We start from the raw sequence: 57,671 nt of genomic DNA, 5'->3' as shown, positions 1-57,671 counted from the left end.
CGGCTGGCATCCCAGCGAGTCTGCCCGCGCAGGCGCTTGAGCACCACGGTGTTGACCGACTGGGCCGTCAGGTCGGTGATGTCGGCCATGGCCGGAAAACGCCCGGCCAAGCCTTCGATCACGTTGTCGCTGGCGCCGAGCAGGCTGCCGATCGCGTCGGCCTTGTCCTTGAACGGGTTGAACGGGGCGAGGGCGGTGTAGAGCGGGCTGTCGTGCTGGTCCAGCCACTGCTCCAGGCGCTTGAAGCGCCGGTCCTGGTCTTCGGTACCGGGAGCCGGCTGGGCCATCGGCTGGATCAGCAGCGCCAGGGAAATTTCCAGCCCGCGGGCAGAGGTGAGTTCGTCGCGGTCGTAGCAGGCCAGGGCGGCGGCCAGGCTGTAGGGATCGTCGATATGTCGGGGTTCGGCGGTTGCCAGCCAGGTGTCATGGTCGTGGCTGGCTTGCAAGGCCTGGCTGCGCAGGGCGCCGATGCGCTGCTCCAGCTCATCGCGTTCGGCGAGGAAGCGCAGGTAGCTGGCGCTATCGAGGCGCTGTGCCAGACGCGCGCCGTGGGGTGAATAGTCCTCGTGGGTGAGGGCCTGGAAACGCGAGGCCGAGGGCGACAGGGCAGGCCCGCGACGTTCCGTGCCCAGCCGGAACGCGGCCAGCTCCGGAGATGGCGCATCCGCCGGATACAGGCTTACCAGGGTCTTGTCCAGCAGCACGGCGACCAGGTTGCGGTGGTGGAAGTCGCGGCTCTGCGGGCTCAGCTGTTCGGCATCCAGCCGATAGCAGGCCGGTACCCGTTCGTGCTCGGGGCCCTCTGCGGGTTTCAGGTGTGGCAGCTGCTCGGCGGGCATCAGGTCGCGCAGTTGGTGCTGGTAGGCGGACACCGACAGGCTCAGGTCCAGGGCCATGCCCTCGGCGTCGGCGAGCGCGACCACCACCGGGACCTTCGGCTGGGTGTAAGGGTAGTGCCGGCCGATGGCCACAAGGTTGCCGATGGGCAAGGTTTCGCTGAGCGGATCGCTGCTCCAGGTCAGGGGCATGCGCCGCGCGGCGGGCTTGAAATCTTCAACCCAGGTGGGCAGGGCACTGACTGGCAAGACATGCGGCTGGCTTGACGGGGCCTGGCTGGCGCTGATGAGTTCGGCCATGTCCAGCTGGCGCATGTGCCGTTTGCGCAGGGCTGGCGAAGCGCTGATGCGGGCGGTCATGGCATTGGTCCACAGGTGCGGGCTGTAGCCGACCCACACTTCGCTGGCGGTATCGGGGCAGGTGTCGGCCCAGACCCAGCCCAGGGTACGGCTGGACAGGTAGCGATCGCGCAGGTGGTAGCCCTCCAGGCCGCGATAGCGCAGTTCCTTGTAGAGGCCTGCGCCGAGGTACTCGTGGATGACCAGCTTCTGGCCCAGGGGGCCTTGCATGAACACATAGACATAGCCTGGGCGCAGGGCGCGCAGGGTGTAGGCGGAGTGCCGCAGCAGGGGGAAGCCTTGTTCCAGGTTGAAGCCGGCATCGGCATAGCGGCAGGCGGGAGCGTCGCCACTGCGCGGGACGATGGCATAGCGCACCGGCAGGATCGGGATGCGTGCGCTGCAGGCAGGGCCGGAGGTGGCGCTGCTCACGGAGGCGTCGTTCATGGGGCGGGCTCCTTGCTTTCGATCAAAGCGTGCAGTTCATGGAGCCGGCTCTGGGGTGACTCCTTCAGGTTGGTGTAGATCTTTACGGCCTGTTCATCGGTCATGAGCCACAGGTTCCTGGCGGTTAGCCTGATGAATTGCCCCGCGGTTTCTTCATCACGAAAATTGAGCGCTTTCAATTGCGGCAGCAGGTGTTCAATCCATTGCCTGATGTCCGCTAATGTGCGGCTGGCATGCTGTGGCAGGGCTACCATCTCGTGAGCCAAGGTGAGCACGAAGTGCTCATGCATGCCTGCCTGCAGCCGTTCCAGTTCGACCTTGCTCAGGGACAGTGGAGCTTGCGAGAAGGCACGTGCACTGCCCGGCTTGCGCTCGAGTGTCTTCCACTCGTGGGCCGGTCCCCAGTTCACTCGCCAGGCCAGTGATGTCACAGGCCCGAGCCAATCGGCCCGATGGTCGTCATCCAGTGCATCCAGCCAGGCTGCAAGGTGATCCGGTCTGAACTGGAACGTGGCCAGCCCCTGGTCAGGAAGCGAGACCTGTACCAGGCTGGTGAAATGGTCTGCCAAGCCACCGAGGCCAATATCGGCATCCAGCGCGATGGCACCGCCAATGGGCATCCAGGTAGCGATTGCATGGGCAAGCAGTTCGGGCGCGTCTGCCACGTCTACCAGCAATGGCCCGAAGTCGTGGCGCTCGTCCAGGGCGCTGCGCTTCCACAGCCACGCCTGCCGGGTGTTTCGGCGCACATCACTGACAAGCTCAAGTACCGAAGGGGCATAGGCCGGCACCAGCTCGCCATTGGGCAGAATCTGGGATATTGGCCGGTAGGCCCAGTGCTCGAGCGCGCTGGTCATCAGCAGCAGAAAGCGCGCACTTTCCCCGAACTGCACGCTTGGCAATGTGTTTGAGGATGTGGTTTTCATCGACCTGGCCCCCTGCGACAACGGCAGTCGGGCAACGGGCAGGAACCATCGGGGCGGCGCCCGCACTGGCGATCCAGTGGCTTGCCAGGGTCTGGAGCACCACTGATGGAGAACAGCTTGCCTGCTCCATCTGCCGATTGCAGCACCTGGCCGTTGATGCGTATTGTCGGGCTGTCCAGGGTTATGCCTGCCTCGTCGATCCGGATGGAGCCGCCAGGGCCCTGGATGACCAGCGCTTCTGCTGTACGCAGCTCATAGCGCCGGGTACGCCTGCGGATTTCGCCGCGGGCCTCCAGCTCAACATGCCCTTCCACCTGTTGCTCAAGATTGCCGCCAATGCGGGTGTGGTGGTTGGCAGCGATCTGGTCATGGCGGTGGTTGCCGATGGTTTCAACCCGGTCCTTGGCGATCTTGATTGTCTGGTTTCGACCGATAACGAGTGTGGCGTCATGGCCAATGTCGACGCGTTCATCATTGCCAACCGTTTCAGCGCGGTCGCGGCCAATCAGAATGGACTCGTTGTTATTGACCTGTTCCTTGCGGTCATTGCCGATCTGCGTGGACTCATCGTGCCTGACCACAATGTTCTGGTCTTTCTGTGCATGGATGAAGACTTCCTCCTGCCCCAGTTCATCTTCGAAGCGCAGCTCGTTGAAGCCATCGCCCTTGTGGGTCTGGCTCTTGATCGTCATGCGTGTCTTGTGCCGGGGAAGGTCGTAAGGCGGCAGTTGATCTGCGCAGTAGGTACGTCCGGTAATCACCGGCTGGTCGGGGTCGCCATTGACGAACTGGATGATCACCTCCTGGCCGATCCGGGGGATGGCCATCGAACCCCAGCTGCCACCCGCCCAGCCTTGCGATACCCGCACCCAGCAGGAGCTGGACGCGTTGTTCTGGCTTTCACGGTCCCAGGGAAAGCTGACCTTCACCCGGCCCCACTCATCGCAATGGATCTCTTCGCCGGGCGGGCCGACCACCGTGGCCATGTGCGGGCCATCGACGCGAGGCCTGGCCAGCGGTGCAGGGCGCCACTCGCTTCTGCCAGGGACCAGCGTCGCGGTTTGCTGGTAGCGGGTGCTCTGGTCGGTGCCGGCGGCTTCTTCCTGCAGGCTGGTGAACTGGCTGCCGGTGTGGCTGACCGCATTCACCCGCCAATGCACATTGAGGTCGTCTCGCGGGTGGCCGGCAAGTGTGAAGCTCAGGCCAGGTTGCAAGCGCGGGTCGTCGCCTTCGACTTCGGCAATACGTACATCGTGACGCAATGCGGTGATGCGGTGTTCGGTAAACGGCTTGCCGACGGCATCTGACTTGTAACGGCCCGGATAATCGAAGCGTTCATAGGCGCTGGACTGGTGCTCCAGAAAAGGCCCAGAAGCGCTTTGCTCCAGGCGATAGGCCGGTTTTGTGAAGGTATAGTCGCGCTGCACCTGGCGGGCGGTACGCACTCGCTCGCTATAGCGCAAACGCTGTAAGCAGGGGCTTGCCTGGGCGCCACCGCCATGCGATCGATACAGCACGCTGCGCGGCTCGCCAGGCCTGTCATCATTGAAGAAGCCTTCTTCGTCATGGCTGGCGGGGGTTGTAGCGGAGGGGATGTTCCCGAATGCAAGTACTCGGTCGGTCAGGATGAGTTTGTGATTGTTTTCGGTATGTTCGAAGCGATAGACGAAGCCTTCTTCGGCCGCCAGGCGGGAAAAGAAAGCGAGGTCGGTTTCTCCGGCCTGGACGCAGAACTCCCGCGCAGGGTGATCGAAACCCTTGGCGATATGGTATTCAGTAATGCCTTGGCGTTTGAGCATCATTTCGAGAATCTGCGGCACGCTCTTGTGCTGGAAGATCCGCCAGTTCGAGCGAAGGCCGGCGCGGGCCAGTTGCGGTTCGACGACCGCGCTGTAGCGGGTGCGATGCGGGCCACTATCGGCTTGGCTGAACGCGCTGATCAGGCCATGGACATGCCGCACGGGGCAGTTCGCCCGGCTGATGGTGAACAATGCCGGCTTGTCGAGTAATTGCCCGAAGTCGAGGTCGTGTTCATAGCTGATGAGTTCCAGTTCCAGCTTGAAGTTTTGGCTGATACCTTCCTTGAGCGTAAAGGACACAACCTCCAGCGCAGGTCGGTAAACAAGCGGTTGGAAGCTGTAGTACAGGTCGGATTGGCTAGGCATGAGCAGTCCTTGTTCACCGTCTGATGGTACCCAGGTGCCCGGGCGGCGAAGCCGTCCGGGTCATCCAATACCCTGGACGCGTGGTTGGGGGTCAGGACTGTTGCCAGTCGTCAGACCCTTCGGTGCCGCAGATTTCGTGGCATTCCGTTATCTTTCGATAGGAAAACCAAAGTTCCACCTCTTGATGTCGCGGTGTGGAGGTGATTTCTTGTGCATGCGGCTGCTCGGTCCGCATCTTGATGATTGTCGCGTCCGTCAGTGTCGTTGTGTAATAGTGCTCGTTGGGGTCTTCGCTGGTGGCGCGAAATTGCTTGATTGTCACTTCCGGCAATAACTCTGCCTTGCAGATTGCTTCCAGTAACAGCGGCTTGGATTTGTTCGTGGTGAAGGTCACCTTGTACGGCCCATGCACACGCTTGCCAGACGGTTGGCCGTTCTGTGGGTCGATCGGTGTGTTGATCTCATGTTCGACCTTTTGCAACATGATTTCACTTTCAAACTCGGACTGATAGATATTGCCGATCGACGCCGCAGTGCTTGCGCCTTCGCTGATATCGCCTTGCACTTTGCCGGTGACTTTCAAATATGCGGGTGAGGCCATTGTGTACTCCAGATTTACACGGGTTACATGCCCTGTCTTGCACGGGCATGGCCATCGGAAACGATGGGCTTGTCAACGAGGCGGGTGCCCCGCTAATTCGTGGCAGTCGATGATGTGTTTCAGCTGGATTACTGCTGCAAAATGCCGTTGAGGGATTCCAGTACTTCGGTGGTAATCAAGTGCAGGCGATAGCTGTAGATCCCGTAGGCCACGGCCATGGCAACCAGGGAAATCACCAGGGGACTCCACCACGGCCATTGCCGGTTCATGCGGAAGTTTCGCGGCGCGACATGGGTGTAGGGGTCGCATACCGCTTCGGGTGCAGGGCCCCGTAGCTCACGAAGCATCCCGTGAAGCTGGTGGATCAGCGCGTTCAGCGTTTCTTCGCCTTTTGGCGCGATGGCATACTTGCCTTTCAGCCCCAGGCACAAGGCGAAATACATGAACTCCAGTACGTCCTGATAACGTGCGGGTTCCTGCATCAGGCGGGACAACACGGTGAAGAATTTTTCCCCACCCCAGGTTTCGTCGTGGAAGATGCTCAGCAGGGGTTCCTGGCTCCAGCAACTGTTCTTGCCCCATGGCCTTTCCATGACCGCTTCATCGATGTACAGGCACAGGGCATAGGAATAGGCGAGCGCCTGGGCGGGCTCGTAGCCATGCTGGCGGATCTCCTCCTGGATATTCTCGATCTGGGTGCGCACTTGCTGGTGCACCTTCTGGATATTGGGCAACTCGTCCAGCGTGCGCAGGCGTATGACCAGGCCGAACAGCGGTGCCGCAGCATCCAGCATGAGGTTGTCGTAGCCGCCACGCAATTGGAATTCCGGATCTGCCGGGTAGCCTTCCTCAACCTGTTCCGGCGGTGGCGTCCGCGCCGAGGCTTCCGGCTGGGCCGAAACAGCTGGCTCAGGGGGCAACGGCTTGCCGAGCACCGCCTGCAGCGGCGTGCTTTCAACACCTGTGGCATCGGTGGGGGTAGTGTTGTTGCCTTTCATCTCATTCACTCCTGATCGCCCAGAACTGCAGTTCAAGCCCAGGGAAGTCCCCTGCGATATGGATGCCGAAGCCGTTTGCCGTCTTCATGCATGCCCAGGCTGGATCACGCCGGTCCAGTTCGAAGTAGCTGAAGCCTGCATGGAAGGGCAGGTCGCGAGGCGCCACTGGCAAGGGGTTCAAAGGGATGCCGGGGAGCTGCAACGGCACCAGTTCCTCCAGGGCTTCCAGCGAAGTGATCTTGGCTTTCTGCACGAACATCTGGCGTAACACCTGCGGTTGCAGATGGGCGCCCACGGCGATAACGAAGTCGGCCCCATCGATCAACCGGCGGTCGTCCAGCGTGGCCTTCATCACGCCGTAGTCCAGCGTTTCCAGTGGCAATGACACGGCACGTGGTTGCAGTACCGTACTCAGCGCCCGGCGTAGCGTGTCCTGCAGTGGCTGGAACGAGGTGCGCAGCGCGGTGTGGCGATAGGCGGGGTATTCCTGCGGCAACCGATCGGGGTCGGTGAATGTCACGAACTCACCGCAGGCCTGGCTCATGCACAGATAGACCTGCTCGGGGTGTGTCTGGGCTTGCCTGGCCAGGTGCTGGAAGCAGGGCCACCAGCGGTTCATGGCTTGCAGCAGGTTGAAGTCGCGGATGTCGGCGATCCCCGACTGGCGCCCCCCGCCGAGGCGTGCGGCGAGGTTGCGCCCACGTTCGCGCAAGGTATTGGTGATTTCTTCCAGGAAGCGTTGCAGCGTCGGTATCGCCCGTACCGACACACAGGTGGGGTAGAACGCTTCGTCCAGCTGCAAGCTGCCGTCGGGACGACGCTCCAGGATACGTGCCAGGGCCAGGCGGGTATAGGCGCTACTGTCTTCGGTCTGGCGTTTGAGCTGCAGGTTGGGAACGGCCAGGTCGACCGAAACCAGGTCACCGTCAGCGCTATGGGTGTCCTTGATTTCGTGGGCCTGAGCGATGTAGCGCAGGTTGGCAGCGTGGTCGGGCCAACTCACTTCACGGCCGCCATTGGTGCGCAAGGGCAGGCACAGATACACCTCGCTGTCTCTCGCGCCATCATCTTCGATTTCCAGCGGTGGGGGCGGTGGCAGATCGGCGGGAATATCGAACACCGTGCCATCCGGCATGATGCCCCGGGCCCGGGTGATGGCGATTTTGCCAAGGGTCAGATATTCGTCGTTCAGCTGTAGTTCGCTGAAGCCATAAAAGGCTGCATTGAGGCTACCGAGGCGTTGCTGCAAGGCTGCTTCGCTGGCGCGGGCTGCCTGTTGAAAATGCTGCGGCTTGACGAACAGGCCTTCAGGCCAAAGGACAGGATTACGTGTACTCATGGGCACTCCATGTCAGCGCGAGTAAGCGAAACGGGAAGGGTTGCCGGCTTCATCAATCCTCTTCCTTGAGCAGGATCTGCGTGTCGTTTACCAACACCGACAGAATGATCTGGTGACCGCGTGGCGGAATGCGCAGCACTTGCTGCCAGGTGGCGTTTTCCTGGTTTCGGTAGTCGCCGATGACGGCGACGAAGCGGGTGTCAGGCTCAATCGGGGCAAAGGGGATGAACTTGAACTGGCCGGGCCGCAGCAGGTAGTCGTCATCGCGGATGTAGGTGCTGCGCAGGGCTTTGGCAGGGTTTTGCTCCAGCAACTCATAGACGCTGTTGCGTAGCAGCGAGTCGTCACGCAGTTGCAGGATCTTGATGGCGATGGGGGTCGCCACGGCCTCGCTGGCCATGGTCGTGGCACGCGGCATGGTCAGGACTACCGTCGAGTCGTCGTAGCTGCCAGGGGTACTTTCCTCCAGCGGTGAGCGAAGCGGAGCGGCGCCGTCTTCATCAGCCATCACCACGGCCGGGGTTGCAGGGAATTGCTCCTGGAGGTATTCGAACAGGGTCCCGACTTTCTCAGCCAGAACGTAAGGGTCGCTTGCGCTCAGGCTCACGGCGTAGGGGCTGGGATCCAGGGCTGTCGCCGGTTCGACGGTGGGGTCAAGGCTGTTCGGGTTGCTATTGAGGGTCGGGCTGGCGTTGATGCTGAATGCAACCGCGGTCGGGTGATCCTTGGGCGGCCCGATGGGCAGCGAAGGGTCCAGGACCACCTGGCTCACCCTGCTCATGGCGGTACAGCCAGCAAGCGCGATCAGCGCAGTGCAAAGGGCGGCGGTGAACAGACTTCGGATCATGCGCTTTCTCCTGCGATCAGGCACTGCAGCGGGTTCTCCGACGATGGCCTGGTCACTGCAACTGCATCGAGTGCCGCCAGCGGATCTTTCCCGGTGTCGCAGTTGAAGACCGAGCAGATCTCGGTGGCCGCCTGTGGCGCTGCCGGGCTGGGCTGCCAGGCCTGGGCCGAAGTCTCGGCGAGCAACTGGTCCAGTACGCTGTGGTCAGGGTTAAACAGCGCTTCCAGGCGTGCATCGGCGTGTGCGTACTGAACCAGCAGCCGATAGCTGCCGACACGAAGCTGGTCGCCCTCGACAAGCCGTCGCGCAGGGCGCTTGCCGAGGCTGACGCTGCTGTCGTTCAGGTAGGTGCGGTTACAGTGGTCAATCACACAGAAGCTGCCCTCCAGCCAGCGGATTTCGCAGTGGATGGGCGCCACGCTCTGCTCGCGGTCAGTGAGCAGCCAGGTAGCCGCTTCGCTGCCGATGGTGCCGCCCGTGCGGTCGAACCGGTGCCGCGCTGTTACGCTGTGCTGCAATTGGTCGAGATTGATGACGCTCAAGGTAAGGCTGCTCATGCGCGCCCCCGAAAGCGGACAACAGGGCTGACCCGGCCGTGGCGGTCATCGACAAAGCTGGTCCAGCCCAGGTAGGCCCCCTGGCTGCGATGCAGGCAGAATGGCGATAGCGCGTTGCGCTTCAGGCGCAGCTCCAGGTCATAGGCCAGACCATCGCGCAGCAATAGATTGATCAGCGCGCGCAAGCGGTCGAAGTTGACACCGCCCGGAAGCAGATCATGCAACTGCGTCTGGTCGATTTCGCCAATCACGATGGTGAACTTGCTGCTGCGGGTACGCGTGCGGCTGCCCAGCATGAACGTGCGGCCCAGTTCGCCATTACGCCGACCAAGGCAGGCCAATTGCTTCAGCGTGGTGGATACGGAACGCGTTTCGAACTCGCGAATATGGACCTGCTCGAGGTCGAAACAGTGGGCAATGATGCCGGCGACGGTTCCTGGCGCACGGCTGCGGCTGGCAATGACACCAGCGAAGCTGAGCAGCCGGCTCCACGGCAGCGCGGTGTTGCCCCGCAACTGCCTGTCGTTCAGGCCGAGCAGCGCAAAAATGTACTGTGAGAACCCATCGGTGGCTCCCGGCTGGAAGCGGATGTAGTAGCGGTATTTACGCCAGATGCGATGCAGCAGGCTGAGCAGGTAGTGGTTGAAGAAATCGAAGAATGCCGGGCGTATACCGATACCCTGTGCTTGTTCGTAGGCCACCTGTTCCAGGTAATAGGTCGGCAACGGCGAGTCGGTGCCGTGCAAGCCCATGAAGGTCGTGCACACGCGATAGCGCTGTTCCGGGCCGGGCATACGTTCGGCTTTGTATACGTCCGAAACCGGGAAAGTCAGCCGCGGGTCGCTGGCAAGCCGTACCCGCAACCGGGTGGCCTCGCTTGGCCAGCGTGGTTCAAGGTCATCGCCGTGCAGTCCGTACAAGCGCTCCAGCAACTGGAAGAAGTTGTACTGGTGCGCGTCGGCGAGCAATCTGTCGGCTAGATCAGTGGTTGTTTGCCGGTCTGCAGTGGCCATGTGTAGTGCTCGTTGTTGGAGATGTTGATCACTTCCAGTTGGTGGAAGGAGTTGATGCTGGCGTACAGCGCGAAGAAGTGGGCCAGTGCGCAACTGAACAGGTAGAGGTCGCCCTCACAAAGGAAGGCAGCCTGGTCCAGCTTCAGGCGGGTACGCAGCCCGCGAATGGGCTGCCCTTTTATCAGCCAGTCCAGGGGCTCTGTATGGATCTCGCGGATGCCGTCGAGGTGCTTGCGCGTGGTGCGAGCGTGCTGGATGTCGTGCAGAGCGGCGAAGTCGTACGCGCGTATCACTGCTTTCAGTGGATCGACCGATAGCAGTGACAGGTAGTTGAGTGACATGTTGGAAATCAACGCCCACTGCAACTGGCCGTCCAGCACCGGGCGATAGGGGCGCGACGGAGCGCAGATGTTGGTGTAGGTGGCGAGGGGAGGCGTAGCCTCGGTGAGCACGTTGATGTCACCGATGCCCAAAGCTAGCGGCAGGTCGCGGTTGGTGCAGGTCAGGTCGATGGACGCAGTTTCCAGCTCGCCGATATAGGTGTTGGCATCCGCGCGTACGAAGGCGATGCGGTGCGTGACGCCTTGGTCGCGCAAGGATTCTTCGAGCGTGTAGCGGTAATACAACGCCGTGCGGCCTTGCACGTGCTCGATTTCGTGGGCGAACGACTCGAATGGCCGGAAGGTTCTGAGGTGTTCGCCGATGCTCCCGTCTGCGGTGGTGCGGGTGCTGATGACCGCATCTACGCTGAAGATCTCGTGAGCGTACTGCTGCGTGCCTTTGGGCTTAAGCTCGAACTGGGCTTTGCTGCTGGACAGGTCGATGGGCTCGGCGCTGTGTTCGAACAGGTTGACCGCCGGCGTGCAGAACAGCTTGAAATCTGCTTTGCCGATACGCAGCGAATCAGGCAGCAAGCGGCAGAAGTGGAATTCGATGTCGACCTGCTTGCTTTGTTCCGCGGGCCAAAGCCTGTCCAGCCCGGTGATGGTGAAAAAATGGAAGCGCTGCGCGAACATGAAGTATTCCTGCAGGATCCGGTAACCATCAAAGACATTTTTCGGGTAGGGCAGCAGGGCTTCATCAGCGCTGAAGCCGGGGAAGGCAAGGCTGCTGGCCGGCATCCGGCGGACCTGGCCATTGACGCTGACGCAGACATGCTCGAGGTACTGCGACATCCACAGATACAACGTACGGGCGGTACGCTGGTCACCGCTGAGGTGAAAGTCGAGGCTGGTACAGCCCAGCGTATTCAATGGCCGTTCGACCAGCGTTTGCAGGCGGATGCGGACCACTGCGCTGTCGAGGGTCTGGGTTGCGCCAACCGTGTCGATTGCGAACGGATGAATGTTCACCGGCGTGCAGGTGCGAAACTCGCAGGCGACACCGTCCACCGGCTTTGAGAACAGCCTCGAGCCTTTGGCGATCTGTTGTGCCTGGCTGAGTGCCTGCATGCGTGGCGTGAACTCGATAATCGTCACGCTGGGCAGGGGCCGAAGGTAGTTGGGCCACAGCAACTGCAGCATGGGGTGGGTCAATTCCGGCAGGTCGTCTTCCAGCTTCAGCCTCAGCCTGGCTGTGAGAAATGCGAATGCTTCCATCAGACGCTCGACATCCGGGTCGCTTCCCCCGTTGCCAAGCAACCGGGCCAGTTGCGGGTTGTCCTTGACGAAATCGTTTCCCAATTCGCGCAGGTACCGCAGTTCTTCGCTGAATCTGTCCTTCAGTGACATGGTTCATCTCACTCGGGTGAAGCGGTTGTGCCCGTTGACCAGCAGTTCCAGTTGCAACTGCTCTGCCTGGTCATTGACCTGTACCTGGCAGTCCAGCCGGAAATGCAATTCCAGCGGGGTGTGATAATCGGGCACGGCTCTAAGCGCACAGACTTGTATGCGTGGTTCAAAGCGTCGGATGGTGCGGCGGATATCAAGGCTCACTTGTTCCAGCAGGTCGCCACTGCTCGCATCGTGTCCATTGAAATCCCGCAGGCCCAGTTCAGGGCTGCTCTGTGAGCAACCTTGCCGGGCGTTGAGCAGTGTTTCGAGGTGGCGCTTGATGGCGGCGATCTTGTGGAAGGCGTTCTCCTGCAGGGAGTGCCCGCCGATAGCGGATTGACCAGCCGTCAAACGATCAAAAAAGCCAGTCATTGGGTGTCGAGCCGTCCAACCAGGGAAATCTCGAAGTTCGCGCCCATGTACTTGAAGTGAGGGCGCACAGCGAGCGAGACCTGGTACCAGCCTGGATCACCGGCAACGTCCGAGACTTCTACCCGTGCAGCACGCAGTGGACGGCGGCTGCGTACATCCGCTGAAGGGTTCTCCTGGTCGGCGACGTACTGTTTGATCCACTTGTTGAGTTCGGCCTCGAGATCGCGTCGCTCCTTCCAGCTGCCGATCTGTTCGCGCTGCAGCACCTTGATGTAATGGGCCAGGCGATTGACGATGAACAGGTAGGGCAACTGCGTACCGAGCTTGTAGTTGGTCTGGGCTTGCAGCCCTTCGGGCGTCTTTGGGAAGTTCTTGGGTTTTTGCGCCGAGTTGGCCGAGAAGAACGCGGCATTGTCACTGTCTTTGCGCATGGTCAGGGCAATGAAACCCTCTTCGGCGAGTTCGAATTCCTTTCGATCGGAAATCAGCACTTCGGTAGGAATCTTCGCCTGCAACTGGCCCATGGCCTCGTACAGGTGCACCGGCAGGTCCTCGACAGCACCGCCCGACTGCGGGCCGATGATGTTCGGGCACCAGCGGTAGCGGGCGAAACTGTCGTTGATGCAGCTGGCCAGCAGGAAGGCGGAGTTGCCCCACAGGTAGTTGTCGTGGCGCCCGGCAATGTCTTCTTCGTAGTTGAAACTCTCAATCGCCTGTTCCGTGGGGTGGTAGGCGGAGCGCAGCATGAAGCGCGGGCCGGTCAGCGCGACGTGGCGGGAGTCTTCGCTTTCGCGGAAGGCACGCCATTTGGCATGGCGCGGGCCGGCAAAAATGTCCTTGATCTCCTTGAGGTTGGGCAGGTCCTCAAAGCTGCCGAGGTTGAAGAACTCTGGAGACGGCGCCGCCAGGAAAGGCGCGTGTGACATGGCACCGACCGAGGCCATGTAGCTCAGCAGCTTGATGTCGGGAGAGGAGGGCCCGAAGCTATAGTTGCCGACCATGGCAGCCACGGGCTCGCCACCGAACTGGCCATAACCTGCGGTGTAAACGTGTTTATACAGGCCGCTGCAGGTGATGTCGGCAGCATTCTCGAAATCCTCGAGCAGGTCATGCTTGCTCACATGCAAGACTTCGAGCTTTATATTTTCGCGGAAGTCCGTGCGGTCGACCAAAAGTTTGAGGCTGCGCCAGGACGACTCCAGCTGCTGGAACGCGGGCTGATGCAGAATGGCGTCCATCTGCTTGCTGAGCACCCGATCAAGTTCGGCAATCATCTGATCAACTCGATGCTTATTGACCAGTTGGTCCGGGTCATCACTTTTCAGGATTTCCGCAATAAAGGCAGAAACACCTTGGCGGGCGACCTGATAGCCCTCTTGCGCGGGTACCAACTTGGTCTCAGCCATAATCTGGTCGAGCAGGGTTGCGTTGCTCAACGTTTCGCTCGTTGTTTCAACTGCTTGGGTAGTGTCGCTTGGTCTTTGCATCGGACGCTCCGCTGTCTCAATCTTCTTGTGGTGCCGCGAGCGCCTGCTCGAGTTCTTCGGCGAGTTGTTTGCGCGCTTGCTCGTCATTCAACAGCTGTTGCAGGTGTTTGCGGAAAGTTGGCACGTTGCCGAGCGGACCCTTCAAGGCGACCAGTGCTTCACGCAACTGCAATAATTTGTTGAGCTCTGGTACCTGCCGGATAATCTGATCTGGGCTGAAATCCTTGATTGACCTGAACTGCAGGTTGACCGCCAGCTCGCTATCGGCTGCGGTGCTGAGCAGGGAGGGTACGGACATGGCCAGGCTGACGTCGGCGTCGTGCAACACGTTGTTGAATGTGTGTTTGTCGATGCGCATCACCGAACGGTCTTCAAGCGCACGGCTGTCATCCAGGCCGAAGTCGCCCAGGACAAGCATCTTGTGTGGCAACTCTACTTCGGCCTGTTCATCACGGGTAGCTGAAACGTACTTGATGTTTATACGCTCTTTGGGTGCAACGGATCCCGAATTTCTAGACATCGGCACATGGCTCTTTAGTGATATTTGTAGGATATTTCCGGAAGGCGTGTTTAATTGTTTGTTCTGTTTGTAGGAAGTTTCCTGCAGAGTATTTTCTGGCTCGCTTACTTGCCCTGCCGCCATAAAAACCATGCATGGAAACGCACCCTTTGGTCGAGGCTTAATATGTAAATAAATATTTGTTTGTATGCACGCTGTGCGATGTACTAGGCTCGTGCCGGTTTCGTTTGGAGTGGTTATGCGCGGGAGGGCGTAAGTGGGTATTCACTTGTCAGAAAAACACTGCGCATGGCCGAGCAGGCTTATGTTTTCATTGCGTGGGTAAACTTTGAATGATATTCCGCCGTACATGTTACGCAGGCGTGTCGTTGCTGTTTTGTATGCAGCCGGTGCTGGCCGAGCTTGATCGCGACTGCCCCCGGATCGTCTCCGACATCGAGCGCCTGGCTTGTTTTGACCGGGCAGCCGGTACTCCGGCACATGTGTCATCCAGAGCGTGGTCAGCGCAGGAGCAGGAAGCGCCCACGTTGATTCGGGTAATGGCAAACGAGGCTTCGCGAGCAGCCGATGACCTGACCTTTCGCATCAGCAGTGGCGGTGAAGTCGGCTCAGCAACAGCGGAGCTGATAATCTCGGCGCCTGCCATCGCCTCAACCCAAGAACGCTCCTATCTCGCCATCAGCTGCATACAGAAGATATCGCGGCTGCAGCTGATTACCACGCGTCCCATCGACGCGAGCTGGGTTACCGTGAGGCTGACAAGCGAGGGTGGCGCCACGCGCAACACGCCGTGGCGTGTAATGGAAAACGGCCAGGTACTCGACGCCGGTCGCGGCTTGCCCGCAATCGAACAGATCAGGCAACTGATCGGTGCCCACCGGATAGTGGTGGCGAGCGATCGCAGCGAGGTCGACGGGCTGGTGTTCGATGCCCAGGGCCTGGGGCCGTTGATCGCACAGGCGCGGAGTACTTGCCGGTGGTAGTGCAGACATCAGCGGATGAGGTCAGTCGGCTGCTCGCCCCGATCGATCCGACGGTCCCGGCTGGGTTGTTCGATATCGAGGATGAAACCTACCAGGCGATAGACCAGGAGATGGTCAAGCTGGGCGGGCTGCAGGAGGCGTCAATCGATTGGGCCTACATCGAAGAGGCGTCCTGCCAGTACCTGTGCCGGCAGTGCAAGCACATGCGGATCGTTGCGCACCTGAGCACCGCGTGGCTGCGCAGCGCTTGCTGGGAACGCTGGGGGTATACCCTGGCGTTGCTGGCCGGCATGGTCGAATGCTATTGGGAAAGCGCTCATCCGAAGCCGGGTCCCACAGGTTTCCTCGGCAAGCGGAAGCTGGTCGGTCTTGTACTCGGCCGCTTGATCGACGCGCTACCGCGCCTTGACCGGTTCACTTACAGCCCTGCCCATGCAGCAGCGGCGCAGGCGGCCCTGACGCGGCTGAAGCAACAGCAGGACGGCGCCCGACTCGATGCGACCGGGTTGGGCGAACTGGAACGCTTGTTACACCTGCAAGCGGAGCTGGCCACCGGTGCTGGCGAAGCTGTCGCGCCGACCCTGACTGCTGCAAGCCAGCAGCCCGTGCCACTGGCAGACGTGATCGCCATGCCAGCGCCCCGGGTTTCCATTGGCAGCGAGCGGGAAACGCGGCGTGCCGTATTGACCATGGCCGAGCTCATCAATCAACAGGATCCGTACGATCCGACCGGTTACCAGCTACGTCGTTTCGGCCTGTGGTCGCATATCCAGGCGGCGCCAGCCGTCAGGCAGCGGCACTGCACGGGCCTGATGGCGGTGCCGCCAGAGGTGATTGCGGGCTACGAAAACCTCGTGGCGGGTACTTCAGTGGATGTCGCGCTACTGCATCGGATCGAGAAGAGCCTCACGGCAGCCCCTTACTGGTTTCGAGGCAGCTTCCTGGCGGCAAGCGTAGCGTCTCAGCTGGCGCTGGACGAGGTCAGCGAGGCCATTCGCAGTACCACCGCACGTTTTGTCCAGCGCCTGCCTTCGTTGCAGCAATTGTGCTTCAGCGATGGCACGCCGTTCCTTGACGATCAAGCCCTGGCATGGCTGAACGGCTGCCAGGGTGCGTCAGCCCAAGGCGCTGCTTCCCAGGAGTTCGGCAGCCTGCGGGAGGAACTCATTGCCCAGCTTGATGGCACGGGTGTAGAGCCCGTGCTCCTGAGGTTGCAGGGAATGCAGGCGGATCTGAACTCGCCGCGTGAGCGCTCGCACACCACGCTCATCGCTGCTGATTTGCTGGCGGCACGCGGCGTGTCCTGGCTGGCCCGGGACCTATGCATCGGCGTTGCGCGGACCATGCAGCAAACCACTGCCGATGCGTGGGAGCCCGAGTTATTCCAGCGGCTCCAGCACTACACGACATCCACCGCATCGGCCGCTCAGATTAAGGATCCGGAGCCCATATGAACCCATCATGGAAACAATTGAAACGCTGGGGCTTGCACCTTTCCCGCCGTATTGGTCTGGCAATGCCGCTGCTACTTGGGCTGGGCGCCGTGCTGATGCTGATCGCCATCTGGTGGCTTGGCCCGCATTGGACGTGGCGTGAACAACAACCGCTGGCCAACGTCGCACATCGTCTTGTTGCGAGCCTGGTGCTGGTGGTGGTGCCGTTACTTGGCTGGCTCATCGTGTTGCGCAGACGTGTGCGCCGCCTGCAAACGGACCGCAAGCAGGCCGTGGCGGCCACGCTGGATCCCACGCTGCCGCTGGTTCAGGCACAGGAGCACGCGTTGAACCAGAGGCTGGCCAGCTATCTGGACAATGTTGGCGGGCGAAGCGCCTTGTATCGGCTGCCATGGTATCTGGTTTTGGGTGACGTACAGGCTGGCAAGAGCAGCTTCATCGATCGCAGCGACCAGAGTTTTTTCCTGACCCGCATCGACAGGGCCCAGGCCCGTGGCCTGCAAGCCGGGGCGCTGGCTTACCCGGTAGGCTGGTGGGTCAGCAACGACGCAGTGATCATCGACCCTCCGGGCGCCTTCATCAGCCAGGCTGCAGCGCCGGGAGCGCAGCCTGGCCCTGAGCAGCCTGGAGTTTCCCCGCCACCTGAAGCCCCGGCCAGGCTGTGGGAGCACCTGCTGGGATGGCTGCTGAACAACCGCAGTCAGAGGGCGCTGAATGGGGTGGTGCTGGTCATTGACCTGCCTGCGTTGTTGCATGGTACGTCCGACCAACGCCTGGCGTTGGCCCATGTGCTGCGCGCGCGCCTGCACGAGGTCGGTAGCCGGCTGGGCGCGCGCCTGCCGTTGTATGTAGTGCTGTCCAAGTTCGACTTGCTCGATGGTTTCGATCAGCTCTATGGCAGGCTCTCGGCTTCCAGGCGGGAGGAATTGCTCGGCTTCACGTTCAAGCTGGGTGCGGCCGGTTCGTCCGACGCCTGGCTGGACGAATACCGCAGCCATTACGACCGTTTGATCAGGCTGCTGTTCGAGCAGGTCTTCGATCAGCTTGACGGACTTGGCAGGGCGCCGGCCCGTGCGCGCTTGTTCTCCCTGCATGCGCAGCTGGTTGGGCTGAAACCGATATTGCTGTCGTTCCTGCGTGAAACGCTGGGCAGTGACCGCTTCACCACGCCCGCCCTGGTACGTGGGCTCTACTGGTCGTCGGTGGTGCAGCAGGGCGATATGCTCAACGCATTCGTCCGTGAGGCGGCACAGCCCTACAAGACAAAACTGCCCTTGCGTGAAGGCAAGGCGCAGGGCAAGGCGTTGGCATACTTCATCCAGCAGGCCTTCAGGCGCGTCATCTACCGCGAGGTCGGTCTCGCTGGCGACAACGCCAGGGTGGCTCGCAGCAAGCGCCAGTTGTTCCGCGTGGGTTCCGCAGTAGGCATGCTGGCGTTCTGTATCGTTGTCGCCAGCTGGCAGCGTCACTTCGATAGCAATGCTGCCAAGGCTGCCAGCGTACTCGCCAAGAGCAAGGAGTACAGCCACCGGCAACTGGACCAGCATCTTGACCCGACCGGGCGCAACCTGCTGGAGCCGCTGAACCAGATCCGCGATGCAGTGGCGGTGTTCGGCGACTATCGCACTGCATGGCCAGGTGTAGCCGATGCGGGCCTCTATCAGGGGCGCGCGATCGGGCCTCGGGTCGACGAGGCCTATCTGAGCCTGCTCGGCAGGCGCTTCCTGCCGGCATTGGCCAGTGGTGTAGTCGACGCGATGAGCGCCGCGCCCCCTGGCAGTGAGCAGCAGATGGCCGCGCTCAGGGTTTACCGTATGCTTGAGGATCGCCAGAACCGCCGCCCCGAATGGGTCGAGGAGTGGATGGCCCAGCGGTGGCAGCTAGCCTTCCCGGGCCAGGGGCAACTGCAGCGCGAGCTCATGCGACACCTGCAATACGCCTTGGCTTATGCCGACGCCGACCTGCCCCAGTACCAGCAACGCGTTGCCGAAGTACAGCAGGCCCTGCGCAAATTGCCCCTGCCGGAGCGAATCTATGCGGGCCTCAAGCAGCGCGCTGAGGAACAGCTGCACCAGGGCCTGGACCTGCGTTACCAGGTCGGGCCAGCCTTCGATGTGGTCTATCGGCCGGCTTCCGTTTCCATGCGCGATGATGCTGGCTTCGTGATTGCGCCGATGCTCACCGCCAAAGGTTTCCAGGCGTACGTTGAACCGCTCGGCCAGCGGTTCGTCGAAATGGCGATGATCGACCAGTGGGCGCTGGGCGAGCGCGGCCAACTCGATTATTCCGATGCCGATCGGGACGCGCTTGTTGCTCGCGTACGCAGCCTGTACAGCAGCGATTACATTGATAGCTGGCGGCGGGCGCTGGCCGCGTTTTCGCTGGTGGACTTCCGTGATCTGGAGCATGCAGTCGCAGTTCTCGAGCAAATGACCGGGCCTGCGGCACCGCTGCAACGACTGCTGGATACAGTGAAGGACAACACCACGCTGTGGTCGCCAGCAGGCGAGGAGGTGCCAGGCGAGACAGCTGTTCTGCAGCCAGCTGGCCGCGCCGCTGAACAGCAGCAGACCTTGGCCATCCAGCGCGCATTCGCCGGGCTCAGCGGCATGTTGCAGGCGACAGGCGACAAGCCGAGCGGCTATGAGGAAACCCTTGCCGCGCTGACCGCGGTTCACGCCTACGCCAAGGCGGTACAGGACAGTCCCGACCGGGGCAAGGCGGCTCTGCAGGCTGTGCGTCAGCGCTTTTCGATGACTGGGCACGACCCGATCGGCACCTTGCAGCGGCTGGCGACAGGCCTGTCGGAGCCGCTCAACCACCAACTCGGAAAGGTCGCGGAGCAGACTGCGCAGGTGCTGAACATTCAGGCATTGCTTGAGCTGGAGCGCCGCTGGGATGCTGACGTCTACAGTTTCTTCCAGCAGCGATTGGCAGGGCGATACCCATTCGTGGTGAGGGCACCTGACGCTTCCCTGGAGGATTTCGAAGCGTTCTTCGGGCCAAAGGGGCGGCTGCAGCAATTCCATGACCAGTACCTGAAGCTGTTCCTCGATGACAACCTCGAAGCCCTGCGAGCCGGGCAGCAGCAGTCGCTGATCCGCAGCGATGTGCTCGAACAGCTGGCGCTGGCGAATCGCATCCGCGAAACGTTCTTCGATCAACGCGGAAACCTGAGCGTGCAGTTCAGCATCGAGCCATTGGGGCTGAGCGCCAACCAGCGTACGAGCCTGCTGGACCTGGACGGTCAGTTGATTGCCTACACCCACGGTCCGAGTCAAATCACCGGTATCGTCTGGCCCAATACCCTGGGGCAGCAAGTGCGCAGCAACCTGACCTTGCTCAGGCAAAACGGCAACAGCAGCAGCCTGGGGTACCGCGGCCCGTGGTCGATGTTCCGCTTGCTCAGTCGCGGTGCGCTCAACGGGCGGACCGCCACCAGCGTGGACCTCAGTTTCCGGACTGGTGATGGCGTGATGCGCTATCGGCTGAACGCAGAAAAAGCCTTCAACCCCATCACGCAGCAACCGTTCAAGGGCTTCCACCTGCCGCGGGGTTTGTTGCAGCAGCCAGTCAATGTGGCGCACGTGGCGGCATCGGAGGAGCAGGCTTTATGAATCAGGGCCGGCCAGACCTCTGGTGTCTGCACGCTGCTCAATGCCCTGCCAGCCAGGTAGTTGATCGGCTGGCGCGGGGTTCCATCGGGCGGCTTACTCAACCGCCTCGGCCACGCCCTGGTCCTCACCCAGGAAGCCGCCACTCTGGTGCTGCCACAAGCGTGCATAGGTCCCCTTGTTCGCCAGCAACTGCGCATGGGTACCTTGCTCGATGATGCGCCCTTCATCCATGACGATCAGCCGGTCCATGGCGGCAATGGTCGACAACCGGTGGGCGATGGCGATGACGGTCTTGCCCTGCATCATTTCATCCAGGCTTTCCTGGATGGCCACTTCGACTTCCGAATCCAGCGCGCTGGTGGCTTCGTCCAGCAACAGGATCGGCGCGTTCTTCAGCATCACCCGGGCAATGGCGATGCGCTGGCGTTGGCCGCCGGACAGCTTGATGCCGCGCTCGCCCACCAGCGTGTCATAGCCGCTGTGGCCCTGGCGGTCGCTGAGCTGGCGGATGAAACCGTCGGCCTGCGCATTCACCGCAGCGGCGCGGATCTGCGCCTCGGTCGCATCGGGGCGGCCATAGGCGATGTTGTCGCGAATCGAGCGGTGCAGCAGCGAGGTGTCCTGGGTGACCATGCCGATGGCGCTGCGCAGGCTGTCCTGGGTGACTTGGGCGATGTTCTGCCCGTCGATGCGGATTTCGCCACTGTCCACGTCATAGAACCGCAGCAGCAGGTTGATCAACGTGGATTTGCCAGCGCCGGAGCGGCCGACCAGCCCGACCTTTTCGCCAGGGCGGATGTGCAGGCTCAAGTCGTTGAGCACCTGGCGCTCGCCGTTGTAGTTGAAGCTGACCTTGTCGAAGGTCACCGCGCCGCCGCACGGCACCAGCTCTCCGGCATCCGGTGCATCCTGCACCTTGGGGCCGCGGGTCAGGGTGGCCATGCCGTCCTGTACGGTGCCGATGTTCTCGAACAGCGAGGTCATCTGCCACATGATCCAGTGCGACATGCCGTTGATCCGCAAGGCCATGGCAGTAATGGTCGCCACCGCGCCGGTGCCGACCTGGCCCTGGTGCCATAGCCACAGGGCATAGCCGCCTGCCCCCAGGATCAGCCCCACCACCAGCGCCTGGTTGACGATCTCGAATTGGCTGACCAGGCGCATCTGGCGAAAGCCGGTGTGCTTGAAATCCTCCATGGCAGCGCGGGCGAAATGCGCCTCACGCCTGGAATGCGAGAACAGCTTCACCGTGGTGATGTTGGTGTAGGCGTCCGACACCCGCCCGGTCATCGACGACCGTGCATGGGCCTGTTCCTCCCCGACCTTGCCCAGGCGCGGTACGAAATACAGCATGGCCAGCCCGAACAGTACCACCCAGGCAACGAACGGCAACATCAGCTTCAGGGCGAAGCCACCGGCCAGGGCGATGATCGCGATGAAGTACACGCCGATGCCGGGCAGGATCTCGATGACGGTAAACAGCACTTCACGTACTGCCAGTGCCGTCTGCATCACCTTGGTGGTGACCCGGCCGGAGAACTCGTCGGAAAAGAACGACAGGCTCTGGCGCAGCATCAGCCGGTGAAAATCCCAGCGCAGGCGCAGCGGCAAATTGATCGCCAGCACCTGGTGCTGCACCATCGTGCGCATTGCCACCAGCCCGATGCTGGTCAGCAGGACGATGCCGATCCCCCACAGTACGTGGCTTTCCTGGGGGCTTGCGGCATCACCGGCCTGCCAGGCCGAAAGCAGGTCGACCACCTGGCCGAGGAAGGCGAACAGCCAGGCTTCGTAGATCGACACCGCGGCGCTGAGCAAGGCAAGTGCCAGAATGTAGCCGCGCGCGCCGCGGCTGCAGGCCCACATGAAACGCAACAGGCCTGCGGGTGGCGGTGGCACCTCGTCGGGGGGGAAGGGGTCGAGCCATCGTTCAAAAATGCGCAGCATGCTTGTCTCCGGAAATCAGCTTTGGCCTGGCCGCTAACCATACAGAACACGCAGCGCTCCGGGGGTTCGAGTTGCCAGGTTGCTCCCTTCAGGCGTAGAGCCGGCGGACCTGCCTCCTGACAGAGCCAGCCTATCAGCCCTTAACAGTCACTCTATTAGCTCTCTGCCCAGGCTCGGCTAGTCTTTTCACTGGCTTCATCAATTGCGCGAGCGGGCGAGGTGTCAGCACTTGTGTGCAAGACCGCCGCCGCCTGCCGTGGCAGTTTCGCAAGCCCCTGTACAGACCTGATGAGGGGGAGCACGAGCGCACGCGCTCGGCTGAAAGAACACCTGGCACAGACCGGAAATCTGGATAAACGACCCGAAGGTACACGCAGATGTCGAACGCATCGAAATGCCCGTTCCATCAAACCGCAGGTGGCGGCACCAACAACCGTGACTGGTGGCCTGACCAGCTCAATCTGAGGATTCTTCACCAGCATTCCTCCAAGTCCGACCCGATGGACCCGGGTTTCGATTATGCCAAGGCGTTCAAGAGCCTCGACTTCCAGGCCCTGAAAAAAGACCTGACCGCCCTGATGACCGACTCCCAGGACTGGTGGCCCGCCGACTTCGGCCATTATGGGCCGCTGTTCATCCGCATGGCCTGGCACAGCGCGGGCACCTACCGCATCGGCGATGGCCGGGGTGGTGCAGGTTCTGGCCAGCAGCGCTTCGCCCCGCTCAACAGCTGGCCGGACAACGTCAGCCTGGACAAGGCCCGGCGCCTGCTGTGGCCGATCAAGCAGAAATACGGCAACAAGATTTCCTGGGCCGACCTGATCGTGCTCACCGGCAACGTCGCCCTCGAATCCATGGGCTTCAAGACCTTCGGCTTTTCCGGCGGCCGTGCCGATGTGTGGGAGCCGGACGAAGATGTGTACTGGGGGTCGGAAAAGGTCTGGCTGGGCGGCGACCTTCGTTACGGCAAGGAACAGGTCAAGGCCCAACCGCCGGGCCAGGGTGACCTGGTCGCCGAGCCAGCGAAGCACGCGGAGGAGCAAAGCCGCGCGCTGAGCGGCGAACGCAACCTGGAAAACCCGTTGGCCGCCGTGCAGATGGGCCTGATCTATGTGAACCCGGAAGGCCCGGACGGTAACCCCGACCCGGTGGCTTCGGGCAAGGATATCCGCGAAACCTTCGGTCGCATGGCCATGAACGATGAAGAAACCGTGGCCCTGATCGCCGGTGGGCATGCCTTCGGCAAGACCCACGGCGCAGGCCCTGCCGACAACGTCGGGGCCGAGCCGGAGGCGGCGGGCCTGGAGCTGCAAGGCCTGGGTTGGGCCAACCGGTTCGGTAGCGGTAAAGGCGCAGATACCATCACCAGCGGCCTGGAAGTTACCTGGACTTCCACCCCCACCCGGTGGAGCAACGAATACCTCAACAACCTGTTCAACTTCGACTGGGAGCTGACCAAGAGCCCGGCAGGTGCGCACCAGTGGCGGCCAAAAGACGGCAAAGGGGCAGGCACCGTGCCAGATGCGCACGACCCGGCCAAGCGCCACGCGCCGTCCATGCTCACCTCCGACCTGGCGCTGCGCTTCGACCCGATCTACGAGCCGATCGCCCGTCGCTTCAAGGACAACCCGGACCAGCTGGCGGACGCGTTCGCCCGTGCCTGGTACAAGCTGATTCACCGCGACATGGGGCCGCTGGCGCGCTACCTGGGCCCGGAAATGCCCAGCGAAGAGCTGCTGTGGCAAGACCCGATTCCCAAGGTCGACCACCCGCTGGTGGGTGAGCAGGACATTGCTGCGCTCAAGGCCAAGGTGCTGGCGGCGGGCCTGAGCGTTGGCGAGCTGGTGGCCACCGCATGGGCGGCGGCGTCGACCTTCCGTGGCTCGGACAAGCGTGGCGGGGCCAATGGTGGTCGCCTGCGCCTGGCACCACAGAAGGACTGGCCGGCGAACCAGGGCACCGGCAAGGTGCTGGCTGCGCTGGAGAAGATTCAGGCCGAGTTCAATGCCGGTGGCAAGAAAATCTCCCTGGCCGACCTGATCGTCCTCGCCGGCGCTGCCGCAGTGGAAAAGGCTGCCAGGGATGCCGGGCACAACGTCAGCGTGGCCTTCCGCCCGGGGCGTACCGATGCCTCGCAGGCGCAGACCGACGTCGAGTCGTTCGCTGTGCTGGAGCCGCTGGCCGATGGCTTCCGCAACTTCACCAAGGCCCGCTACAGCGTCAAGGCCGAAAAGCTGCTGCTGGACAAGGCCCAGTTGTTGACCCTTACCGCTCCGGAGCTGACCGTGCTGATCGGCGGCCTGCGCGTGCTTGGCGCCAACCATGGCGGCAACCAGCAGGGCGTGTTCACCGACAAGGTCGGTACCCTGAGCAACGACTTCTTCCGCAACCTGCTGGACATGGGTGTGGAATGGAAGGCGACCTCGGCTGACAACGAGGCTTTCGAAGGCCATGACCGCAAGACCGGGCAGGTGAAATGGAGTGCCAGCCGGGTCGACCTGGTGTTTGGCTCGCATGCCCAGTTGCGGGCGCTGAGCGAGGTGTATGGCAGCAGTGATGGCGGCGACAAGTTCGTCAGGGACTTCGTGGCCGCCTGGGAGAAGGTCATGGAGCTGGACCGCTTCGACTTGCAGTAACGGTGTTGCGGCGGGGGCGCCTGGCGCCCTCTGCCGCGTCGGGGCTGGACCATTCCGATGTTCCTGTGCAAGCTGATGCGCGACAGTGATTGCACAGAGAAGGTGATCGTCAGTGAACCCCGAAACCCTGCTGGCAGGCTTGCCAGGCTACGCCATGACGCCCGAGTCGATCCAGGTGCTGCCCGATGCCAAGGCCTACCGCGCCTGCCTGCTCGAGCAGATCCGTACGGCGACCCGCCGCATCGTCATCGTTGCGCTGTACCTGCAGCAAGACGAGGCTGGCCAGGAAGTGCTGGATGCCCTGTACCAGGCCAAGGCCGCACGGCCCGGCCTGGACATCACCATCGTGGTCGACTGGTTCCGTGCCCGGCGCGGCCTGCTCGGCGCTGGCCGCCAGCCGGGTAACGCCGCCTGGTACCAGGCCCAGCGCCAGCAACGCGGGCTGGATATCGTGATCCATGGCGTGCCGGTGCAGACCCGCGAGCTGTTCGGTGTGCTGCACCTGAAGGGCAGTATCATCGACGACTGCGTGATCTACACTGGCGCCAGCCTGAACAATGTCTACCTGCACCGCTTCGAGCGCTACCGCCTGGACCGTTACCACCTGTTCCACGCGCCAGCGCTGGCCGATGCCATGGTCGACCTGGTGCGGCGCCTGCTGCACCACACCGCTACGCCACGCCTGGACCTGCCGGCGCCGCCCGCCACCCGCAGCCTGCGCGGTGATATCCGGCGCTTGCGTGCGCGGCTGCGGCGTATGAAGTACGAGGCACCGGCCGACGGGGCGGGGCAAGGCCTGCGGGTCATTCCGCTGCTGGGCGTGGGCCGCGGCAACCCGCTGAACCGGGCGCTGTGCGCCTTGCTGGCAGCGGCGCATACCCAGGTCATCATCAGCACGCCGTATTTCAACCCGCCACGGGTGTTGCTGCGTGAGCTCGATGCTGCGCTGGAGCGGGGCGTGCGGGTGGAACTGATTGTCGGCGACCGTACAGCCAATGACTTCTATATCGCCCCCGGCGAACCGTTCAGTGCCAGTGGTGCCTTGCCTTACCTTTATGAAGACAACCTGCGTACTTTTGCCCGGCGCCGGCAAGCCGCGATTGCCAGCGGCCAGTTGCAGGTGCGGATCTGGAACGACCCCGGGCATACCTTCCATGCCAAGGGGGTGTGGGTCGACCAACGCTATTCAATGCTGACCGGCAATAACCTGAACCCACGCGGTTTCAACCTGGACCTGGAGAACGGTCTGCTGATCGATGACCCTCAAGGCCAATGGCTGGTGCCTCGGGAAGCCGAGTTGACCGAACTGCGTCGGCATGCGCCGCAGATCGACCCGGCGCAGGCGCTGGGCGTCAAGGCCGAGCACCCGAAGGAAGTACGCAAGTTCCTGCGTCGGCTACGCTTTAGCCGGTTGGAGCCGTTGATCAAACGGGTACTTTGAGGTTTCGTTCGAGTCTGCAGGGCTCCCGGAAATTGGACGCCCGGTCGTCGGCCGGATTGATCGGCGCCTATCGCTGGCAGTCCATTCTCTGGAGTACGGCAAAAGGCGCCCACTGAATGGATGCAACCTTCGGCAGTAATTCGTCGCGCAGTCAGGTGGTTCGGCAGTTGACCCTGGTTTTTTCCAGCCTGCTGCTGCTGATATTGCTATTGGGCCTGGTTTCCTTATACCGCATTGCCGAGTCACTTGACGCGCGCGAGCGAACACAGAGCCGTTTCCACGCCGAGTCGGCGCTGGCTCAATTGCAGAAGAGCGAACGCAACTACCTGGTCTCCTATGCCGTGTGGCAGGCCGCATACGAGCACTTGGCCGGCCGTGTGGACCGGCACTGGGCCTACGACGAGGATAACCTGGGCGAGACGCTTTACAGCACCGACGGCTATGAAGGGGTGTTCGTCCTGGGGGATGACGGCACCCACTATGCGATGCTGGAAGGGCGTCTCAGCGAACAGGGCTTCGAACGCTACAGCGGCAGCCGCACCCAGGTTCTGCAACGGGCTCGGCAGGCGACGCTGCAGGAGGAACAGGCTGCCTCCGGCTACCTGGTGTTCAACGGCCAACCGGCGCTGTACACCGCAGCGGTCATCCGCCCGCCCTCGGCTCGGCCCTCGCTGCCGAGTGCTGGCGCCGTACTGGTGTTCGTGCGGTTACTCAGCCCGAAGGTGCTCGGGCAACTGGGCCGCTCTGCCGGGCTGTCAGGCTTTGCCGTCGTGGCCGCGCCTCAGGTGCAGGCAGACCAGGGGCGTTTGCCGCTGGAGGACAGTGGCTACGCGCTGACCTGGCATATTGAACAACCAGGGGCCGATCTGCTCGAGACAGTACTGTTGCCGCTGGCCCTGGCTTTGCTGATCATCGCCCTGGTCATGGCCCTGTGCGCCCGCTACGCCATGCGCGCCAGTGCCGGCATGGACCGTAGCCACCACGCGCTTGCCGCCTCGAAAGCCGCTCTGCAAGCCAGTGAAGCGCGCTTCAAGGCAGTGGCGGAAGCCGCCTCGGACTGGATCTGGGAGACCGACGCGCAGCAGAACCTGACCTATCTCTCTGCGCGTTTTACCGAATTGACCGGGCACCCCGTGGAGCGTTGGCTGCAACGCCCGATCAGCGACCTGTTCGACTGCGATACCGGCCAGGTCGAGACCTGGCTGCACGGCCTGGCCGGCAGCGAGTCGACGGGTAGCCTGCGTTGCCAGTACCGCGATCACCATGAGCAACGGCGAGAATGCCGGATTGCCGCCAAGGCCATCATCGAACACAAGGCTTGCCAGGGCTTTCGCGGCACGTGCACGGACATCACCGACGAAGTCGCTGCCCATGCGCAAGTGCAGCACCTGTCGCTACACGATGCGCTCACCGGCCTGCCCAATCGCAACAAGTTGTTCCGCTTCCTCGAAGATGCCGGGGTAGGGGAGCTGGCCTTGCTGATGCTCGACCTGGACAATTTCAAACCGATCAATGACAGCCTCGGCCACCCGGCCGGGGACGCCGTGCTGATCGAAGTGGCCCGTCGGCTCGGGCAGGTGACCCGCGATACCGACCTGGTGGCGCGCCTGGGCGGAGACGAGTTCGTCATCGTGCTGGCCCGGCCGGGCAAACATGATGAAGTGGACCGCTTCTGCGCGCGGGTCGTCGAAGCCCTCAAGCGCCCGATCACCTTCGAGCAACACAAGGTGCAGGTCGGGGTCAGCCTCGGGGTGGTGTTGTCTGCAGAGTATGCCGGTTCGCCCAGTGACCTGATCCGGTATGCCGATGTGGCCTTGTACAGCGCGAAACAGGCCGGCAAGCATACCTGGCGCTACTTCTCGGCACAGCTGAACTCGGCATTGCTGGAAAAGCGCGAACTGGAACGTGAACTGCGCGAGGGCATCGCCCGTGGTGAGCTGCGCTTGCATTTCCAGCCACGTTACAAGGTGGACGGGGTAACGGTGGCGTCTGCCGAGGCGCTGGTGCGCTGGCAACATCCACGGCTCGGTTTGCTGCGGCCAGACCGCTTCATTGCCCTGGCCGAGGAGTCCGACCTGATCGTGCAGCTGGGCAACTGGGTGCTCCAGGAGGCTTGCACCCTGGCACGTGGCTGGCCGTTGGCTATCCTGGTCTCGGTCAACATGTCGCCAGCGCAGTTCAGCCGCAGCGACGTGGTGCGGGACGTGGCTGAAGCGCTCCGGCACACGGGCCTGCCTGCCCATCGGCTGGAGCTGGAGATTACCGAGAACGTCATGCTCAATGACGTGGAAGGTGCCCTGCACACCATGAATGCATTGAAGGAGCTGGGGGTACGTCTGAACATGGATGACTTCGGCACGGGCTACTCTTCCCTGGGCTATTTGCGCACCTACCCGTTCGACAGCATCAAGATCGACAAGCGCTTCGTCCAGTCGTTGGGCACCAGCAGCAGTGATCGCAGCGTGGTGCAGGCTATCATCAACCTGGGCAACGCGATGGGCATGACCGTCACCGCCGAGGGCGTGGAGACCGCAGAACAGCTGGCCTTGCTTTGCGACGACCAGTGCCATGAGGTGCAGGGTTACCTGCTTAGCCGGCCGGTGGAAAACCGCGCGTTGATGCAACTGATGGCTGCCGGCGAAGGTGTAGATCCCGGTGTGTCCTGACGGCCACGCTCGCATGAGCTGGACTGCAGGTCAGCGCCGGACACGGTGATATATCCGTGCCATCATCTTTGTCGTACACTCCGGCCACCGAGTTCACAAGGAGTGTGCCCCATGCGTCCTGCCATCCGCCTGGCCCTGGCCTTGGCTGTGTTGCAGTTGCCACTGGCGGTGGCCAGTGAAGCACCAGGCGACCCACTGCTGGACACGCCGGCGCGCGGCGATGCAGGCACTGGGCAAAACGCCCGTGGCGTGCTGCGCGCCCGTGATCACGCAGTGCTGGCCAGTGAACTGGCCGGGCGCATTGTCGAGATGCCCTTTGCAGAGGGCGAAGACTTCAAGAAGGGCAGTACCTTGGCGCGCTTCGATTGCGCTGCTTACCAGGCCCAGCTCAATGCTGCCCAGGCGGCGGTGCGCGCCTCACGAGAGGAACTCGACCACAATCGGCAACTGGCCGCCCTCAAGTCGGTCGGCCGGTACGAGGTTTCCCTGGCCGAAGCCAGGCAGGCCCAAGCCCAGGCCGAAGCGCAGGTGTACCAGGTGCAGGTCAGGCGCTGCGTGGTCAATGCACCGTTCGATGGCCGTGTGGTGCAACGCCGTGCCCAGCCACACGAAAGCGTACCCAGCGGGGCGCCGCTGCTGGAAGTGGTGGACAACCGCTCGCTGGAGATCCAGCTGCTGGTGCCGTCGAACTGGCTCGCACGCCTGAAACCCGGTCAACCTTTCCAGTTCACCCCGGATGAAACTGGCCGACCGCTGCAGGCGCAGGTCAAGCGCGTCGGCGCGCGGATCGATGAAGGCAGCCAGACCCTGCTGCTGATCGGCGAACTGCCGCGGGACGCCCAAGGGCTGTTGGCGGGCATGAGCGGTACGGCCATTTTCCCGGAACAACCATGACGGCCGCCGCCAACGGCGTGGCTGAGCATGCCTTCGCCCGGTTTCTGGGGCTGGAGCGGCAGGCGCGCCAGGCTGCCAGCAGCGAGCAGCTGGCCTATGCCATGGTCAACGATGGCCAGGCGCTGTTTGGTTTTCGTCATGCCGCGCTGTTGATCGAAGGCAAGGTCCAGGCACTCACCGGTATCAGCGTGGTGGAAAGCAATGCCCCGTTCGTGGCCTTTGTCGAGCGCGCCGCCAGGCAGCTGCAGGCCGCCGGTGCTGCTGATACCGCCGCAGCGGTCAACCCGGCGATACTCGATGCGCAGGTGCGCGACGACTGGCAGGCTTTGTCTGCTGCGCAGGCCTTCTGGCTGCCGTTGCACAACCGTGAGGGGCAAACCTTCGGTGGCTTGTGGCTGGCACGCGATAACCCCTTCAACGCTGCCGAGCAGGCCCTGCTGGTGCACCTGGCAGAGGCCTACGGCCATGCCTGGCAAGCCTTGCGCCCGGCGCGCCCGTGGCGCCTGCGCTGGCCAAGACGGCGTCTGCTGGCGCTTGTGGCGGTGGCCGTGGTGGTGCTGTGCATACCGGTCCGTCAGTCGGTGCTGGCGCCCGCCGAGGTGGTACCGCGCGGTGGCCGGGTGGTGGCCGCGCCGCTGGATGGAGTCATTGCCGAGTTTCTGGTCAAACCCAACCAGACGGTGATCGCCGGTGAACTGCTGGTGCGTTTCGACGACACCTCGCTCAAGGCGCAGGCGGATGTTGCCGAGCGTACCTTGGGGGTTGCCGAGGCCGAACTCAAAGCCAGCACTCAGCGCGCATTCTCCGATGCTGACTCCAGTGCGCGCCTCGACCTGCTGGCTGCACGGGTGGAGCAGAAGCGCGCCGAACTCGACTACGCCCGCCAGTTGCTGGCGCGCAGCGAAGTGCGTGCCGAGCGGGATGGCATTGCCGTGTTCGCCGATGCCCAGCGCTGGACTGGCAAACCGGTGCAGACCGGCGAGCGCCTGCTGCAACTGGCCGATCCCGCCAAGGCCGAGCTGCGCATGGAGTTGCCGGTGGGCGACGCCATTGCCCTGCAACCGGGGGCCGAGGTGGCGCTGTTCCTGGACAGCGATCCATTGCACCGGCACCCCGCGCAGCTCGAGCGTGCCGCCTACGAAGCCCAGGCTACCGCTGCCGGGCAGTTGGCCTATCGGCTGGATGCGGCGTTCGTCGAGGCGCCGCCACGCATCGGCCTGCGTGGCACCGCCAAGCTGTATGGCGAGCGTGCGCCGCTGGCCTATTACCTGCTGCGCCGCCCGCTGGCGGCGGTGCGCCAAGGGCTGGGCTGGTGATGCTGCCGGCCCTGCGAGCCGACCTGCAACTGTCGCCAGCGGCGCCGGCGCTGGACGGTTCAGCGCAATGGACCCTGGCCGACCCGCTGCGCGGTCGTTACTTCAAGCTCGGCGCAGCCGCGGTGCGCTTGTTGCACCACTGGGGCCTGGGCGATCCGCAGCAGGTACTGGCGGCGGCCAATGCCGAACCAGGCGCGCGATTGCAAGCCGACGAACTGGACACACTGCGAGGGTTCCTTGCTCAACATGACCTGCTGAGCGCGGAGGATGCCGACCAGCGTCAAAGCTACGCCAGCAAAGCCGCGGCCACCCGGCAGAGCGTCTGGAAGAAGGCGCTGCACCAGTACTTGTTCTTCCGTATCCCGTTGTGGCGTCCGGACGCTTTCCTCAATCGCAGTTGGCCGCTGCTCGAACGCCATGCCGGCTGGCTGTTGCGCTTTGGTCTGCCCGCGTTGCTGGTACTCGGCGTATTCCTGATGGCCCGCGACTGGTCGCGTTTCATCGCCACGTTCCCGCACCTGTTCAGCCTGGGCGGCATGCTCGTCTTCGGGCTGGCCCTGGCCTTTGCCAAGCTTTGCCACGAATTCGGCCATGCCTATATGGCCAAGCGGGCTGGCTGTCGGGTGCAGAGCATGGGGTTGGCCTTCATGGTCATGTTGCCGATGTTCTATACCGATGTCAGTGACGCCTGGCGGGTGAGCGACCGGCGCTCGCGGCTGCTGATCGATGCCGGGGGCGTCCTCGCCGAACTGGTCCTGGCGGTGCTGGCTCTGCTGGCCTGGTCGCTGCTGCCCGATGGGCCGCTGCGCACCGCAGCGTTCATGCTCGCCAGCGCCACCTGGGTGACTACCTTGCTGGTCAACCTCAACCCGTTCATGCGTTTCGACGGTTACTTCCTGATCAGCGACCTGTGGGGCGTCGAAAACCTGCAGCAACGCGCCTTCGCCCTGTGCCGCTGGCGCCTGCGCGAGGCGCTGTTCGGCTACGGCGACGCAAAGCCCGAGCCTTGGCCCGAAGGCATGCACAAGCGCCTGCTGGTGTGGGGCTATGGTGCCTGGCTGTGGCGTGCAGTGCTGTTCTTCGGTATCGCCCTGGCGGTGTACCACCTGTTTTTCAAGGTGCTGGGCATTTTCCTGATGCTGGTCGAACTGGTGTGGTTCATCGGCCTGCCAGTGTACAAGGAGGTGCAGCAGTGGTGGCAGCGGCGCGGCCAGGCCCAGCCGCACAAGGCCGTGCGCAGTGGCCTTGGGGTGTTGCTGCTGCTGGCGCTGCTGGTGGTGCCGTGGCGCGGTGCGGTGGAAGTGCCGGCTATGCTCGAAGCGTCCCGCGTGAGTGCCTTGCACGCCCCGCTGGCGGCACGCTTGAAGCGTTTGCTGGTGCAGGATGGCGAGCAAGTCAGCCAGGGCCAATTGCTGCTGGAGCTGGAATCGCCCGACCTCGATTCGCGCCAGGCGATCGTTCGCCGCGAAATCGAGATACTCCAGTTGCTGCTGCGCCGACAGTCCGGGCGCAGTGCCACAGCTGGCGACGCTGGCATACTTGAGCAGCAACTGGCCGAGGCGGTGGCGGAATTCCGCGGCCTGGCCGCGCAGCGTCAGCGGCTGCTGCTGCGCGCCCCTCACGACGGGGTTTTGCGCGACCTGCCGGCCGGGCTGGCGGTCGGGCAATGGCTGAACACTGCCCAACCCCTGGGGCGTATCGTCGAGCCCGGGGTGCGCTTGCGTGGTTACCTGGCCGAGGCCGAGTTGTGGCGGGTGGCGCCGGGCATCGAGGGCCGTTTCATTGGCGATGACCCATTGCGCGCGGCATTGCCGGTGCGCCTGGAACAGATAGACGCCACCGGGGCAGCTTACCTTGAGCTGGAAGCATTGGCCTCTGATCGCCATGGCCCGATTGCCGTGCGCCGCGACAGCCAGCAGCGTGCGGAACCACTACACGCGCAGTACGGCGTATGGCTGAGCCCAACCACAGCAACCGCCGACATTGCTCAGCCGTTGCGCGGAGTGGTGGTGCTCGACGGTGCCCGCGAGTCGTTGCTGGAAGCAGCCTGGCGCCGGTTGGCAGCGCTGGGCGTGCGTGAAAGTGGTTTCTAGAACTGTTCAGCTGAAGGAGCGCCCATGCCCGAACTGCTTTTGCCGCGTTGTGCTCGCCTCGACCTGGCCATCGACCTGCCGGCAGTACTGGCGGCATTGCAGCGGGTTGCCAGCGATGCCTGGCAGCCGCACTTCAACAGCGGCTACCACCACGGCGACTGGAGCGGCGTGGCCCTGGTGGCCGCCGAAGATGCCATCGTGCCGCTTGCTCCCGGCCAGGGCGCTGCGCTGCGGTTGGCCTGGTGGCAGGCAGAAGCGGCCTGGCAAGCCTTGCTCGCGCCGTTTGCCAGCTCGCTACGCGCTGCCCGTCTGCTGCGCCTGGGCGCCGGCGCGCGCATCCATGAGCACCGTGACCCGGACCTGGGCCGGCCAGGCGGCTGCCTGCGTTTGCATATTCCGTTGCTGAGCCCTGCTGGCGTGGAGTTTCTGGTCGATGGCCTGCAGGTGCCCATGCGCCCAGGCGAGTGCTGGTTCATCGACCTGTCGCGACCACATCGGGTAGACAACCCGGGGCCCGGTGAGCGCATCCACCTGGTGCTCGATTGCCTGCCTGACCCGTGGTTGGCGAGCCTGATCGAAAAGGGGCGCGCGCAAACTCCAGGCTTGTGCCTGGGCAGGGCGGGGCAGGCCTTCGAACAGTTTCGCCAGCAGGTAGCGCAGGACCCGTTACTGGCCGCTCGCTTGCAGGCACATCAACAGCCGCAAGCCTTCGTCGCCGAGGCCATCAGCCTGGGCGCGGCCCTGGGGCTGGCATTTTCCGAGGCCGAAGTGCTCAGTGCCATGCGCCGAGGCAAGCAAGCATGGAGCGATCAATGGCGAGCCTGAATGCCACGATGGATTTCCGCGGCTGGCTACCCATCCGCCTGTGGCGCGGGGACGCTGACTGGCGGGTGGACTGGTGCTGGTTTGGCGAGCAGCAGCTGCGCCGGCCGTTCTTCCGTGATGACGTCGAGCTGGCATTGCGCCTGCCATTCAACCAGGCGCTACGCCGCGACAGCGATATCCAGGCGCTGCTGGACTGGCAGGCCCACAGCCCGGGCCTGACGCCATCGGCCTTGCTGTTCCACGCCTCGCGCTGTGGCTCGACCTTGATGGCGCAATTGCTGGCCAGCCAGGCGCACAACATCGTGCTGTCCGAGCCTCCGCCGCTGGACAGCCTGTTACGCGCGCCGTTGCAGGATGCCGCTGCCGCTGCCTGGCAGGGCGCGGCGTTGCAGGCGTTGTTATCGGCCTACGGCCAGCGCCGCCGGGGCGATGAGCGCCAGCTGCTGGTCAAGCTCGATGCCTGGAACGTGTTCGAGGCCCCGTTGCTGGCGGCGTTGTACCCGCAGGTGCCACGGCTGTTCCTGTACCGTGACCCACTGGAGATTGTCGCCTCGCAGTTGCGCCAGGCAGGCATGCAACGGGTTCCGGGCCTGCTCGGGCCCTCTGCCTTCGATGTGCTGTTGCCGCAGGCCGAGGCCATGGGCGTGGTGGAATACACCTGCAGGATGGTGGGCGAAATCCTCAGCGCCGGGCTGACGCTGTGCCGGCAGCACGGCGGTATTGCCGTCAATTACTGCGAGTTGCCCGACGCAACCTGGGGCCGGCTTGGGTCCGTGCTCGGCGTGCCGCCTGGCGCCGAGCGGGCACTGCGCGAGGTGGCAGTCTTCGATGCCAAGCAACCGGCGATGAATTTCACCGCTGACAGCCAGCGCAAACGCCAGGAGGCCAGTGAAGAGGTGCGCGAGGCTGTGCGCCAATGGGCCACGGAGCCGTACAACGCCCTGGAATGCCTGCGCTTGAGCCAGGCGCAGGCGCTGGGTGGGTGAAGCCTCGAACAACTGTTTGAGAAAAGTGCATGGCGACCCTGTCGTAATGGTGGCGATTTGCCGTGGTATTCGGCTACGCTGTTTTCGATGTGCAGGGTAATTCACAGGATGTGCTGGCCTCACCAAGGGGCTGACTATTGCAAGGAAGCGACACCATGGCCAGCCCCGAAGTGCACCTGCGCCCCATCACTGACGCCGACCAGGCGTTCCTGCGTACCCTCTATGGCACCACCCGGGCTGACGAAATGGCCATGCTGCCTTGGGACCAGGTGGTCATCGAGGCGTTTCTCGACCAACAGTTCCAAGCCCAGCACGCCCATTATCAGGCTCACTTTGCCGACGCCGGTTTCTCCGTCATCGAAACCGCGGGTGAAGCGATTGGTCGCGCCTACCTGCTGTGGACCGACAGCCATCTGCAAATCATCGATACAGCCTTGATGCCCGCCTGGCGAGGCCGGGGCATCGGCACCGGCTTGATCCGACAGTGGTTGGCACAGGCCGATCGACATGGCCTCAGCGTCGGCCTGCACGTAACGTTGCACAATCCGGCGCTGCGCCTGTACCAGCGCAACGGTTTCGAAGTGGTTGGCGACAACGGCCTGTATCTGGAGATGCGTCGGCCGGCGCTCGCAGTTTTTCACGTCGACAGGCCTGCCTGACGATGCGCGTCATATTCCGCGGGGCTGTGTCGCCCGCTCTATAGCGTAGTCATAGGAGATCGGAAAATGAGTGAGCCATTCCTCGGTGAGATCAGGATGTTTGCAGGCAATTTCGCGCCGCGTGGCTGGGCACAGTGCCAAGGGCAACTGTTGAGCATCCAGCAGAACAGCGCACTGTTCGCCATCCTCGGCACCACCTACGGCGGCAATGGCCAGACCACGTTCGGCCTGCCTGACCTGCGCGGACGCATGCCCGTTGGCGTGGGTACCGGGCCGGGGTTGCCGACTGTGGACCAAGGTGAAATGGCCGGTGTCACCCAGGTCACCTTGATGAGGCAGAACCTGCCGCCCATCCCGGTGGCGATCCCGGCCAGCAAAGCCAGTGTCGCCATCCCGGCGGTGGTCACCAACGCCAACCTCGGTGAGCCCACCACCGGCAGCGTGCTGGCCACACCTTACGACACCACCGGTTCGGGAGCGGCGGCGAGCATCTACTCCGATGCCGCCGCCAGCACCACCCTGAAACCGTTCGACGCCAATATTCCGCCAGTGAACGTGGTGACGGGCGGCAGCTCGATACCCGTTCCGGTACAAGCGCCTTTCCTGGGCATGAACTTCATCATCGCCCTGGAAGGCATCTTCCCGACCCGTAACTGATCCAGGACCGGGGCGGCATCGCAGGGCTGTTTGCTGCTCTGCGATGCCTCGGGGTCGATTACAAGCGTGCCGCTGCACGGGCACAACGACAAGAACAACCAGCCGCAAGGCTGAATGAGGTCGACATGGCTTTCTGGAAACGCAACCGTCCGCACGCACAACCCACCGTTTCCGTAAACCGTCCGAGCCTCATCCAGGCGCTGGAACCGCGCATGATGTTTGACGCCTCGGTGGCCGTGGTCGCCGACCAGGGCGCCCAGGCCGTGGAAGCCGCAACGGCCAAGGACCCCAGCGTGGCCAGCGATGCGAACAGTACGCAGGACACTGAAGCCGCGCACGACGCCACCCCCGCAACGGCACCGGCCACTACGGCTGCTGGCAGCCACGAAGTGGTGTTCGTCGACTCCGCCGTCAGTGACTACCAGAAGCTGATTGCCGGCCTTCCTGCTGGCGTCGAGGTGGTGGTGCTGGAGAACGGCAAGGATGGTTTCAGGCAGATTGCCGATTACCTCGATGGCCGTAGCGACGTGACCAGCATCGATATCATCAGCCACGGTGACAGTGGCTATGTCTACCTGGCTGGCAATGCCGTGTGGACCAACCAGTTGGCCAGCCATGCCAGCGACCTGGCGCGTATCGGCGCCAGCCTGGCGGACGGTGGCGACATTCGTTTCTTCGCCTGTAACACCGGTGCGGGCAGCGATGGCCAGCTGTTCGTTGACGAAGTGGCGCGGTTCACCGGCGCCGACGTCGGCGCTTCGGCGAATTCAACCGGCAATCGCGCCGGCGAGGACTGGCAGCTGGAGACCGTCTCTGGGGTGCTGGCGACAGATACGGGCGTGCAGCGCGGGGACCTGTCGGCGTTCACCACTTCGCTGGCGACCATTACCGTTACCGACACCGATGCATCTTCCACGGCGCTCAATGGCAAGGTGTCGCTGGCCGAGGCCATCCAGGCCGCCAACACGGATGCTTCGGTGGATGGCTCCAGCGCTGGCAGCGGCAGCGATATCATTGTCTTCCACCAATCGCTGAAAGGGCAGACCATCCGCTGGTCCACGGCTTCAGCGCTATTGGTCACCAGCAACGTCACCATCAACGGCGACGTCGATGGTGACGGCCAGGGCGATATCATCCTCAGCGGCGACGTCAACAACAATGGCTCGCGCGACTCACTGGAATCGTCGGGCCTGCAGAGCAACACCAACGGTGCACTGACCGTGCGCAACCTGGATTTCCGCTATTTCTCCGGCAACTTGACCGGCGGCGCAATCCGGGCCAACTCGGGCTCGATCACGGTCGAGGACTCGAACTTCCAGGACAATGCCGGTGCCGTGATCAACTCGGCGACCACGGTAGGCTCCACGGTGATCGTGCGCAACACGACCATTCACGACAACGATGGCAGTATCGTCAACGCTACGGGAATGTCGTCACTGGTCCGCCTGGGTGGGGCCAACAACCACGTGCTGGAAAACGTGGCGATCTACGACAACATCGGCGAATACGGTGCCACTGGCGTCGTCTCCGCCGGTGCGGTGATCGTGCTGAACAATACCGGCGGCTCGGTGAGCATCGTCAACAGCACCATCGCCAACAACACCTTCAGCACCAGTACCGGCACCATCAGCTCGGCTGGCCTTGGCTGGTCGCCGGGCAGCGCTGGCACGGTGACGGTGCAGAACAGCATCCTCACCGGCAACACCGTCAATGGCGTTGCGCTGGATGCGGCCACCAACAACGGCGCCGGTGGCGGTTATACCAGCACCACCAACCTGATCGGCGTTTCGGTCGACTTCGTCAATGCTGCAGGCGGCGACTACCGCCTGGCGTCCACCGCCAGCAATGCCATCGACCAGGGCACTGCTGCCGGTGCCACGCTCACCGACCTGCGCGGCTTTGTCCGGCCGCGTGGCGCCGGGGTGGACATCGGTGCCTACGAGGTGCTGTATGCCGCGCCCCCCGTGGTCGACCTGGACACCAGTAGCGGCGGTAACGACAGTACGGTGAACTTCACCGGCACACCGGTGGCGATCGTACCCAACCTCAGCCTCACCCAGACCGACGGCGACACCCAGGTGAGCGGCGCCACCCTGACCCTGAGCGGTGTGGTGGATGTCGGCAGCGAAACCCTGTCGCTGAGCGCCGGACAGATTGCCACAGCAGCCAGCTTCGGCATCACTGTCAGCGGGTCGGGCAGCACGATGCTGACGTTGAGCGGCGTCGCCACCCTGGCGCAATACCGCGCGGTGCTCGCCGCGGTGACCTACGGCAACGCTGCCGTGGCCTACACCAGCGGTACCCGTAGCGTGGCGGTCAGCGTCAACGACGACATGGGCAGTACCAGCCGCACAGCCTCGGTGGTGGTGCAGCCGCTCAACAGCGTGCCAGTGATCGGCAACCTCAATGGTGACGGCGTCACCTTCACCCAGGGCAGCGGCGCGGTGCTGATCGACAGCGGCGGCAATGCCACCGTCAGCGACAGCGATTCCGCCGACTTCGCCGGTGGCAACCTCACCGTGGCGATCAGCGCCAATGGCGTGGCCAGCGAAGATTTGCTGGGGTTGCGCAACCAGGGCACTGGCGCAGGGCAGATCGGTGTCAGTGGCAGTACGGTGAGCTATGGCGGGGTCACCATTGGCAGCCTGTCCGGCGGCAGTGGCGGGGCCAACCTGGTGGTCACGTTCAACGCCAATGCCAATGCGGCGGCGGTGCAGGCGTTGGTGCGCAACCTCACCTACGAAAACAGCAATGCCGGCAACGCCATCGCCCAGGCCAGTCGTACCCTGAGCATCACCCTCAATGACGGTGACGGTGGCACATCCGTCGCAGCTTCGGTACAGGTGGCCATCCAGGAAACCATTGCCCCGACCGCCACGATCAGCATCAGCGACACGGCCTTGAAAATTGGCGATACGGCCACCGTGACCATTACCTTCAGCGAGGCGGTGAGCGGCCTGACCCTCGCCGACCTGAGCGTGGCCAACGGTAGCCTGAGCGGTCTCGCCAGCGCCGATGGTGGTATCACCTGGACCGCGACCCTGACGCCTGACAGCAATGTCAGTGATACCAGCAACCTGGTCACCCTGGACAATACCGGGGTCAGCGACCTCGCCGGCAACGCCGGCAACGGCACCACCGACTCGAACAACTATGCCATCGATACCCTGCGCCCGACCGCCACCATCGTGGTAGCCGACAGCGCCTTGCGGGCCGGCGAGACGTCGCAGGTCACCATCACTTTCAGCGAGGCGGTGAGCGGTTTCACCACCGCCGACCTGAGCGTTGCCAATGGTGTGCTGAGCGGGCTCAGCAGTTCGGACGGCGGTATCAGCTGGACCGCGACCCTGACCCCGGACAGCAACGTCAGCGATACCAGCAACCTGATTACCCTGGATAACACCGGGGTGAGTGACATGGCTGGCAATAGCGGCAGTGGTACTACCAGCTCCAACAACTATGCCATCGACACCCAGCGCCCGACCGCGACCATCGTGGTAGCTGACAGCGCCCTGAGCATCGGCGAGACCACCACGGTAACCATCACCTTCAGCGAGGCGGTAACCGGTTTGACCCTTGCCGACCTCAGCGTGGCCAACGGAGCACTGAGCGGACTGGCCAGTGCGGACGGCGGCATTACCTGGACGGCGACCCTGACGCCGGACAGCAATGTCAGTGATGCCAGCAACCTGATTACCCTGGATAACACCGGGGTGACTGACATGGCAGGCAATACCGGCAGTGGCACTACCAGTTCGAACAATTATGCCATTGACACCCAGCGCCCGACCGCGACCATCGTGGTGGCTGACAGCGCCCTGCGCATCGGTGAGACCACCACGGTGACCATTACCTTCAGCGAGGCGGTAAGTGGTTTTACCCTTGCCGACCTGAGCGTGGCCAACGGTAGCCTGAGCGGTCTCGCCAGCTCCGACGGTGGCATCACCTGGACCGCCACCCTGACCCCGAGCAGCAATGTCAGTGATGCCAGCAACCTCGTCACGCTCGACAATACCGGGGTAATCGATGCGGCGGGCAATGTCGGCAGCGGTACGACAGACTCGAACAACTACGCCATCGATAGCCAGCGCCCGACTGCAGTGATTACGGTCGCGGACACCGCCCTCACGGTCGGCGAGACCACCACGGTAACCATCACCTTCAGTGAAGCGGTGACCGGGTTGACCACCGCCGACCTGACGGTGGCCAATGGCTCCCTTGACGGGCTGAGCAGTGTCGATGGCGGCGTCACCTGGACCGCCACCCTGACGCCTGCCAGCGGTATCAGCGACATCAGCAACCTCATCACCCTGGACAATACCGGTGTCTCCGACCTGGCCGGCAACGCCGGGCTGGGCAGCACTCAGTCAGCCAACTACGTCGTCAACACCGTGGCCCCCACCGCCACGATCGTGGTAGCCGACAGCGCGCTGCGCGTGGGCGAGACCACAGTGGTCACCATCACCTTCAGCGAGGCAGTGAGTGGTTTCGACAACAGCGACCTGAACGTGAGCAATGGCACCTTGAGTGCCGTGAGTAGCAGCGACGGCGGCATCACCTGGACAGCGACCTTCACCCCGGCCGCCAATGTCGAGGACGCCAGCAACCTGATCAGCCTGGACAACAGCGGCGTGGTGGGTGCAGCTTCCGGCAATGCCGGGGTCGGCAGCACGGACTCCAACAACTATGCCATCGACACCCAGCGGCCAACGGCGATTGTCGTGGTTGCCGATAGCCAACTGGGCATCGGCCAGACCAGCCTGGTGACCATTACCTTCAGCGAAGCGGTGAGCGGCTTCACGACAGCCGACCTGACGGTGGCCAATGGCACCCTCAGCGGGCTGAGCAGCGCCGATGGTGGCGTCACCTGGACCGCGACGCTGACGCCGGCCAGCGGTGTCACCGACACCAGCAACCTCGTCACGCTCGACAATACCGGGGTAATCGACGCGGCGGGCAATGTCGGCAGCGGCACGACAGACTCGAACAACTACGCCATCGACAGCCAGCGCCCGACTGCGACCATCGTGCTGGCCGACAGCGCGCTGCGTGCTGGCGAGACGACCCAGGTCACCATCACCTTCAGCGAAGCGGTGAACGGCCTCGACCTGGCCGACCTCATCGCCCAGAACGGCACCCTGGCCAACCTGGCCAGCAGCGACGGTGGCATCACCTGGACGGCGACCTTTACCCCGGCGGTGGCGGTGCAGGATGCCAGCAACGTCATCAGCCTGAACAACAGCGGCATCGCCGACCTGGCCGGCAACGTGGGCACTGGCACCACCCAGTCGGCCAACTACACGGTCAACACCGTGCTGCCCACTGCCACCATCGTGGTGGCCGATAGCGCCCTGCGTGCCGGCGAGTCGAGCCTGGTGACCATCACCTTCAGCGAGGCGGTCAGCGGCTTCGACAACAGCGACCTGAGCGTGAGCAACGGTACCTTGAGTGCCGTTAGCAGCAACGACGGCGGCGTCACCTGGACAGCGACCTTCACCCCGGCCGCCAACGTCGAGGACGCCAGCAACCTGATCAGCCTGGACAACAGCGGCGTGGTCGGGGCCTCCGGCAATGCCGGGGTCGGCAGCACGGACTCCAACAACTATGCCATCGACACCCAGCGGCCGACGGCGACTGTCGTGGTTGCCGATAGCCAACTGGGCATCGGCCAGACCAGCCTGGTGACCATCACTTTCAGCGAAGCGGTGAGCGGCTTCACGACAGCCGACCTGACGGTGGCCAATGGCACCCTCAGCGGGCTGAGCAGCGCCGATGGTGGCGTCACCTGGACCGCGACGCTGACGCCGGCCAGCGGTGTCACCGACACCAGCAACCTCATCACGCTCGACAATACCGGGGTAATCGACGCGGCGGGCAATGTTGGCAGCGGCACGACAGACTCGAACAACTACGCCATCGACAGCCAGCGCCCGACTGCGACCATCGTGCTGGCCGACAGCGCGCTGCGTGCTGGCGAGACGACCCAGGTCACCATCACCTTCAGCGAAGCGGTGAACGGCCTCGACCTGGCCGACCTCACCGCCCAGAACGGCACCCTGGCCAACCTGGCCAGCAGCGACGGTGGCATCACCTGGACGGCGACCTTTACCCCGGCGGTGGCGGTGCAGGATGCCAGCAACGTCATCAGCCTGAACAACAGCGGCATCGCCGACCTGGCCGGCAACGTGGGCACTGGCACCACCCAGTCGGCCAACTACACGGTCAACACCGTGCTGCCCACTGCCACCATCGTGGTGGCCGATAGCGCCCTGCGTGCCGGCGAGTCGAGCCTGGTGACCATCACCTTCAGCGAGGCGGTCAGCGGCTTCGACAACAGCGACCTGAGCGTGAGCAACGGTACCTTGAGTGCCGTTAGCAGCAACGACGGCGGCGTCACCTGGACAGCGACCTTCACCCCGGCCGCCAATGTCGAGGACGCCAGCAACCTGATCAGCCTGGACAACAGCGGTGTGGTCGGGGCCTCCGGCAATGCCGGGGTCGGCAGCACGGACTCCAACAACTATGCTATCGACACCCAGCGGCCGACTGCCAGCATCGTAGTTGCCGACAGCAGCCTGGGCGCGGGCCAGACCAGCCAGGTGACCATCACGTTCAACGAGGCGGTAACCGGCCTGTCCCTGGCCCAGCTCCAGGCCGACAACGGCGTGCTGAGCGGCCTGGCCAGCAGTGATGGCGGTATCACCTGGACGGCCACCTTGACGCCGACCGCAGGCAGCCAGAGCAACGGCAACCGGGTCTATCTGGACACCGGCCCGGTTACCGATGCCCAAGGCAACCACGGCGACAGCACCGCGCAGTCCAATGCCTATCTCGTCGATACCCGCGCGCCGAGCGTGACCAGCGTCGGCGGGCCGGTCGGTGGTGTGACCTACAACGCCGGCGATGCTTTGGTGTTCGTGGTCAATGCCAGTGAGGCCGTTGAGGTCAATGGCTCCCCGCGGCTGCTGCTGGACGTCGGCGGGCGCGCGGTATACGCCGAGCTGGTGGCTGGTGCGGGTACGGCGACCCTGGTGTTCCAGTACGTCGTCCAGGCCGGCGACAACGACAGCGACGGCATCAGCGTGACAGGCCTGGCGGCCAACGGTGCGACCCTGAACGACGCACTGGGCAATGCCATGAACCTTACCTTGAACAACATTGCCGATATGCGCCAGGTGCTGGTCGACACCCAGGCACCGGCCGCGCTTGCCATCGTCACCCTCGACACGTCGCCAAGCAACGCCCAGAGCGTGCGCTTTACCGTGACCTTCAGCGAACGCGTCAATGGCGTGGACCTGAGCGACTTCAGCCTGGCCAGCAGCGGCTCGGCCAGCGGTACGCTGAGCTCCCTGCGCCAACTCGGCGAAGGTGTTTACGAAATCACTGTCAATGGCGTGAGCGGCACCGGCACCTTGGGCCTGAATCTCAAGGCCAGCGGTACCGGCATCAGCGACGTCGCCGGTAACCTGCTCAGTGGCGGCCTGGTCGGCGCGGCCTACAGCATCGATCGCGACGCGCCTACGGTAAGCAGTGTCGGCGTGCCGGCCGGGGTGGCCTACAACGCGGGCGATGTGCTGACCTTCGTGGTCAATACCAGCGAAGCGGTTATCGTCGATGGCGTTCCGCAGCTGGCCCTGGATATTGGTGGGCGTACGGTGTTTGCCGACTTCGTCGCAGGATCGGCGACCACCACGCTGGTGTTCCAGTACCGCGTTCAGGCCGGCGACAACGATGCCGATGGCGTACAGGTGCTGGGCCTGTCGGCCAATGGTGCGACCCTGCATGATGCGCTCGGCAATGCGCTGAGCCCGGGGCTCAATGCGGTGGGTGACAGTGCCGGAGTGATTGTCGACACCCGCCTGCCAAGCGTCGAGTCGATCACTCCGGTTCAGCTCTCCACGCCTGGCAGCCAAGCGTTCACCGTCACCTTCAGCGAAGAGGTCAGGGGTGTCGACCTGGCTGATTTCCAACTGGTAGCGACCGGCAGTGCAACGGGCACCTTGCAATCGCTGGTACGTATCGATGGCCGCACCTGGCAGGTCAATGTCGCTGCAGTGGCCGGCAGCGGCACGCTGGCACTGGCCCTGAAAGCCAATGGCACCGACATCAGTGACATTGCCGGGAATACCCTGGTGGGTGGCTTCAGCGGCCAGGGCCAGCCATTGCCATCCAGTGATGGCGACCCGGAATACCGTGCCTATCCGCCTGCAAAACAGGGCCTTCCCGGCTCGACTGTGCCTGTGATCGCGCCGCTTGCAGTGCCGCTGCCGCCATTCCAGTCGCCGCTGGTGCCGCAGCCATTGTTCGAGGTGCCGAGCCCGGGCGGTGGCTTACCGACCGTTGGCGATATCTTCATTCGCAATGGTGCCTTGGCGCCGAGCTACCTGGCCCAGGTTTTCGTGGGGCAGCAGCACGCCCTCGGCGATGGGGCCGGCGCGGGCTTCCTCGGTTTCGGCGGCGGCGATGCCAATGTGTTCGGGGCCAGCAGCCTGGCCAATATCTTTGACAAGACGCTGCCGGATGACGGCGGCCAGTACGAGCTGAACGGGGGTAAACCGTGGCGCCAGGGCGCCGATGCGGGGGCAGGCAAGGGCCTCTCCGGGGCACCGACCCTCAGCCAGCAATTGCAGGCATTCAGGGACGGTGAGCAGCGCCAGGTCAGCAAGCTGGCCCAGGCGCTGGGACAGATCGAGGCAGTTACCCCTCAGGCTTGAGCGTCGGCCATGAGGGGCGACAAGACCAGAAAAAAACAAGCAATTTGCCGTGCCAAAGGGGGCGGAAGGGATGAGTAGAGCGTCAAGGATATTTGTGGTGAGCCTGTTGGCATTGGCGGTGAGCGGCTGTGCCGTCAAGACCCAGCCGATCGAGCGCAGCGTCAGCGAGCAGCGGGCACGGCAGGATCTGGCCAGCATGTTCAAGGGCCAGGAGGCGTTGCAAGGCCCGCTGACACTGCACCAGGCGATGGCGCGGGCAGTCAAGTACAACCTGGAAGCTCGCCTGAAGGTCATGGAAGAAGCCCTGGCCCAGCGCCAGGTGGACCTGGCCACCTTCGACATGCTGCCCCGTATGGCGGCCTCCGCGGGCTATGCCGGGCGGAGCAACGTCAGCGCTGCCAGCAGCCGCAGCGTGCTGACCAATACCCAGTCCCTGGAACCATCGACTTCCCAGGACCGCGACCGGGACGTGGCCGACCTGACCATGGTCTGGAACGTGCTGGATTTCGGTGTCAGCTATGTCAGTGCCAAGCAGCAGGGCGACCAGCGCCTGATCGTGCAGGAGCGCCGGCGCAAGGTGGTACAGACCATCATTCAGGACGTGCGTTCGGCGTACTGGCGGGCAGTGGCCGCCGAGCGCCTGCTCAAGCAGATCGACACATTGATGGCGCGGGTCGAGCAGGCGCGCGACAACAGCCAGCGCATGGGTGACCAGCGTATCGGTGACCCCATCCAGGCGTTGACCTACCAGCGTTCGCTGATCGAGGCGACCCGCCAGCTGGAAGAGCAACGCCGGGCCTTGTCGCTGGCCAAGACCGAACTGGGTGCGCTGATCAACCTGCCACCGGGCAGTGAACTGACTCTGGCAGAAAACACCGATTATGCTGTGCCCGAACTGAAGGTGGGCCTGGACAGCCTGGAGCAGCAGGCCTTGGCGTCGCGCCCGGAACTGCGCGAGCAGGACTACCAGGCACGCATCAGCGCCGCCGAGGTGCGCAAATCGATGTTGCGCATGTTGCCGGGGCTGGAGTTCTCCGCTGGCGGCCATTACGACAGCAACAGCTTCCTGACCAACCAGCACTGGGCCGACTATGGTGTGAAGATCACCTGGAACCTGTTCAACGTGCTGTCTGGCCCTGCCTCGATCGATGTGGCAAAGGCTGGCGAGCAGGTGGTCGAGGCGCGCCGCCAGGCGATGTCGATGGCCATCCTGGCCCAGCTCTACGTGGCCAATGCCAACTTCAGCGAGGCCCGCCGGCAATTCGCCACGAGCCAGCAACTGGTCCTTCTCGACCAACAGATCGTCGAGCAACTGCGCAATCGCCACCAGGCCGAAGGCATTGGCGAGCTGGAGTTGATCCAGGGCGAGCTGAACGCCCTGCAGGCTGACCTGCGCCGCGACCTGGCCTACGCCGAGTTGCGTAACAGCTATGGCCAACTGTTCGCCAGCGCTGGCCTGGATCCGCTGCCCGCGACCCTGCCGTCCGGCGAGCTCGCCGACATCGCCCAGGCCCTGAGCAGCAGCGAAGCGCGCTGGCAGCAAGGGGACATCACGCCGGGGTCCTGAGCCCCGTCATCGGGCGGGCTGGGGTGACTGCTGCTCCAGCACCTGCCCGAGTGCCTGATGCAGGACATGCTCCTGCACATAGCGCAGCAACTGCTGCTGCGATACCTCTGCCACAACGCCGGCAGTGTCTATTACCAACTCGGCGTGCAGCGGTGTCTCGTAGGGCGCATCGATGCCGGTGAACCCCCGCAGTTCGCCGGCCCGTGCCCGCCGATACAGGCCTTTGGGGTCGCGTGCTTCGCAGGTCGCCAGGTCGGCGCTGACATGCACCTCATGGAACCCCGTTTTGCAGGCCTTGCGCGCGGCGGCACGATCGGCGCGATAGGGTGAAATGAGTGCGGCGATGCAGATCAGGCCGGCATCGGCGAACAGCGCGGCCACCTCGCCGGCACGGCGGATGTTTTCATGCCGGTCGGCGGGGGAGAAGCCAAGGTCGGCGTTCAGGCCGGTGCGCAGGGCATCGCCATCGAGTACATAACTGGCGTGTCCCTGCGCGTTCAGGCATTGGGCCAGGGTGGCGGCCAAGGTTGACTTGCCGGCGCCGGACAGCCCGGTCAACCAGATGACCGCACCGCGTCGGGTTGGCTGTGGGTGTTGCTCGCTTCCTGCGCTGTGCACGTCGAACCCTCCGGGTAGAAAGACCGAGTGTACTGCGCGGCACCGCGTGGTGTCAGTCTACTGAAAATTCCACATAGTCCGGATGCGCTTGATCCGTTTGATGCTTTTGATTTTGCTTCTAAGCGCGCGATAGTTCAGGCGCCGCCGAATGCGACTTCAGGAGGCCGAGCGGAGGGCTTGCGGAGGGAGGTGACGGGCATGGATGCCCGTCAAGCGCTGAGGCCCCATGGATGGGGCCTGCAGCGCGTCCTCCCGGGAGCGAGCCCTGCGTTCGGCCTCCTGAAGTCGCGAAGATCAAGATCAAGATCAAGATCAAAAGCAGGTGGCGGTGACGGCCGGTGGTTCTGTTACCTCTGTAACAGGATCAGGTCACCACCTGATAGCACGGTACATACGCGGCGCCGCCGGGCAGTTTCATCCGATGCTGGTCGACGAACGCTTGCAACAGCCGGCCCAGAGGGTCCAGCACGGCGCTGTCGCCACGGATCTGATACGGCCCATGCTCCTCGATCAGGCGGATGCCCTTGTCCTTCACGTTACCTGCGACAATGCCCGAGAAGGCCCGGCGCAGGTTGGCGGCCAGTTCATGCGCGGGCAGTTCGCGCCGCAGGTCCAGGTCGGCCATGGCCTGGTGAGTCGGGTCGAACGGGCGCTGGAAGCTTTCCTCGATCTTCAATAGCCAGTTGAAATGGAAGGCATCGTTGCGCTCACGGCGGAACTGCTTGACCTCCTTGAGCCCTTCGACCATGTGCCGGGCAACTTCCGCCGGATCGTCAATGATGATCTGGTACAGGCGATGCGCCGCTTCACCAAGAGTGGCGCCGACGAACGCGTGCAATTGCTGCAGGTACGGCTCTGCGCTGCGCGGTCCGGTGAGCACCACCGGGAACGGCAGGTCCTGGTTGTCCGGGTGCATGAGGATGCCCAGCAGGTAGAGGAATTCTTCGGCCGTACCGGCACCGCCCGGGAAGATGATGATCCCGTGGCCGACACGGACAAAGGCTTCCAGACGCTTCTCGATGTCCGGCAAGATCACCAGTTCGTTGACGATCGGATTGGGCGCCTCGGCGGCGATGATCCCGGGTTCGGTGAGGCCCAGGTAGCGGCTGCCGTGCATGCGCTGCTTGGCGTGGGCAATGGTTGCGCCCTTCATCGGGCCCTTCATCACGCCTGGGCCGCAGCCGGTGCACACGTCCAGTTTGCGCAGGCCCAGTTCGTGGCCGACCTTCTTGGTGTATTGGTATTCCTCGCTGCTGATCGAATGGCCACCCCAGCACACCACCATCTTCGGCTCCACGCCCGGACGCAGGGTGCGGGCATTGCGCAGCAGGTGGAACACGTAGTCGGTGATGCCCTGGGAGCTTTCCAGGTCGATACGCTGGCTGGCCAGTTCGCTTTCGGTGTAGACGATGTCGCGCAGGGCGCTGAACAGCATTTCCCGGGTGCTGGCGATCATCTCGCCATCGACGAAGGCGTCGGCTGGGGCATTCAGCAACTCCAGGCGCACGCCACGGTCCTGTTGGTGGATACGTACCTCGAAGTCCTGATAGGCCTCGAGGATGGTCTTGGCATTGTCGACATGAGCGCCGGTGTTGAGGATGGCCAGGGCGCACTGGCGGAACAGGGTGTAAAGGCTACCGGTACCGACTTCACTGAGTTGCTGCACTTCACGTTGTGACAGCGTCTCCAGGCTGCCTTTGGGGCTGACGGATGCGTTGATGACATGGCGTTGAGGCATCTAAGTCTTTCCTGTGCGGGTAAAACATCCTTCTTTGACAACACCATACCGAGAAATGTGAGCGGCAACGAGGGGGATGCTGAAAAAGCTTGAGTCCGGTTTGCCTTCTTCACCGGTAAACCCGCTCCAGAATGGTCGCGCTGAACCTTCTGGAAGCGGGTTTACCGGCGAAGAAGCCACCTCGGCCTCAACTCATCCCAGTAGCTTCTGTACGCCGAGGGTTATTGCCAGCCCACCCCCGATCAGCCACAGGTTCAGGAGCGCCCCGGTGGCCAGTGCTCGCGGCCCGGCCTGGCGAATCTGGCTGAAGCGCGTTTCCATTCCCAGCGCTGTCATGGCCATGGTCAGGGTGAAGGTATCCAGGCTGTTGACCGCCTGCGTCACGCTGCCTGGCAGCACCTGCAGTGAATTCATCAGCACCAGCGCCAGGAAACCGAGGGCGAACCAGGGCATGGCGATGCGCCCGTTGCCCTGTGCCTGGCCCGGCAGGCGTGCGCGGCTGATCCACAACCCAGCCAGCAGCAGCACCGGCACCAGCAGCATGACCCGGGTCATCTTGACGATCGTGGCGATATGCGTGGCCTCGGGGCCGACGTTGCTGGCCGCGCCGACCACCTGGGCCACTTCGTGGAGGGTGCCACCGAGGTACAGGCCAGCGCTCATGGTATCCAGCTGCAGCCAGCCGGTGTTGATCGCCAACGGATAGAGGAACATCGACAAGGTACCGAACAGCACGACGCTGCCGACCGCCATGGCACTCTTGTGCGGCGCACTGCGCAGGGCCGACTCGAATGCCAGTACCGCAGCGGCACCGCAGATCGCGCTGCCCGCTGCGGTCAGCAAGGCGGTATCGCGGTCCAGCTTGAACACCTTGATGCCGCACCACAAGCCGATCAGCAGGGTGCTGCCTACCACCAGCACGGATACGATGAGCCCCGACCAGCCGACTTCGGCAATTTCCTGCAGGCTGATCCGCAGGCCGAAGAAGGCAACGGCAATGCGCAGCAGGCTGCGAGCGGAAAAGTTGATGCCTGCCGCCCAGCTCGCGGGTACCCCGTCACGCAGCGCGTTGGCATACAGCGCCCCGGCGACGATACCGACGATCAGCGGGCTGATACCCAGGTTGGCGATGGCCGGCAGGGCGGCCAGCTGGGTGACTGCCAGCGCGAACAGCGCGACGAACAGGATTCCATTGAGCCGCCCACGGGTAGAGAGGGTGGTTGCAACAGCAGGGTTGGACGGAACCGTGGCCATGTGAGTCCTCCGCAAGGGTGTTTCGACATGACTCACGGTAATTCGGTTATAAGCTTATAAAAAATCGTAATTTAAAATGGCAAATATCCGTAAATCTGATATTTTTTCTTCATGACCCCGGAGCAACTGATAACATTCGCCACCGTTGCCGAGCATGGCAACATCAGCCACGCGGCTCAGGCGCTGCACTTGTCGCAACCGGCGGTGTCTGGCCAGCTCAAGCTGCTGCAGGAAGCCTTTGGCGAGCCCCTTTACCAACGCGCTGGCCGCGGCGTGCGGTTGACGGCGGCCGGTGAACAACTGTTGGCCCATGCCGAGCGCTTGCGGGAAACCTTTCGCCAGGCCCAGGCGCTGCGCGAGGCCATGCGCGGGCTGGAACGCGGGACCTTGCGCATCGGTGCCAGTACCACGCCGGCCAGCTACCTGCTGCCGTACCTGATTGCCGATTTCCACGCCCGCTACCCGGAGGTGCAGGTCAGCACGTCCAACGGCAATACGGCGGAAATAGTCGCTGCGCTGGACAGTATCGATATTGCCCTGATCGAAGGGCCACCCGGGCAGGAGTTGCCACTGGGCACGGCGGTAACCGCGTGGCGGCACGACGAGATCGTTGCCATCGTGCCGCGTGGGCATCCGCTGGCGGACAGCGACCAGCAGACGCTGGCCGTGCTGGGGGCTTACCCATTGGTACTGCGCGAGAGCGGTTCAGGGGTGCGGCAAATCGTCGAGCGGGCCTTTGCCCGCAGTGGCGTGGCGATGCGCGTGGCGCTGGAGATTGCCGGCGTGGAAGGGGTGAAGGAGGCGGTGCGGGCCGGGATGGGCATCGGTTTCGTGTCGGCGATGTCGATTCGGCATGAGGATGGCGCGTTGCGCCGGTTGCAGGTCGCGCCGCAGGCGCTGGTGCGGCGCTTTTCCATCCTGGTGCCGCATGCAGCGACGCCGTCGCGGGCGGCGGCGCGGTTTCTGCAGTTGTGTCTAGGGGAGTCAGGGGTGGGTTAGCTGCTCGGGCCTCAGTTCACCTGAAAGACATGCTTCAGATAAGCCACGAAGTTCTCATCCCGGCACTGGGTCTTGCCCGGGCTGTCGGAGATCTTCGCTACCGGCGCGCCATTGCACGCAGTCATCTTGATCACGATATTCATCGGCTCCACGCCTGGAATGTCGCAGGTCAATCGGGTACCGATGCCAAAGCTGACATTGATCCGCTCATGCAGTGCCCGGTACAGCCCCAGCGCCTTGGCGAAATCCAGGCCGTCGGAAAAGATCAGCGTCTTGCTCTTCGGGTCGATGCCCAGCCGCTCATAGTGGGCAATGGCCTTTTCCGCCCAGGCCAGCGGGTCGCCCGAGTCATGCCGCAGGCCGTCGAACAGCTTGGCAAAGTACAGGTCGAAATCGCCCAGGAACGCATCCATGGTGATGCAGTCGGTCAGGGCGATGCCCAGCAACCCGCGGTATTCCCGCACCCAACATTCCAAGGCGGCAGCCTGGCTGTCGACCAGCCGTGGACCGAGCTGCTGGTGGGCCATGAACCATTCGTGGGCCATGGTGCCGATCGGCTTGAGCTGGTATTCACGGGCCAGGTGCACATTGCTGGTACCGACAAAGCGGCCCGGGAAGTCACGCTTGAGGATGTGCACCACCTCTTCCTGCACCCGGTAGGAAAAACGCCGCCGGGTACCGAAATCGGCCAGTTGGAAGCCGGCCAGTTCTTCGCTGCTAGCTTCGGCCTTGAGCCAGTCGAGTTTCTGATACAGGCGCTCGCGAACCTGCTCGATCACCACCTCGCGATAGCGGTAGCGGTTGCGTACCTCGCTGATGATCGCCAGCAGCGGGATTTCGTAGAGAATCACGTGCAGCCATGGCCCACGCACGCGGATCGCCAGTTGCCCGGCATCATCCAGGTACACCTGCACATAGCGCAGGTTGAAGCGGAACAGGCTGAGAAAACGGATGAAGTCCGGCTTGATGAAAGGGATCTTCTCCAGGTAGGCAAGCTGGTCATGGGTGACGCTGACATCGGCCAGTTGTTCGACCTGGTAGCGGATCTCTGCCAGGTAGGGGGCGAGGTTCTCGTCGTTGCGGCAGCGAAACTCCCATTCCACCTCGGCGTTGGGGTAGTTGTGCAGTACTGCCTGCATCATGGTGATCTTGTAGAAGTCGGTATCCAGCAGGTTCTGGATGATACGCGGGCCGAAAACGCTATCGCTCATGGGCGGTCTTCCTTGATTCGGGCAAGCTGGTGGTCGAGTGCAGCTTCATCACCGCAGAGGATCACGCCCTCGGCGGCCAGGGCACCACACGCCTCGATCGCCCCCGCCTGGGTGAGGGCGCGGCAGGCGGGCAGGTACAGCAATACCTGGAAGCCGGCCTGGCGCAGTTGCCGGGCGGTGGTCCTGACACAGTAGTCCAGGGCCAGGCCGCCGACGATCACCGCGCCTACCTGGTTGACCTTGAGGTACTCGATCACCCCGGTGGAGCGGCGCTCGCCCAGGTCGTGGTAACAGGCGCCGTAGGGGTGCAGGTCGGGCTCGACGCCTTTCCAGACGAAGTAATCGTAATCGATGGGGGCGGGCAGGCCGGGCAGCAGTTCAAAACCTGGAGTGCCGGGCACGCAGTGGCTGACCCAGGTCAGGTCGGCATCGGCCAGTTGCAGCGGCTGCAACATGTCGGCGTGGTCGGCGACTACCCAGGCGGCGTTGGCTGGATGGGCGTCCTTGCTGCCCAGGCGCAGGTCGGCGCGCAGCGCCATGGCATTGAGATCCACCACGATTTCGTCACCTTCGGGAACGGGTAGCTCTTGCGGGGCATTGGCAGTGAAGCCCTTTTGCGCGTCGACATCGAAGCTGGCGATCTTCATGGCGGTTCTCCTTGCTGGGATGGTCAAATAATCCACCTGGTGTATTAAGTGTGTCAAGGGCTTTTTATTTCAGGGTTAATGCTTGTATTACTTAACTTCTCTGGTGGAATATAGACGGATTCCTGAGCGGAGCCATCCCGTGAGTAGCACCGAAGTCCTGGCCAGCGTCGATATCGTCGCCCTGCGCATGGCCCCTGAAGCACAGCACCTGCAAGTGTTGCTGCACCGTCGTGAACGAGAACCGCATGTCGGCCAGTGGGCCTTGCCCGGGGTCATCGTCAACGGCCGAACCCCCGACACCAGCCTGGAAGGCGCTGCCGACCGGGCCCTGCGTGAAAAGGCGCAGGTATTGCCGCGTTACCTGGAACAGGTGGGTACCGAAGGCAATGCCTTCCGTGACCCCAGGGGCTGGTCGTTGAGCACCTTCTACCTGGCGCTGCTCGACCCGCAACAGCAGGTCGAGGGCGAGCAACTGGCGTTCTTCGATCTGGACAGCGTGCTGGAACGCAAGTTGCTGCTGCCGTTCGACCATAACCTGTTGGTTGGCCGTGCCCGCGAGCGCCTTGCCGCGAAGACCGTGTACAGCAGCTTGCCGCTTTACCTGCTGGCCGAGAAGTTCACCGTGCTGGATGCGCTGGGCGCGGTGCAGGCCTGCCTGGGGCAAGCGGTGAACAACACCTCGCTGCGCAAGCGGCTGGAGCGCTTGCGCGAGCTGGGGTGGGTGAGGGACACCGGGGAAAAGAACCAGCCGCGCCTTGGGCGGCCGCAGCAGTTGTATGCCTATACACCGCGGGGCGAGCGCGCGTTCATGTTCGACCGTAGCCTGTTGCCCGAGGGCGCCTGACTGGCTTGCCGCTCACCCCTTGCTGCCTGATCGACCGCAGAACAGGTCAATGCCCCATGGCTACCTTGGCACTGGCCTGGCGACGACGGTAGGCGCTGTCGCGGCTGGCCAGCCACCAGTACAGCGGCGAAGTGACCGCCAGGCCCACCAGCCACGACAAATCTGCACCGTTGATGTGCTCGGCAATCGGGCCGACATATAGCGGCGTGTTCATGAACGGGATTTGCACCACGATGCCCACGGCATAGGCGATCAGCGCCTGCGGGTTGTAACGCCCGTAGATGCCACCATCGACCTGGAAGATCGACTGGATGTCGTAGTCCCCCTTGTGAATGGCGTAGAAGTCGATCAGGTTGATCGCCGTCCAAGGTACCAATACCACCAGCAGCACCAGCACCATGTCGACGAAATGGCCGATGAAGTCTGCCGAGGCGAATACCGCCACCACGCAGCAGGCGCTCAGCACCACCAGTGACAGCACTGCACGGCTCCTGGCAGTGGGGATCCAGCGGTAGGCAAAGGTCTGCACCAGGGTGATGATCGACAGCACCGCACCATACAGGTTGAGGGCGTTGTGGCTGATCACGCTGAGCAGGAACAGCACCAGCATGATCGGCCCCAGGGTACCGGTGGCCAGCTTGACGGCGTCCATGGTGTCCATGCCGGCAGGGATCGCCAGCACCGCCACGGCGCCGAAGATGAACGACAGGCTGGAACCCAGCGCGGAACCCAGGTAGGTGGTCCAGAACGTCGCGCTGACCTTGACGTCGGCCGGCAGGTAGCGCGAATAGTCCGAGACATACGGGGCGAAGGCGATCTGCCACAGCGCCGCCAGCGACACGGTGGCCAGCCAGCCGGCCAGGTTGAAGCCGCCACGGCTGAGGAAGTCGTCGCTTTGCACATGGCTGAAGATGTAGCCGAAGCCGACCACGATGCCGATGCCCAGCACCCAGGTGCCGATGCGGTTGAGCACATGGATGAAGCGGTAACCGATGATGCCGATGATGCCCGAGCCCAGTGCACCGATGACGATGCCCACCGGCACGGGCACGACATCGACCACACCGTGCAGTGACTTTCCGGCAAGGACGATGTTGGAGGCGAAGAAGCCGATGTACATGACCCCGGCGATCACCACGACCAGCAGTGCGCCGAGCGAGCCGAACTGGGCGCGGCTCTGGATCATCTGCGGGATGCCCATCTGCGGGCCCTGGGCCGAGTGCAGCGCCATCAGCACACCACCAAGCAGATGGCCAACCAGGATGGCGACGACGCCCCACAGCAGGTTCAGGTGGAACAGCTGCACGCCCAATGCGCCGGTGACGATGGGCAGCGGCGCGATGTTGCCGCCGAACCACAGCGTGAACAGATCCCTTACCTTTCCATGGCGGTCTTGCGGGGGCACATAGCCGATCGTGTGTTTTTCTATCAGGGGGGCCGAATTGACTGCACTGGTCATGACTGACTCCAAGGCAAGGTGGGGCATCGGGAACTGCCCGGGGGCGTGCCGGCGAAGGGCGACGCGTTCTTGTTGGAGTGATGATGCGGGGCGCGGGTATAACGAGAAATTAGTAAATATGTGCCCACAAACCTTAAAAAACCTAGGGTTGGTGGGAAAAGTCGCCGCGCAGGCACTTTTCGTGCAGAACCCAAGGATGGCAACCGGCTACATCGGTAACAACCGATCCTGAATCACCTCCTTCATCACCAAGGTCGAACTCAACCGCTTCACATTGGGAATGCTGGTCAACTGCTCGTCATACAGCTTCTGGAATGCCGGCAAGTCCTTGGCCACCACGTGCAGCAGGTAATCCGGGTCGCCAAACAGCCGCTGTGCTTCGACAATCTGCGGAATCTCGGCCAAGGCTGCTTCAAAGTCCGCCACCGGCTGGCGGGTAACTTCGCGCAGGGTCACGAAAACCAGCGCCGCAAAGTTCAGGCCCAAGGCGCTCGGCGCCAAGCGGGCGTGATAGCCAAGAATCGCCCCGGTTTCCTCCAGTGCCTTCAAGCGCCGATGGCAAGGCGACAGGCTGAGCCCGACGCGGTCGGCCAGCTCGGTCACCGACAGCCGACCGTCTTTTTGCAGTTCGGCAAGAATTTTTCGATCGATCCTGTCCATTGAGAAGAATCTTCCAGTGTTCGGCGGCAGAGAGGGAATATACGAAAGAAAATGCCGCAGCGGAATACGTAATCTTTGCTCATCCCAAAGCAGTGGAAAAAGGAAGATTCAAGTGGCTCTCAGTGTTCTGGCGGCGTTCTGGGCCGTGTCGATGTTGTTCGTGATGACCCCCGGCGCGGACTGGGCCTATGCCATTTCGGCGGGCATGCGCGGGCGCTGGGTGATGCCTGCGGTGGCGGGAATGTTATCGGGGCATTTCCTGGCGACTTTGGTGGTGGCGGCCGGGGTTGGCAGCCTGCTGGCGGGTCACCCGCTGGCGCTGACCCTGCTGACTCTGGCAGGGTGCAGCTACCTGCTGTGGTTGGGTGGCAACCTGCTGCTGAGCCCGGCATTGCCGACGGCCGGGCAGGGCGGAGCCGGGGAGTCAGGTTCGCGCTGGGCATTCAAGGGGTTCTGCGTCAGCGGCCTGAACCCGAAAGTGTTCCTGCTGTTCCTGGCCCTGCTGCCGCAATTCACCGACCCGCAGTCGAGTTGGCCGGTGCCACTGCAGATACTGCTGCTGGGGCTGGTGCACCTGTGCAGTTCGCTGGTGATCTATTCGCTGGTCGGCTATGGCGCCAAAGCCGTGTTGAGCACCCGGCCACAGGCGGCGAAGCTGGTCGGGCGGGTTTCCGGCGTGGCGATGATCACGGTGGCCGTGGGCTTGATCGCCGGGCAGATGGGTTGAGGCCACTGTCCTCATCGCCGAAGCAGACGACAGGCGTGGCCTGGGATAGACTCGCAGCACTTCAATGCACAACCAGGACGTGCCCATGCCCGACACCGCGCAACTGCTCACCTTCGCCCTGATCTGCCTCGGCATGGTCCTGACCCCGGGGCCGAACATGATCTACCTGATCTCCCGCTCGATCTGTCAGGGCCGCAAGGCCGGGCTGATCTCGCTGGGCGGCGTGGCCCTGGGCTTCGTCATCTACATGGTCTGCGCCGCACTGGGGATCACTGCCCTGGTGATGGCGGTGCCCTTTGCCTACGACGCGCTGCGCATCGGGGGCGCGCTGTACCTGTTGTACCTGGCCTGGCAGGCGCTGCGCCCTGGCGGTCGTTCACCCTTCCAGGTTCGCGACCTGCCTGCCGACAGCCCGCGGCGGCTGTTCACCATGGGCTTCGCCACCAGCCTGCTCAACCCCAAGATTGCCGTCATGTACCTGTCGCTGATGCCGCAGTTCATCGAGCCGGGCCATGGCAGCGTGCTGTTGCAGTCGCTGGTGCTGGGTTCGACGCAGATCACCATCAGCGTCACGGTGAATGCCCTGATCGCGACCATGGCCGGGTCGATTGCCGTGTTCCTTGCCGGGCGCCCATCGTGGCAGCAGGTACAACGCTGGCTGATGGGCACGGTGCTGGCGGGCCTGGCCGTGCGCATGCTGGCCGAGGGGCGGCGCTGAGCGCGAGGCCTGCGGGGTGGCCCTGGAACAGTGGCCAGGCGAAGAGCCTGTGGCTTACTCGCGAGAGGCCGGCACAGGCTAGCGAATGAAGTGCACCTTGCCGGTGTCGTCATTGCCCATGT

The 57,671-nt window shown here is 63.4% G+C and carries 41 protein-coding genes (2 of these 41 running past the window's edge); 19 read left to right on the top strand and 22 right to left on the bottom strand.

Features of this window, described 5'->3' with window-relative positions; all coding sequences use genetic code 11:
- The 13 genes from HU760_RS14920 to tssB form a co-directional block, all read right to left on the bottom strand.
- On the bottom strand, positions 1 to 1,622 hold the 5' portion of the coding sequence (locus HU760_RS14920) for a T6SS effector BTH_I2691 family protein (RefSeq protein ID WP_217858972.1). 1,369 nt of this gene lie to the left of the window's left edge; the window shows 1,622 of its 2,991 coding nt (coding positions 1–1,622); its start codon is at positions 1,620 to 1,622; its stop codon lies off the left edge, out of view.
- The gene (locus HU760_RS14915) at positions 1,619 to 2,548 is read right to left on the bottom strand and encodes a DUF4123 domain-containing protein (protein ID WP_186679995.1); all 930 of its coding nucleotides are present in this window, start codon (positions 2,546 to 2,548) and stop codon (positions 1,619 to 1,621) included. Before HU760_RS14915 ends, HU760_RS14920 begins: the two co-directional genes overlap by 4 nt.
- A complete protein-coding gene (locus HU760_RS14910) occupies positions 2,545 to 4,713 on the bottom strand; it encodes a type VI secretion system Vgr family protein (protein ID WP_186679810.1) in 2,169 nt (722 codons plus the stop codon). The genes HU760_RS14915 and HU760_RS14910 overlap by 4 nt, the downstream gene beginning before the upstream one ends.
- A gap of 91 nt (positions 4,714 to 4,804) precedes the next feature.
- Positions 4,805 to 5,314 carry an Hcp family type VI secretion system effector gene (locus HU760_RS14905; RefSeq protein WP_186679813.1) on the bottom strand — a complete coding sequence of 170 codons (510 nt, stop codon included), beginning with the start codon at positions 5,312 to 5,314 and terminating at the stop codon, positions 4,805 to 4,807.
- A 128-nt stretch (positions 5,315 to 5,442) separates the two neighbouring features.
- Positions 5,443 to 6,312, bottom strand: a complete 870-nt coding sequence (icmH, locus tag HU760_RS14900; RefSeq protein WP_186679816.1) for a type IVB secretion system protein IcmH/DotU — start codon at positions 6,310 to 6,312, stop codon at positions 5,443 to 5,445.
- 1 nt (position 6,313) lies between these two features.
- On the bottom strand, positions 6,314 to 7,651 hold the full coding sequence (tssK, locus tag HU760_RS14895; protein ID WP_186679821.1) for a type VI secretion system baseplate subunit TssK: 1,338 nt from the start codon (positions 7,649 to 7,651) through the stop codon (positions 6,314 to 6,316).
- A gap of 52 nt (positions 7,652 to 7,703) precedes the next feature.
- Positions 7,704 to 8,498, bottom strand: coding sequence for a type VI secretion system lipoprotein TssJ (gene tssJ / locus HU760_RS14890; protein WP_186679823.1), 795 nt, complete (start codon positions 8,496 to 8,498; stop codon positions 7,704 to 7,706).
- Positions 8,495 to 9,055, bottom strand: coding sequence for an FHA domain-containing protein (locus HU760_RS14885; RefSeq protein ID WP_186679825.1), 561 nt, complete (start codon positions 9,053 to 9,055; stop codon positions 8,495 to 8,497). Before HU760_RS14885 ends, tssJ begins: the two co-directional genes overlap by 4 nt.
- Positions 9,052 to 10,068, bottom strand: coding sequence for a type VI secretion system baseplate subunit TssG (tssG, locus tag HU760_RS14880; RefSeq protein WP_186679827.1), 1,017 nt, complete (start codon positions 10,066 to 10,068; stop codon positions 9,052 to 9,054). The genes HU760_RS14885 and tssG overlap by 4 nt, the downstream gene beginning before the upstream one ends.
- The gene (tssF, locus tag HU760_RS14875) at positions 10,032 to 11,798 is read right to left on the bottom strand and encodes a type VI secretion system baseplate subunit TssF (RefSeq protein ID WP_186679834.1); all 1,767 of its coding nucleotides are present in this window, start codon (positions 11,796 to 11,798) and stop codon (positions 10,032 to 10,034) included. The genes tssG and tssF overlap by 37 nt, the downstream gene beginning before the upstream one ends.
- A gap of 3 nt (positions 11,799 to 11,801) precedes the next feature.
- Positions 11,802 to 12,212: a type VI secretion system baseplate subunit TssE gene (gene tssE / locus HU760_RS14870; protein ID WP_186679835.1), complete on the bottom strand. Its 411-nt coding sequence runs from the start codon at positions 12,210 to 12,212 to the stop codon at positions 11,802 to 11,804.
- Complete coding sequence (gene tssC / locus HU760_RS14865) at positions 12,209 to 13,699, bottom strand: type VI secretion system contractile sheath large subunit (RefSeq protein ID WP_186680001.1); 1,491 nt, start codon at positions 13,697 to 13,699, stop codon at positions 12,209 to 12,211. The genes tssE and tssC overlap by 4 nt, the downstream gene beginning before the upstream one ends.
- Positions 13,700 to 13,715: 16 nt before the next feature.
- A complete protein-coding gene (gene tssB / locus HU760_RS14860; protein WP_186680009.1) occupies positions 13,716 to 14,219 on the bottom strand; it encodes a type VI secretion system contractile sheath small subunit in 504 nt (167 codons plus the stop codon).
- Between the two features lie 362 nt (positions 14,220 to 14,581).
- Between tssB and vasI the strand changes: the two genes are divergently transcribed.
- Genes vasI through tssM form a run of 3 tightly spaced genes read left to right on the top strand, consistent with a single transcriptional unit; the run spans position 14,582 to position 20,273 of the window.
- Entirely contained in the window at positions 14,582 to 15,202 is a 621-nt protein-coding gene (vasI, locus tag HU760_RS14855; protein ID WP_367615773.1) for a type VI secretion system-associated protein VasI, read from the top strand.
- Complete coding sequence (tssA, locus tag HU760_RS14850) at positions 15,190 to 16,656, top strand: type VI secretion system protein TssA (protein WP_186679844.1); 1,467 nt, start codon at positions 15,190 to 15,192, stop codon at positions 16,654 to 16,656. The genes vasI and tssA overlap by 13 nt, the downstream gene beginning before the upstream one ends.
- The gene (gene tssM / locus HU760_RS14845) at positions 16,653 to 20,273 is read left to right on the top strand and encodes a type VI secretion system membrane subunit TssM (RefSeq protein ID WP_186679852.1); all 3,621 of its coding nucleotides are present in this window, start codon (positions 16,653 to 16,655) and stop codon (positions 20,271 to 20,273) included. Before tssA ends, tssM begins: the two co-directional genes overlap by 4 nt.
- A 93-nt stretch (positions 20,274 to 20,366) precedes the next feature.
- Here the strand turns inward: tssM and HU760_RS14840 are convergent, their stop codons facing one another.
- The gene (locus tag HU760_RS14840) at positions 20,367 to 22,220 is read right to left on the bottom strand and encodes an ABC transporter ATP-binding protein (RefSeq protein WP_186679853.1); all 1,854 of its coding nucleotides are present in this window, start codon (positions 22,218 to 22,220) and stop codon (positions 20,367 to 20,369) included.
- Positions 22,221 to 22,597: 377 nt separating this feature from the next.
- On the opposite strand from HU760_RS14840, the gene katG reads away from it, so the two are divergent.
- The 12 genes from katG to HU760_RS14780 all read left to right on the top strand — a co-directional run bounded on the left by katG (position 22,598) and on the right by HU760_RS14780 (position 46,674).
- Positions 22,598 to 24,856, top strand: a complete 2,259-nt coding sequence (katG, locus tag HU760_RS14835; protein ID WP_186679854.1) for a catalase/peroxidase HPI — start codon at positions 22,598 to 22,600, stop codon at positions 24,854 to 24,856.
- A 112-nt stretch (positions 24,857 to 24,968) separates the two neighbouring features.
- On the top strand, positions 24,969 to 26,297 hold the full coding sequence (gene pssA, locus HU760_RS14830; RefSeq protein ID WP_186679857.1) for a CDP-diacylglycerol--serine O-phosphatidyltransferase: 1,329 nt from the start codon (positions 24,969 to 24,971) through the stop codon (positions 26,295 to 26,297).
- A 116-nt stretch (positions 26,298 to 26,413) separates the two neighbouring features.
- Positions 26,414 to 28,963, top strand: a complete 2,550-nt coding sequence (locus HU760_RS14825) for a bifunctional diguanylate cyclase/phosphodiesterase (RefSeq protein WP_186679859.1) — start codon at positions 26,414 to 26,416, stop codon at positions 28,961 to 28,963.
- 111 nt (positions 28,964 to 29,074) lie between these two features.
- On the top strand, positions 29,075 to 29,857 hold the full coding sequence (locus HU760_RS14820) for an efflux RND transporter periplasmic adaptor subunit (RefSeq protein WP_186679860.1): 783 nt from the start codon (positions 29,075 to 29,077) through the stop codon (positions 29,855 to 29,857).
- A complete protein-coding gene (locus HU760_RS14815) occupies positions 29,854 to 31,173 on the top strand; it encodes an efflux RND transporter periplasmic adaptor subunit (RefSeq protein ID WP_186679862.1) in 1,320 nt (439 codons plus the stop codon). Before HU760_RS14820 ends, HU760_RS14815 begins: the two co-directional genes overlap by 4 nt.
- Entirely contained in the window at positions 31,170 to 33,266 is a 2,097-nt protein-coding gene (locus HU760_RS14810; protein WP_186679864.1) for an HlyD family efflux transporter periplasmic adaptor subunit, read from the top strand. Before HU760_RS14815 ends, HU760_RS14810 begins: the two co-directional genes overlap by 4 nt.
- A 24-nt stretch (positions 33,267 to 33,290) precedes the next feature.
- Complete coding sequence (locus HU760_RS14805; RefSeq protein ID WP_186679866.1) at positions 33,291 to 34,091, top strand: aspartyl/asparaginyl beta-hydroxylase domain-containing protein; 801 nt, start codon at positions 33,291 to 33,293, stop codon at positions 34,089 to 34,091.
- The gene (locus HU760_RS14800) at positions 34,079 to 35,077 is read left to right on the top strand and encodes a sulfotransferase family protein (RefSeq protein WP_186679868.1); all 999 of its coding nucleotides are present in this window, start codon (positions 34,079 to 34,081) and stop codon (positions 35,075 to 35,077) included. The genes HU760_RS14805 and HU760_RS14800 overlap by 13 nt, the downstream gene beginning before the upstream one ends.
- Positions 35,078 to 35,232: 155 nt before the next feature.
- Positions 35,233 to 35,736, top strand: a complete 504-nt coding sequence (locus HU760_RS14795) for a GNAT family N-acetyltransferase (RefSeq protein ID WP_186679870.1) — start codon at positions 35,233 to 35,235, stop codon at positions 35,734 to 35,736.
- A 66-nt stretch (positions 35,737 to 35,802) separates the two neighbouring features.
- A complete protein-coding gene (locus tag HU760_RS14790) occupies positions 35,803 to 36,393 on the top strand; it encodes a phage tail protein (RefSeq protein WP_186679873.1) in 591 nt (196 codons plus the stop codon).
- Positions 36,394 to 36,518: 125 nt separating this feature from the next.
- Entirely contained in the window at positions 36,519 to 45,107 is an 8,589-nt protein-coding gene (locus HU760_RS14785; RefSeq protein WP_186679876.1) for an Ig-like domain-containing protein, read from the top strand.
- Between the two features lie 70 nt (positions 45,108 to 45,177).
- Positions 45,178 to 46,674, top strand: coding sequence for a TolC family protein (locus HU760_RS14780; RefSeq protein WP_186679879.1), 1,497 nt, complete (start codon positions 45,178 to 45,180; stop codon positions 46,672 to 46,674).
- A gap of 6 nt (positions 46,675 to 46,680) precedes the next feature.
- Here the strand turns inward: HU760_RS14780 and cysC are convergent, their stop codons facing one another.
- From cysC to HU760_RS14765, 3 genes are all read right to left on the bottom strand, one after another.
- Positions 46,681 to 47,292, bottom strand: a complete 612-nt coding sequence (gene cysC, locus HU760_RS14775; protein WP_186679882.1) for an adenylyl-sulfate kinase — start codon at positions 47,290 to 47,292, stop codon at positions 46,681 to 46,683.
- 364 nt (positions 47,293 to 47,656) lie between these two features.
- The gene (gene ppnN / locus HU760_RS14770; protein WP_186679885.1) at positions 47,657 to 49,030 is read right to left on the bottom strand and encodes a nucleotide 5'-monophosphate nucleosidase PpnN; all 1,374 of its coding nucleotides are present in this window, start codon (positions 49,028 to 49,030) and stop codon (positions 47,657 to 47,659) included.
- 192 nt (positions 49,031 to 49,222) lie between these two features.
- Positions 49,223 to 50,284, bottom strand: a complete 1,062-nt coding sequence (locus tag HU760_RS14765) for a YeiH family protein (RefSeq protein ID WP_186679888.1) — start codon at positions 50,282 to 50,284, stop codon at positions 49,223 to 49,225.
- A 111-nt stretch (positions 50,285 to 50,395) separates the two neighbouring features.
- Here HU760_RS14765 and HU760_RS14760 point away from each other — a divergent pair, with 111 nt between their 5' ends.
- A complete protein-coding gene (locus HU760_RS14760) occupies positions 50,396 to 51,283 on the top strand; it encodes a LysR family transcriptional regulator (protein ID WP_186679891.1) in 888 nt (295 codons plus the stop codon).
- Positions 51,284 to 51,294: 11 nt separating this feature from the next.
- On the opposite strand, the gene pncB is transcribed toward HU760_RS14760, so the two are convergent.
- Positions 51,295 to 52,494, bottom strand: a complete 1,200-nt coding sequence (gene pncB, locus HU760_RS14755; protein WP_186679894.1) for a nicotinate phosphoribosyltransferase — start codon at positions 52,492 to 52,494, stop codon at positions 51,295 to 51,297.
- The gene (locus HU760_RS14750) at positions 52,491 to 53,141 is read right to left on the bottom strand and encodes an isochorismatase family protein (RefSeq protein WP_186679897.1); all 651 of its coding nucleotides are present in this window, start codon (positions 53,139 to 53,141) and stop codon (positions 52,491 to 52,493) included. Before HU760_RS14750 ends, pncB begins: the two co-directional genes overlap by 4 nt.
- A gap of 139 nt (positions 53,142 to 53,280) precedes the next feature.
- Here HU760_RS14750 and HU760_RS14745 point away from each other — a divergent pair, with 139 nt between their 5' ends.
- Positions 53,281 to 53,985, top strand: a complete 705-nt coding sequence (locus HU760_RS14745; protein ID WP_186679900.1) for an NUDIX hydrolase — start codon at positions 53,281 to 53,283, stop codon at positions 53,983 to 53,985.
- Positions 53,986 to 54,031: 46 nt separating this feature from the next.
- On the opposite strand, the gene HU760_RS14740 is transcribed toward HU760_RS14745, so the two are convergent.
- Together HU760_RS14740 and HU760_RS14735 are read right to left on the bottom strand one after the other, a co-directional pair.
- Positions 54,032 to 55,444 (bottom strand): purine-cytosine permease family protein, encoded by a 1,413-nt coding sequence (locus tag HU760_RS14740; protein ID WP_186679903.1) that lies wholly within the window; start codon positions 55,442 to 55,444, stop codon positions 54,032 to 54,034.
- A 207-nt stretch (positions 55,445 to 55,651) separates the two neighbouring features.
- Complete coding sequence (locus HU760_RS14735) at positions 55,652 to 56,104, bottom strand: Lrp/AsnC family transcriptional regulator (protein ID WP_186679905.1); 453 nt, start codon at positions 56,102 to 56,104, stop codon at positions 55,652 to 55,654.
- Between the two features lie 112 nt (positions 56,105 to 56,216).
- Between HU760_RS14735 and HU760_RS14730 the strand changes: the two genes are divergently transcribed.
- Together HU760_RS14730 and HU760_RS14725 are read left to right on the top strand one after the other, a co-directional pair.
- Positions 56,217 to 56,831 (top strand): LysE family translocator, encoded by a 615-nt coding sequence (locus HU760_RS14730; RefSeq protein ID WP_186679908.1) that lies wholly within the window; start codon positions 56,217 to 56,219, stop codon positions 56,829 to 56,831.
- An 85-nt stretch (positions 56,832 to 56,916) separates the two neighbouring features.
- Positions 56,917 to 57,549 carry a LysE family translocator gene (locus HU760_RS14725; RefSeq protein ID WP_186679910.1) on the top strand — a complete coding sequence of 211 codons (633 nt, stop codon included), beginning with the start codon at positions 56,917 to 56,919 and terminating at the stop codon, positions 57,547 to 57,549.
- A gap of 78 nt (positions 57,550 to 57,627) precedes the next feature.
- On the opposite strand, the gene HU760_RS14720 is transcribed toward HU760_RS14725, so the two are convergent.
- Positions 57,628 to 57,671, bottom strand: the 3' end of a protein-coding gene (locus tag HU760_RS14720) for an NUDIX hydrolase (RefSeq protein ID WP_170030293.1). The gene runs 520 nt beyond the window's last position; the window shows 44 of its 564 coding nt (coding positions 521–564); its start codon lies beyond the right edge, outside the window; the stop codon is at positions 57,628 to 57,630.

Source organism: Pseudomonas oryzicola (genome assembly GCF_014269185.2).
Lineage (GTDB): Bacteria > Pseudomonadota > Gammaproteobacteria > Pseudomonadales > Pseudomonadaceae > Aquipseudomonas > Aquipseudomonas oryzicola.
The sequence above is the reverse complement of the archived record's forward strand: the minus strand, read 5'-3'. Positions and strand labels throughout refer to the sequence as shown.

Coding starts and splice junctions, on each gene's coding strand:
- HU760_RS14815 (WP_186679862.1), top strand. CDS start 29,854: ATGACGGCCGCCGCCAACGGCGTGGCTGAGCATGCCTTCGCCCGGTTT.
- pncB (WP_186679894.1), bottom strand. CDS start 52,494: ATGAGCGATAGCGTTTTCGGCCCGCGTATCATCCAGAACCTGCTGGAT.
- katG (WP_186679854.1), top strand. CDS start 22,598: ATGTCGAACGCATCGAAATGCCCGTTCCATCAAACCGCAGGTGGCGGC.
- tssG (WP_186679827.1), bottom strand. CDS start 10,068: ATGGCCACTGCAGACCGGCAAACAACCACTGATCTAGCCGACAGATTG.
- HU760_RS14750 (WP_186679897.1), bottom strand. CDS start 53,141: ATGAAGATCGCCAGCTTCGATGTCGACGCGCAAAAGGGCTTCACTGCC.
- HU760_RS14910 (WP_186679810.1), bottom strand. CDS start 4,713: ATGCCTAGCCAATCCGACCTGTACTACAGCTTCCAACCGCTTGTTTAC.
- HU760_RS14915 (WP_186679995.1), bottom strand. CDS start 2,548: ATGAAAACCACATCCTCAAACACATTGCCAAGCGTGCAGTTCGGGGAA.
- HU760_RS14820 (WP_186679860.1), top strand. CDS start 29,075: ATGCGTCCTGCCATCCGCCTGGCCCTGGCCTTGGCTGTGTTGCAGTTG.
- HU760_RS14760 (WP_186679891.1), top strand. CDS start 50,396: ATGACCCCGGAGCAACTGATAACATTCGCCACCGTTGCCGAGCATGGC.
- HU760_RS14765 (WP_186679888.1), bottom strand. CDS start 50,284: ATGGCCACGGTTCCGTCCAACCCTGCTGTTGCAACCACCCTCTCTACC.
- HU760_RS14740 (WP_186679903.1), bottom strand. CDS start 55,444: ATGACCAGTGCAGTCAATTCGGCCCCCCTGATAGAAAAACACACGATC.
- tssF (WP_186679834.1), bottom strand. CDS start 11,798: ATGTCACTGAAGGACAGATTCAGCGAAGAACTGCGGTACCTGCGCGAA.
- HU760_RS14840 (WP_186679853.1), bottom strand. CDS start 22,220: ATGCTGCGCATTTTTGAACGATGGCTCGACCCCTTCCCCCCCGACGAG.
- HU760_RS14800 (WP_186679868.1), top strand. CDS start 34,079: ATGGCGAGCCTGAATGCCACGATGGATTTCCGCGGCTGGCTACCCATC.
- HU760_RS14885 (WP_186679825.1), bottom strand. CDS start 9,055: ATGAGCAGCCTTACCTTGAGCGTCATCAATCTCGACCAATTGCAGCAC.
- HU760_RS14825 (WP_186679859.1), top strand. CDS start 26,414: ATGGATGCAACCTTCGGCAGTAATTCGTCGCGCAGTCAGGTGGTTCGG.
- tssC (WP_186680001.1), bottom strand. CDS start 13,699: ATGCAAAGACCAAGCGACACTACCCAAGCAGTTGAAACAACGAGCGAA.
- icmH (WP_186679816.1), bottom strand. CDS start 6,312: ATGAAAGGCAACAACACTACCCCCACCGATGCCACAGGTGTTGAAAGC.
- HU760_RS14795 (WP_186679870.1), top strand. CDS start 35,233: ATGGCCAGCCCCGAAGTGCACCTGCGCCCCATCACTGACGCCGACCAG.
- tssM (WP_186679852.1), top strand. CDS start 16,653: ATGAACCCATCATGGAAACAATTGAAACGCTGGGGCTTGCACCTTTCC.
- HU760_RS14725 (WP_186679910.1), top strand. CDS start 56,917: ATGCCCGACACCGCGCAACTGCTCACCTTCGCCCTGATCTGCCTCGGC.
- HU760_RS14805 (WP_186679866.1), top strand. CDS start 33,291: ATGCCCGAACTGCTTTTGCCGCGTTGTGCTCGCCTCGACCTGGCCATC.
- HU760_RS14905 (WP_186679813.1), bottom strand. CDS start 5,314: ATGGCCTCACCCGCATATTTGAAAGTCACCGGCAAAGTGCAAGGCGAT.
- HU760_RS14735 (WP_186679905.1), bottom strand. CDS start 56,104: ATGGACAGGATCGATCGAAAAATTCTTGCCGAACTGCAAAAAGACGGT.
- tssK (WP_186679821.1), bottom strand. CDS start 7,651: ATGAGTACACGTAATCCTGTCCTTTGGCCTGAAGGCCTGTTCGTCAAG.
- HU760_RS14790 (WP_186679873.1), top strand. CDS start 35,803: ATGAGTGAGCCATTCCTCGGTGAGATCAGGATGTTTGCAGGCAATTTC.
- tssE (WP_186679835.1), bottom strand. CDS start 12,212: ATGACTGGCTTTTTTGATCGTTTGACGGCTGGTCAATCCGCTATCGGC.
- tssJ (WP_186679823.1), bottom strand. CDS start 8,498: ATGATCCGAAGTCTGTTCACCGCCGCCCTTTGCACTGCGCTGATCGCG.
- tssB (WP_186680009.1), bottom strand. CDS start 14,219: ATGTCTAGAAATTCGGGATCCGTTGCACCCAAAGAGCGTATAAACATC.
- HU760_RS14780 (WP_186679879.1), top strand. CDS start 45,178: ATGAGTAGAGCGTCAAGGATATTTGTGGTGAGCCTGTTGGCATTGGCG.
- ppnN (WP_186679885.1), bottom strand. CDS start 49,030: ATGCCTCAACGCCATGTCATCAACGCATCCGTCAGCCCCAAAGGCAGC.
- HU760_RS14785 (WP_186679876.1), top strand. CDS start 36,519: ATGGCTTTCTGGAAACGCAACCGTCCGCACGCACAACCCACCGTTTCC.